The sequence below is a fragment of the Mycobacterium sp. NGS50 genome (assembly GCF_059812545.1).
The window spans coordinates 1-56,202 of sequence record NZ_JCALCW010000001.1 but is presented as its reverse complement, the minus strand read 5'-3'; the positions used below and the strand labels follow the sequence as shown (position 1 = coordinate 56,202).

General features: G+C 67.7%; 55 protein-coding genes and 2 pseudogenes. 29 read left to right on the top strand and 28 right to left on the bottom strand.

The annotated features are described in order from the left end of the window. Positions 1–11 precede the first annotated feature (11 nt). The 3 genes from AC5Y36_RS00285 to AC5Y36_RS00275 all read right to left on the bottom strand — a co-directional run bounded on the left by AC5Y36_RS00285 (position 12) and on the right by AC5Y36_RS00275 (position 3,402). Positions 12–650: a DUF5134 domain-containing protein gene (locus tag AC5Y36_RS00285; RefSeq protein ID WP_500038866.1), complete on the bottom strand. Its 639-nt coding sequence runs from the start codon at positions 648–650 to the stop codon at positions 12–14. Beyond that, a complete protein-coding gene (locus AC5Y36_RS00280; RefSeq protein WP_500039112.1) occupies positions 647–3,049 on the bottom strand; it encodes a copper-translocating P-type ATPase in 2,403 nt (800 codons plus the stop codon). Before AC5Y36_RS00280 ends, AC5Y36_RS00285 begins: the two co-directional genes overlap by 4 nt. A gap of 62 nt (positions 3,050–3,111) precedes the next feature. Continuing rightward, entirely contained in the window at positions 3,112–3,402 is a 291-nt protein-coding gene (locus AC5Y36_RS00275) for a DUF1490 family protein (RefSeq protein ID WP_500038865.1), read from the bottom strand. A gap of 208 nt (positions 3,403–3,610) precedes the next feature. Here AC5Y36_RS00275 and AC5Y36_RS00270 point away from each other — a divergent pair, with 208 nt between their 5' ends. The 8 genes from AC5Y36_RS00270 (at position 3,611) to AC5Y36_RS00235 (ending at position 11,596) form a co-directional block, all read left to right on the top strand. Next, a complete protein-coding gene (locus AC5Y36_RS00270) occupies positions 3,611–4,051 on the top strand; it encodes a hypoxia response transcriptional regulator (protein WP_500038864.1) in 441 nt (146 codons plus the stop codon). Positions 4,052–4,254: 203 nt separating this feature from the next. Further along, entirely contained in the window at positions 4,255–4,968 is a 714-nt protein-coding gene (locus tag AC5Y36_RS00265; RefSeq protein WP_500038863.1) for a DUF1326 domain-containing protein, read from the top strand. A gap of 86 nt (positions 4,969–5,054) precedes the next feature. Beyond that, the gene (locus AC5Y36_RS00260; protein WP_500038862.1) at positions 5,055–5,453 is read left to right on the top strand and encodes a hypothetical protein; all 399 of its coding nucleotides are present in this window, start codon (positions 5,055–5,057) and stop codon (positions 5,451–5,453) included. A gap of 26 nt (positions 5,454–5,479) precedes the next feature. Further along, positions 5,480–5,968, top strand: a complete 489-nt coding sequence (locus AC5Y36_RS00255) for a hypothetical protein (protein ID WP_500038861.1) — start codon at positions 5,480–5,482, stop codon at positions 5,966–5,968. Positions 5,969–6,077: 109 nt separating this feature from the next. Beyond that, positions 6,078–8,465 (top strand): heavy metal translocating P-type ATPase, encoded by a 2,388-nt coding sequence (locus AC5Y36_RS00250; RefSeq protein ID WP_500038860.1) that lies wholly within the window; start codon positions 6,078–6,080, stop codon positions 8,463–8,465. 40 nt (positions 8,466–8,505) lie between these two features. Continuing rightward, positions 8,506–9,885, top strand: a complete 1,380-nt coding sequence (locus AC5Y36_RS00245) for an FAD-dependent oxidoreductase (protein ID WP_500038859.1) — start codon at positions 8,506–8,508, stop codon at positions 9,883–9,885. A 194-nt stretch (positions 9,886–10,079) separates the two neighbouring features. Then, entirely contained in the window at positions 10,080–10,370 is a 291-nt protein-coding gene (gene ricR, locus AC5Y36_RS00240; protein WP_500038858.1) for a copper-sensing transcriptional repressor RicR, read from the top strand. 581 nt (positions 10,371–10,951) lie between these two features. Beyond that, on the top strand, positions 10,952–11,596 hold the full coding sequence (locus tag AC5Y36_RS00235) for a DUF5134 domain-containing protein (RefSeq protein ID WP_500038857.1): 645 nt from the start codon (positions 10,952–10,954) through the stop codon (positions 11,594–11,596). A gap of 36 nt (positions 11,597–11,632) precedes the next feature. On the opposite strand, the gene AC5Y36_RS00230 is transcribed toward AC5Y36_RS00235, so the two are convergent. The 5 genes from AC5Y36_RS00230 to lpqS (AC5Y36_RS00210) all read right to left on the bottom strand — a co-directional run bounded on the left by AC5Y36_RS00230 (position 11,633) and on the right by lpqS (AC5Y36_RS00210) (position 16,561). Then, positions 11,633–12,820: a PPE family protein gene (locus AC5Y36_RS00230; protein ID WP_500038856.1), complete on the bottom strand. Its 1,188-nt coding sequence runs from the start codon at positions 12,818–12,820 to the stop codon at positions 11,633–11,635. Positions 12,821–13,089: 269 nt separating this feature from the next. Then, positions 13,090–13,536 carry a putative copper homeostasis (lipo)protein LpqS gene (gene lpqS, locus AC5Y36_RS00225; protein WP_500038855.1) on the bottom strand — a complete coding sequence of 149 codons (447 nt, stop codon included), beginning with the start codon at positions 13,534–13,536 and terminating at the stop codon, positions 13,090–13,092. A gap of 3 nt (positions 13,537–13,539) precedes the next feature. Then, a complete protein-coding gene (locus AC5Y36_RS00220; protein WP_500038854.1) occupies positions 13,540–14,811 on the bottom strand; it encodes an MFS transporter in 1,272 nt (423 codons plus the stop codon). After that, complete coding sequence (locus AC5Y36_RS00215) at positions 14,808–15,995, bottom strand: PLP-dependent cysteine synthase family protein (RefSeq protein WP_500038853.1); 1,188 nt, start codon at positions 15,993–15,995, stop codon at positions 14,808–14,810. Before AC5Y36_RS00215 ends, AC5Y36_RS00220 begins: the two co-directional genes overlap by 4 nt. Before the next feature lie 110 nt (positions 15,996–16,105). Continuing rightward, positions 16,106–16,561, bottom strand: coding sequence for a putative copper homeostasis (lipo)protein LpqS (gene lpqS / locus AC5Y36_RS00210; protein ID WP_500038852.1), 456 nt, complete (start codon positions 16,559–16,561; stop codon positions 16,106–16,108). Positions 16,562–16,979: 418 nt separating this feature from the next. Here lpqS (AC5Y36_RS00210) and AC5Y36_RS00205 point away from each other — a divergent pair, with 418 nt between their 5' ends. Further along, positions 16,980–18,563 (top strand): PPE family protein, encoded by a 1,584-nt coding sequence (locus AC5Y36_RS00205; RefSeq protein WP_500038851.1) that lies wholly within the window; start codon positions 16,980–16,982, stop codon positions 18,561–18,563. Between the two features lie 322 nt (positions 18,564–18,885). Beyond that, positions 18,886–19,179, top strand: a complete 294-nt coding sequence (locus AC5Y36_RS00200) for an Rv3488 family transcriptional regulator (protein ID WP_500039111.1) — start codon at positions 18,886–18,888, stop codon at positions 19,177–19,179. Positions 19,180–19,191: 12 nt separating this feature from the next. Here the strand turns inward: AC5Y36_RS00200 and AC5Y36_RS00195 are convergent, their stop codons facing one another. Genes AC5Y36_RS00195 through AC5Y36_RS00180 form a run of 4 tightly spaced genes read right to left on the bottom strand, consistent with a single transcriptional unit; the run spans position 19,192 to position 21,837 of the window. After that, positions 19,192–19,680, bottom strand: coding sequence for a DoxX family protein (locus AC5Y36_RS00195; protein ID WP_500038850.1), 489 nt, complete (start codon positions 19,678–19,680; stop codon positions 19,192–19,194). Between the two features lie 59 nt (positions 19,681–19,739). Next, positions 19,740–21,041: an APC family permease gene (locus AC5Y36_RS00190; protein WP_500039110.1), complete on the bottom strand. Its 1,302-nt coding sequence runs from the start codon at positions 21,039–21,041 to the stop codon at positions 19,740–19,742. Beyond that, positions 21,038–21,346 carry an Rv3488 family transcriptional regulator gene (locus tag AC5Y36_RS00185; protein ID WP_500038849.1) on the bottom strand — a complete coding sequence of 103 codons (309 nt, stop codon included), beginning with the start codon at positions 21,344–21,346 and terminating at the stop codon, positions 21,038–21,040. The genes AC5Y36_RS00190 and AC5Y36_RS00185 overlap by 4 nt, the downstream gene beginning before the upstream one ends. Further along, positions 21,343–21,837: an iron transporter gene (locus tag AC5Y36_RS00180; RefSeq protein ID WP_500038848.1), complete on the bottom strand. Its 495-nt coding sequence runs from the start codon at positions 21,835–21,837 to the stop codon at positions 21,343–21,345. The genes AC5Y36_RS00185 and AC5Y36_RS00180 overlap by 4 nt, the downstream gene beginning before the upstream one ends. A 213-nt stretch (positions 21,838–22,050) precedes the next feature. Between AC5Y36_RS00180 and AC5Y36_RS00175 the strand changes: the two genes are divergently transcribed. Beyond that, positions 22,051–22,803, top strand: coding sequence for a hemerythrin domain-containing protein (locus AC5Y36_RS00175; protein WP_500038847.1), 753 nt, complete (start codon positions 22,051–22,053; stop codon positions 22,801–22,803). A 92-nt stretch (positions 22,804–22,895) separates the two neighbouring features. On the opposite strand, the gene AC5Y36_RS00170 is transcribed toward AC5Y36_RS00175, so the two are convergent. Then, complete coding sequence (locus AC5Y36_RS00170) at positions 22,896–23,279, bottom strand: ArsR/SmtB family transcription factor (protein WP_500038846.1); 384 nt, start codon at positions 23,277–23,279, stop codon at positions 22,896–22,898. A gap of 100 nt (positions 23,280–23,379) precedes the next feature. After that, positions 23,380–23,658, bottom strand: a complete 279-nt coding sequence (locus tag AC5Y36_RS00165; protein WP_500038845.1) for a hypothetical protein — start codon at positions 23,656–23,658, stop codon at positions 23,380–23,382. Between the two features lie 22 nt (positions 23,659–23,680). Here AC5Y36_RS00165 and AC5Y36_RS00160 point away from each other — a divergent pair, with 22 nt between their 5' ends. From AC5Y36_RS00160 to AC5Y36_RS00130, 7 genes and pseudogenes are all read left to right on the top strand, one after another. Further along, positions 23,681–23,842, top strand: a complete 162-nt coding sequence (locus AC5Y36_RS00160; protein ID WP_500038844.1) for a hypothetical protein — start codon at positions 23,681–23,683, stop codon at positions 23,840–23,842. Further along, positions 23,839–25,055, top strand: a pseudogene (arsB, locus tag AC5Y36_RS00155) (ACR3 family arsenite efflux transporter); the annotation flags it as partial. The gene AC5Y36_RS00160 and the pseudogene arsB, both read left to right, overlap by 4 nt. A gap of 12 nt (positions 25,056–25,067) precedes the next feature. After that, a pseudogene (locus AC5Y36_RS00150) lies at positions 25,068–25,127 on the top strand (hypothetical protein); the annotation flags it as partial. 9 nt (positions 25,128–25,136) lie between these two features. After that, entirely contained in the window at positions 25,137–25,616 is a 480-nt protein-coding gene (locus AC5Y36_RS00145) for an arsenate reductase ArsC (protein ID WP_500039109.1), read from the top strand. 282 nt (positions 25,617–25,898) lie between these two features. Continuing rightward, positions 25,899–27,215, top strand: coding sequence for an IS256 family transposase (locus AC5Y36_RS00140; RefSeq protein ID WP_500039108.1), 1,317 nt, complete (start codon positions 25,899–25,901; stop codon positions 27,213–27,215). A gap of 585 nt (positions 27,216–27,800) precedes the next feature. Continuing rightward, complete coding sequence (locus AC5Y36_RS00135; RefSeq protein ID WP_500038843.1) at positions 27,801–28,070, top strand: helix-turn-helix domain-containing protein; 270 nt, start codon at positions 27,801–27,803, stop codon at positions 28,068–28,070. Then, the gene (locus AC5Y36_RS00130) at positions 28,063–29,352 is read left to right on the top strand and encodes a type II toxin-antitoxin system HipA family toxin (protein ID WP_500038842.1); all 1,290 of its coding nucleotides are present in this window, start codon (positions 28,063–28,065) and stop codon (positions 29,350–29,352) included. The genes AC5Y36_RS00135 and AC5Y36_RS00130 overlap by 8 nt, the downstream gene beginning before the upstream one ends. A 251-nt stretch (positions 29,353–29,603) precedes the next feature. Here AC5Y36_RS00130 and AC5Y36_RS00125 read toward each other — a convergent pair whose 3' ends face one another. Then, positions 29,604–30,323, bottom strand: coding sequence for a TetR/AcrR family transcriptional regulator (locus AC5Y36_RS00125; protein WP_500039107.1), 720 nt, complete (start codon positions 30,321–30,323; stop codon positions 29,604–29,606). Positions 30,324–30,470: 147 nt separating this feature from the next. Here AC5Y36_RS00125 and AC5Y36_RS00120 point away from each other — a divergent pair, with 147 nt between their 5' ends. The 3 genes from AC5Y36_RS00120 (at position 30,471) to AC5Y36_RS00110 (ending at position 34,215) form a co-directional block, all read left to right on the top strand. After that, entirely contained in the window at positions 30,471–31,778 is a 1,308-nt protein-coding gene (locus tag AC5Y36_RS00120) for a cytochrome P450 (RefSeq protein ID WP_500039106.1), read from the top strand. A gap of 235 nt (positions 31,779–32,013) precedes the next feature. Beyond that, positions 32,014–32,394 carry a VOC family protein gene (locus AC5Y36_RS00115; protein ID WP_500038841.1) on the top strand — a complete coding sequence of 127 codons (381 nt, stop codon included), beginning with the start codon at positions 32,014–32,016 and terminating at the stop codon, positions 32,392–32,394. A 459-nt stretch (positions 32,395–32,853) separates the two neighbouring features. Continuing rightward, complete coding sequence (locus tag AC5Y36_RS00110; RefSeq protein ID WP_500038840.1) at positions 32,854–34,215, top strand: hypothetical protein; 1,362 nt, start codon at positions 32,854–32,856, stop codon at positions 34,213–34,215. A gap of 142 nt (positions 34,216–34,357) precedes the next feature. Here the strand turns inward: AC5Y36_RS00110 and AC5Y36_RS00105 are convergent, their stop codons facing one another. From AC5Y36_RS00105 to AC5Y36_RS00095, 3 genes are all read right to left on the bottom strand, one after another. Continuing rightward, positions 34,358–35,656 (bottom strand): Abi-alpha family protein, encoded by a 1,299-nt coding sequence (locus AC5Y36_RS00105; protein ID WP_500038839.1) that lies wholly within the window; start codon positions 35,654–35,656, stop codon positions 34,358–34,360. Positions 35,657–35,755: 99 nt separating this feature from the next. Continuing rightward, complete coding sequence (locus AC5Y36_RS00100; RefSeq protein ID WP_500038838.1) at positions 35,756–35,992, bottom strand: hypothetical protein; 237 nt, start codon at positions 35,990–35,992, stop codon at positions 35,756–35,758. A gap of 345 nt (positions 35,993–36,337) precedes the next feature. After that, positions 36,338–37,552 (bottom strand): amidohydrolase family protein, encoded by a 1,215-nt coding sequence (locus AC5Y36_RS00095; protein ID WP_500038837.1) that lies wholly within the window; start codon positions 37,550–37,552, stop codon positions 36,338–36,340. Between the two features lie 82 nt (positions 37,553–37,634). Here AC5Y36_RS00095 and cynR point away from each other — a divergent pair, with 82 nt between their 5' ends. The 4 genes from cynR (at position 37,635) to AC5Y36_RS00075 (ending at position 41,374) form a co-directional block, all read left to right on the top strand. After that, positions 37,635–38,522 carry a transcriptional regulator CynR gene (gene cynR / locus AC5Y36_RS00090; RefSeq protein WP_500038836.1) on the top strand — a complete coding sequence of 296 codons (888 nt, stop codon included), beginning with the start codon at positions 37,635–37,637 and terminating at the stop codon, positions 38,520–38,522. 69 nt (positions 38,523–38,591) lie between these two features. Continuing rightward, positions 38,592–39,062, top strand: coding sequence for a cyanase (gene cynS / locus AC5Y36_RS00085; RefSeq protein ID WP_500038835.1), 471 nt, complete (start codon positions 38,592–38,594; stop codon positions 39,060–39,062). Positions 39,063–39,084: 22 nt separating this feature from the next. Beyond that, positions 39,085–39,585 carry a nucleoside deaminase gene (locus AC5Y36_RS00080; protein ID WP_500038834.1) on the top strand — a complete coding sequence of 167 codons (501 nt, stop codon included), beginning with the start codon at positions 39,085–39,087 and terminating at the stop codon, positions 39,583–39,585. A 112-nt stretch (positions 39,586–39,697) separates the two neighbouring features. Next, complete coding sequence (locus tag AC5Y36_RS00075) at positions 39,698–41,374, top strand: GMC oxidoreductase (RefSeq protein ID WP_500038833.1); 1,677 nt, start codon at positions 39,698–39,700, stop codon at positions 41,372–41,374. Positions 41,375–41,406: 32 nt separating this feature from the next. Here AC5Y36_RS00075 and AC5Y36_RS00070 read toward each other — a convergent pair whose 3' ends face one another. The 3 genes from AC5Y36_RS00070 to AC5Y36_RS00060 are packed head-to-tail and all read right to left on the bottom strand — an operon-like array spanning position 41,407 to position 44,541. Further along, positions 41,407–42,237, bottom strand: coding sequence for a TIGR03621 family F420-dependent LLM class oxidoreductase (locus tag AC5Y36_RS00070; RefSeq protein ID WP_500038832.1), 831 nt, complete (start codon positions 42,235–42,237; stop codon positions 41,407–41,409). A 9-nt stretch (positions 42,238–42,246) separates the two neighbouring features. Then, positions 42,247–43,317, bottom strand: coding sequence for a poly-gamma-glutamate hydrolase family protein (locus AC5Y36_RS00065; protein ID WP_500038831.1), 1,071 nt, complete (start codon positions 43,315–43,317; stop codon positions 42,247–42,249). Next, on the bottom strand, positions 43,318–44,541 hold the full coding sequence (locus tag AC5Y36_RS00060; protein WP_500038830.1) for an Nramp family divalent metal transporter: 1,224 nt from the start codon (positions 44,539–44,541) through the stop codon (positions 43,318–43,320). A 136-nt stretch (positions 44,542–44,677) separates the two neighbouring features. On the opposite strand from AC5Y36_RS00060, the gene AC5Y36_RS00055 reads away from it, so the two are divergent. Beyond that, a complete protein-coding gene (locus tag AC5Y36_RS00055) occupies positions 44,678–44,914 on the top strand; it encodes a DUF6364 family protein (RefSeq protein ID WP_500038829.1) in 237 nt (78 codons plus the stop codon). Positions 44,915–44,916: 2 nt separating this feature from the next. Beyond that, a complete protein-coding gene (locus AC5Y36_RS00050) occupies positions 44,917–45,333 on the top strand; it encodes a PIN domain-containing protein (RefSeq protein WP_500038828.1) in 417 nt (138 codons plus the stop codon). A 6-nt stretch (positions 45,334–45,339) separates the two neighbouring features. Here the strand turns inward: AC5Y36_RS00050 and AC5Y36_RS00045 are convergent, their stop codons facing one another. The 5 genes from AC5Y36_RS00045 to AC5Y36_RS00025 form a co-directional block, all read right to left on the bottom strand. After that, positions 45,340–46,416 (bottom strand): NAD(P)H-dependent amine dehydrogenase family protein, encoded by a 1,077-nt coding sequence (locus tag AC5Y36_RS00045; protein WP_500038827.1) that lies wholly within the window; start codon positions 46,414–46,416, stop codon positions 45,340–45,342. Positions 46,417–46,428: 12 nt separating this feature from the next. Further along, positions 46,429–47,220, bottom strand: a complete 792-nt coding sequence (locus tag AC5Y36_RS00040) for an SDR family oxidoreductase (RefSeq protein WP_500038826.1) — start codon at positions 47,218–47,220, stop codon at positions 46,429–46,431. An 81-nt stretch (positions 47,221–47,301) separates the two neighbouring features. After that, positions 47,302–48,147 (bottom strand): non-homologous end joining protein Ku, encoded by an 846-nt coding sequence (gene ku / locus AC5Y36_RS00035; protein WP_500038825.1) that lies wholly within the window; start codon positions 48,145–48,147, stop codon positions 47,302–47,304. A 30-nt stretch (positions 48,148–48,177) separates the two neighbouring features. Continuing rightward, positions 48,178–49,605: a mannitol dehydrogenase family protein gene (locus AC5Y36_RS00030; protein WP_500038824.1), complete on the bottom strand. Its 1,428-nt coding sequence runs from the start codon at positions 49,603–49,605 to the stop codon at positions 48,178–48,180. 7 nt (positions 49,606–49,612) lie between these two features. Further along, complete coding sequence (locus tag AC5Y36_RS00025) at positions 49,613–50,905, bottom strand: PE-PPE domain-containing protein (protein ID WP_500038823.1); 1,293 nt, start codon at positions 50,903–50,905, stop codon at positions 49,613–49,615. Between the two features lie 73 nt (positions 50,906–50,978). On the opposite strand from AC5Y36_RS00025, the gene AC5Y36_RS00020 reads away from it, so the two are divergent. Further along, complete coding sequence (locus AC5Y36_RS00020) at positions 50,979–53,282, top strand: ATP-dependent DNA ligase (protein WP_500038822.1); 2,304 nt, start codon at positions 50,979–50,981, stop codon at positions 53,280–53,282. On the opposite strand, the gene AC5Y36_RS00015 is transcribed toward AC5Y36_RS00020, so the two are convergent. Both AC5Y36_RS00015 and AC5Y36_RS00010 read right to left on the bottom strand, forming a co-directional pair. Next, positions 53,279–53,851: a DUF5134 domain-containing protein gene (locus tag AC5Y36_RS00015; protein WP_500038821.1), complete on the bottom strand. Its 573-nt coding sequence runs from the start codon at positions 53,849–53,851 to the stop codon at positions 53,279–53,281. The two genes, AC5Y36_RS00020 and AC5Y36_RS00015, sit on opposite strands and share 4 nt — an antisense overlap. Before the next feature lie 86 nt (positions 53,852–53,937). After that, positions 53,938–54,099: a copper-binding metallothionein MymT gene (locus AC5Y36_RS00010; RefSeq protein WP_500039105.1), complete on the bottom strand. Its 162-nt coding sequence runs from the start codon at positions 54,097–54,099 to the stop codon at positions 53,938–53,940. A gap of 124 nt (positions 54,100–54,223) precedes the next feature. Here AC5Y36_RS00010 and AC5Y36_RS00005 point away from each other — a divergent pair, with 124 nt between their 5' ends. Further along, positions 54,224–56,158, top strand: coding sequence for a fumarylacetoacetate hydrolase family protein (locus AC5Y36_RS00005; RefSeq protein WP_500038820.1), 1,935 nt, complete (start codon positions 54,224–54,226; stop codon positions 56,156–56,158). The last annotated feature ends 44 nt before the right edge of the window (positions 56,159–56,202 follow it).

Genomic DNA, 56,202 nt, shown 5'->3' with positions numbered 1-56,202 from the left:
CAGGCGGTGAGTCAGATCTGAAAGAGCGTGGCGAGGAACAGGATTGCCATGCCGGTGGCCATCATGGTCTGGCCCAGGTTGCCCAGCGATCGCAACGGGGCGTTCGCGTTGTGGCGCCGGGCGTGGAAGTAGCGGTATGTCCAGTAGAGCGCGGCGAGGGTGAAGCCGGCGGCGCCGACCCAGTTCAGCGCGCCGATCCACGGCGGTGACCCGCTGCTGTCGGTCGGGGTGTTCATCGATGCCATGTCCATGCCCGGCATCGACGCGCTCGGCCGCGCCCCCGGCGGGGTGGGTGATGGGCCGGGCATCAGATCGCGGTCCATGAGGGCATACATCCAGGCCGTTGCCGCCATCATCAGGCCGTGATACCCGTAGCGCCCACGCAGCCCAGGCGTTTGGGCCACGGTGATGGCCAACGTCACGAACCACCCCGCTGCAAGCAGGAAGAACAGCGCGGGCCCCGTGGCCGGCATGCGTGCACCCCACGGTGAGGCCATCGCCACCATCGCCACGGCCATCACGACATGCAGCCCGTGGCTGACGACAACGCTCCACTGCCGGCGTCCGGCGATGATCGCCCACCCGCATTCTGCGGCGCTCAGGGCGAAGATGCCGATGACGAACCAGCGAAGGATCGGGTCGTGGATCACGCGAGACCGGGTCCCTGGGACGGGGGCGAGGTCACCACAGCGTTTTCGGGTGCGCGCCGGTCCTGCTCGGGATATGACCGCACCTGTGTGGTGTGGCGGCCGAAGCGGCGCAGCCGCAGCGAGTTGGTGACCACGCTGACCGAGGAGAATCCCATCGCGGCGCCTGCAACAACCGGGTTGAGCAGGCCGAGGGCGGCCAGCGGGATGGCGGCGGTGTTGTAACCGAAGGCCCAGCCAAGGTTTTGATAGATGGTGGCCAGGGTCTGTCGGGACAGCCCGATCGCAGCCACGACGCCGTCGAGCCGGCCCGACATCAGCGTGATGTCGGCGGCCTCGATGGCCACGTCGGTGCCGGTGCCGATCGCGATGCCCAGATCGGCCTGCACCAGGGCGGGGGCGTCGTTGACGCCGTCGCCTACCATCGCCACCACGCGGCCTTCGTCCTGGAGCCGGCGCACCTCGGTGACTTTGTCCTGCGGCAGCACCTCGGCCAGCACCCGGTCGATGCCGACCTGGGTGGCGATCGCGTGCGCGGTGCGGGCGTTGTCGCCGGTGATCATGGCGACCTGCAGTCCCAGGGCGTGCAGCTGCGCGACCACGCCGGCGGCGTCGTCTTTGACGGTGTCGGCCACCGCGAGCACCCCCACAACCTGGTCATCGCGGCCGACGAACACCGCGGTGCGGCCCCGGGTTTCGAGCTCGGCAGCCGCCGCGGCCAGGTGATCGGGCAGCGCCAGATCGTGCTCGTCGACGAGGGCGCGCCGCCCGATGAGCACCGGGCGGCCCTCGACCTGCGCGCGCACCCCGTGCCCGGCGAGGTTGGCGAACCCGGTGGCGCCCGGAATCGTCAACCCCTGCTCTCGCGCGGCGGCGACGATCGCCGCCCCGATGGGGTGCTCGGAGCCCGACTCGACCGCGGCCGCGATCCGCAACACGTGATCGGGCTGGCGCCGTTTGCCGGCGATCACATCGGTGAGCCGCATCTGGGCGCGGGTCAGCGTGCCGGTTTTATCGAACACCACGGTGTCGATGTTCTTCGAGGCTTCCAGCACCTGCCCGCCTTTGACCAGGATGCCCAGGTCCGCGCCCCGGCCGGTGCCGACCATGATCGCGGTGGGGGTGGCCAGGCCCAGCGCACACGGGCACGCGATGATCAGCACCGCCACCGCCGCGCTCATGCCCGCGACCGGGTTGGCGGCCAGCAGCGTCCAACCTGCAAAGGTGGCGGCGGCAACGCCGATAACGGCCGGGACGAACACCGCCGAAACCCGGTCGGCCAGCCGCTGCACCGGCGCCTTGCCGCCCTGGGCCTGCTCAACCAGGCGCACAATGTGCGCCAACGCGGTGTCGGCGCCGACGGCGGTGGCGCGCACCGTCAACACCCCGTCGGTGTTGACGGTGGCTCCGGCAACCCGGTCGCCGACCGTTTTCTCGACCGGAACGGATTCGCCGGTGAGCATCGATTCGTCGACGGCGGCGCGGCCTTCGGTGATTTCGCCGTCGACCGGGATCTTCTCCCCGGGCCGCACCCGCACCAGATCACCGACGTGGACCTGATCTATCGGCACCAGGACCTCCTGGCCGTCTCCGAGCACAAGGGTGGCTTCCTTGGCGCCCATCTCCAGCAGCTTGCTGATCGCCTGGCGGGCCTTGCCCTGGGCTCGGGCCTCGAAATAATGGCCGAGCACCACGAACGCGATGATCAGCGCCGAGGTGTCGAAGAACAGCGGCCCCCCAGCGAGCAGCTGATAGGTGGAGTAGACGAACGCGGTCAACGTGCCCAGCGTGATCAGCGTGTCCATCGACGAAGTGCGCTCTCGCGCCCGCAGCACCGCCCCCTTCAGGAAGGGCCAGCCGGCCACGAATTGCACCGGCACCGTCGCGGCGAACGCCAGCCACCCCGCCCACCGATAGGCGCCGAACATCATCGGCGCAGCCATCGCCACCAGCCCCAGCGGAAACGCCAACCACACCCGACGCAACCAGGTGCGCTGCTCGCGCCTGCTCTGCTCGTCCGGCGACACCCCGCCCGCGCTGACCGGTACAGAGCCGCAGCCTCCGCAACTTGCGCCACCGCGCGTAGCGTCAGCTTCGCGGCGGCGCAGGCCGAACAGCGCCCGCCCCAACCCGCCGGCGATCCGGCGCAGCGCACCGGGTTTGGGGACATCGGCCGAGTGCGGGGCGCGCGCGGGCACCAACTCCCCGGGAATGTGTTCGGCGTCGGCGATCGCCGCACACACCGCAGCGGTGTCGCAGTCGGGCGGTGAATACCAGATCACCACCGAGGCGGTGCGCGGATAGGCCTGCACGGCCTGCACACCGGCCACCTGCAAGACGGCCTCCTCGATCGCGACGGCGCGAACCGCGTCCACCCCGAACCCGCTGACATGCACCCGCATCCGGCCCGAGGCGTCGGAGACGACGTTCAGCCCGACCTCGGCGGCGGGCAGAACACCGATGCTCATGTGCCGGGGTCCGGGTCCACCACCGCCACCGGCGTGCCCTCGGCCCCCGCACGCTGGCGGGCCTCGGCCATCACGTCGGCCACCGTCAGCCGAGCCTGCTCAGCACCGGCCCCGGCCCTGCGCTCGGCCTCACGCACAACCCGTATTCCCCAGGCGGTCGCGCTGACCGTTGCCCGCCGCAGCGGCGCCTTGCCCGCCACCGTCCGCAGCGCCTCATAGGCCGCAACCCCGACCACCCCGGTGACCACGGTGGGCGCCATCTTCCCCATCAATGCATGCCACACCATCGCGGCCGCTCCCTTCTCAACGTTGCCCTCTCATACGGTCGAGCACGGCCCGCGATATGGCGGCCGTGCCTGCCGCGCAGCAGATTTCGGGTATCGAAACGATCAGTGTGCTCGCCGATCGACCGCCCGCCCTGCTGCTTGCGCCCTGCGCAGCCGACACGAACCAGTGTTATCCTTCCAGTGCACTGGAAGGTCAAGGGGACGGCGTATGAAGATCGGCGAGCTGGCGAAACGGGCCAATACCAGCACCAAGACCATCCGCTTCTACGAAGAATCGGGGCTGCTGCCGTCGCCGGAACGCAGCGCGTCGGGCTATCGCGACTACGGACCCGACATCGTGGACCGGCTGCGATTCATCCGCAGGGGCCAGGCCGCGGGTCTGACGCTACAGAAGGTGCGCCAGATCCTGGCGATCCATGACCGTGGCGAGGCGCCGTGCGGGCACGTCCGGCAGATCCTGAGCACCCGCCGCGACCAAGTCCGCGCCCAGATCGCCGAACTCGTCGCCCTCGAAGGCCACCTGCAGACCCTGCTCGATCACGCGTCACAGGGCGCCCCCACCGAGCATGACCGTTCCACGGTCTGCTGGATTTTGGAGAGCGACCCGGATGTGGCTGCACCGGCGACGGATTCAGCGCCCCCGGGTTAGCGCGGGCCGCGGTGAGGGTGTCGCGGTCTTGGGTGTGGGTCCGGCGGGCTCCTTGACGGCGCGGCGCGCTAGCGGGGCCTGCAACGGTGGTACCTGGGGCGCGCTGCGCAACGCCAGGGAGCTTGCCACCGCTCGCCTGCGCCTGTACAGTCTGACCCGATATACTAATACCCCCTAAGGGTATATAGGGCGGAGGAGCGGCGATGACGCAATCGGCGGCGGTGGATTGGCATTTGCGCGGCGAGTGGTTTGACGTGTGCAGTTGCGCGCTGCCGTGCCCGTGCAGTTTCGCCCAGGCGCCCACGCACGGGGATTGCCTGTTCACTCTGGTCTGGCAGGTCCACGACGGTCACTACGGTGACGTCGATCTCGGGGGGCTGGGGGTGGTTGCCCTCGGCGAGTCCGCCGGCAACATGTGGATCAACGACCCCGCCGCCACGATGAAACTGATGTTCTATATCGACGCCAAGGCCGACGCCAGGCAGCGCGATGCGCTGCAGCGCATCTTCACCGGCGCCGAAGGCGGCTGGCCGGGTGTATTCGGAAGTCTCATCGACGAGGTGCGCGGGATTGAGTACGCGCCGATCATCTTCGACGCCGCCGACGACCTGGCCTATTGGCGTGCCGAGATTCCCGGCATGCTCGATGTGCGCGTGCAGGCTCTGACCGGCCCGACATCGGACCCGAACCGGCGCGTCACCACGGTCAATGCACCCGGCGCCGAGGTCGGCCCCGGCCAGATCGCGACGTGGGGTGTGGTCACCCGCGACCACGCGCAGGGATTCGATTTTTCCCACGAATACCGCGGTGGCTCAAGCAAACACTTCCACTTCGACTGGCGGCCGGACGCACCAGCGCCCGCCACCCCCGGCCGAGCGGACCTCGCTGCACCCACGCACTGCACGTGCCGCACCTGAACCCACGGCGCCCACGAGGTGCCCGCCACGGACAACGAAAGGAATCGATAGTGGGGTTGTTCAGCACACACCGAAAGGAATCGACCATGGGGCGCTTCAGCACCCTGGGCATCGGATTGCGCGCGCACCAGCGCACGATTGCGGCCACCCTGGCCGCAATCGGTATCGCGCTGGGTGTCTTCTTCGCCGGAACCTGGGCCGGGTCCTCCGGAGCGCTCACGTTCGGCCCGGTAATCGCCACGGCGTCGGAGGCCAACGACGCGCCCGCACCCGATCTGCCCGAATCCGACATGTGTTCGGGCACACCGATGCCCGGCGACACGGCAGGCCCCCACATGCCCATGCCCGGGGGTGTGCCCTCGGGCAAGGCGGGTCCCGGTATGTCCCCCGGCGCGATGTGCGCTGACCTGCCGATGGACAAGATGGCACCGGGCATGCCGATGGACACGCCGATGCACGACAAAATGTGCTGCGACAAAAAGTGATCCGCGACTGAGAAAGAAGGCCTCCGGTGCTTGACACGATCAACGGTCTGCCTGCGCATCCGCTGCTGGCGCACGTCGTCGCGTTCATGGTGCTCCTCACCGCGCTGCTGGCCGTGTGTGCGGTCGTGTGGCCCGCGGCGCGCCGCCGCATCGGCGGCGCGGCGTTGTTCGTGGCGGTGGGCACACTGATGATGATCCCGCTCACGAGTGGGGCCGGACATTGGCTGCAGCACAACGTGATGGGCAGCGACGCCCTCACGCGCCACACCGCATTGGGCGCTCAACTCATCGTGTGGTCCGCGCTGCTGAGCATCGCCATGATCGTGTGGTGGTCGCTGCACACCCCCCTGTTCGCCGCTGATCTGGCGAACGTGGCGCCGGCCGCCCGCCGCGTCGGCATCGGCATCGCCGGAACGTCCACCCTGGTTTTCGCGCTCATTTCGGCCTGGCTGGTCGTGCGCATCGGCCACACCGGCGCGCAAGCAGCGTGGGGCACAATGCTCTGCTGCAGATGAGAACATGCGGGTAGGGCCCGGGTAGGCCGCCGGGTAGGCATGGACAAAGCCCGCGCGCCGCGGGCCCAAACCTTGAAGCACTATACCCCTATGGGGTATAGTGTGAGGTGTGAGTAGCCCCATCGACGACCCGAGAACCCCGACGCGATCCGCCGCCACCGACCCGGTATGCGGCATGACCGCCGACGCCGACACCGGTATTGCCGCCGAGCACGACGGACATCGCTATGTCTTCTGCTCCCAGCAATGCCGTGCGCGGTTTGCGGCCGAGCCCGATCGGTACAGCGCAGCGCCCAGCTGCCATGACCATCACCGGCGTGGCGGGCAGGCGGGGCCCGAGGCGGACGTTGACCGCGAGGGCGACGGGCAGGTTGCGGAGTACACCTGCCCGATGCACCCGGAGATCCGCCAGCCCGGCCCGGGATCGTGCCCGATCTGCGGGATGGCGCTGGAGCCGGTCGTGGTCACCGCCGATACCGGCCCCAGTCACGAGCTGGCCGATATGACCCGGCGTTTCTGGGTGGGGCTTGGGTTGGCGGTGCCGGTGTTCGTGCTGGCGATGGGTGGTCATCTGTTCGGCTGGGTTCCCGACGTGATCTCGGGGTCGGCCTCGGCATGGATCCAGCTGGTGTTGGCCACGCCGGTGGTGGTGTGGGCGGGCTGGCCGTTCTTCGTGCGGGGTTGGGCCTCGGTGCGCTCGCGCAGCCTGAACATGTTCACCCTCATCGCCATGGGTACCGGTGTGGCCTGGCTGTTCAGTGTGGTGGCCACCGTGGCGCCCGGCATCTTCCCCGACTCGTTTCGGAGCATGGGCGCCGTGGAGGTCTACTTCGAGGCGGCGGCTGTTATCACTGTGCTGGTGCTGCTCGGGCAGGTGCTGGAGCTGCGGGCGCGCGAGCAGACCTCCGGTGCGATCAAGGCCTTGCTGAAGCTGGCCCCCAAGACCGCGCGGCGGATCGGTGCGGACGGCGCCGAGGAGGAGATCGGCCTGGAAGCCGTGCAGATCGGTGACCGGTTGCGCGTGCGGCCCGGGGAGCGGGTGCCCGTGGACGGCACCGTGCAGGACGGCACGTCGGCGGTCGACGAGTCGGTCGTGACGGGTGAATCGATGCCGGTCACCAAGACCGCCGGGGACCCCGTCATCGGCGGCACCATCAACTCCACCGGTGGGCTGGTGATGCGCGCGGAAAAGGTCGGCCGTGACACCATGCTGGCGCGGATCGTGGCCATGGTCGCCGACGCGCAGCGCTCCCGCGCCCCGATCCAGCGGATCGCCGACCGGGTCTCCGGGGTGTTTGTTCCGGTCGTCATCGCCGTCGCGGTGATCGCGTTCCTGGTGTGGGGCTTGTTGGGTCCCGACCCGAAGCTGGCGCACGCCCTGATCGTCGCGGTGGCGGTGTTGATCATCGCGTGCCCGTGTGCGCTGGGGCTGGCCACCCCGATGTCGATCATGGTCGGGGTGGGCCGCGGCGCCCGGTTGGGCGTGCTGATCAAGAACGCCGAAGCACTCGAACGCATGGAGAAGGTGACCACCCTGGTCGTGGACAAGACCGGGACGCTGACCGAAGGCCGTCCCGCGGTGACCGACACCGTGGCCGCATCTGGCTTCGACTCCGCCGAGATGCTGCGGCTGGCCGCCGCGGTCGAGCAGGCCTCCGAGCATCCGCTGGCCCGTGCCGTCGTCGTCGCCGCCGCAGAGCAGGGGGTCGCCATCCCCGACGTCGAGGACTTCGATGCCCCGTCGGGCCGCGGCGTGGTCGGTGTCGTCGACGGCCGCACCGTCGTGCTGGGCAACGCCGCGTTCCTGTCCTCGCACCGGATCGAGGTCGGTGTGCTGGAAGCCGACGCACACCGGCTGCGCGCCGATGGCGCCACCGCGATCTACCTTGGGGTGGATGGGCGGGCGGCCGGTGTCTTCGCCATCGCCGACCCGGAGAAGGCGAGCACCCCGGCCGCACTGGCCGCGCTGCGCCGCGACGGCATCGAGGTTGTCATGCTGACCGGCGACAACCGGGTCACCGCCGAGGCGGTCGCCCGCCGCCTCGGAATCGACCGGGTCGAAGCCGAGGTGCTGCCCGACCAGAAGGCCAACGTCGTCACGCAGCTGCGCGAGCAAGGACACATCGTGGCCATGGCCGGCGACGGCGTCAACGATGCCCCTGCGCTGGCCGCCGCCGATGTCGGGCTGGCGATGGGCGGGGGCACCGATGTGGCGATGGAAAGCGCCGGGGTCACCCTGCTGCACGGTGACCTCACCGGCATCGTGCGCGCCCGGGAACTGTCCCAGATGACCGTGGCCAATATCCGGCAAAACCTGTTCTTCGCGTTCGTCTACAACGCTGTCGGTATCCCGATCGCCGCCGGGGTGCTCTACCCCGCGTTGGGGCTGCTGCTGTCTCCGATGATCGCCGCCGCCGCCATGTCGCTGTCCTCGGTCAGCGTGATCGCCAACGCGCTGCGGCTGCGCACCCAGCGCCTGAGGGACCCCGCGGCATGAGGGTTGCGCCGCCGACCGCGGAAACCGGGCAGGGGCGTCGATGAGGGAGCGGTTGGTGGTGATCGGCGCGGACGCGGCCGGCATGAGCGCGGCATCGCAGGCCCGGCGGCGACGGGCCCCCGACGACCTGGAGATCGTCGCGTTCGAGCGCGGCCACTACACCTCCTATTCGGCCTGCGGCATCCCGTACTTCGTCGGCGGTACTGTCGGCGAGCTGGACGCGCTGATCGCCCGCAGCCCGGCGGCCTTCCGCGACACGTTTGCGATCGATGCCCGGCTCGGGCACGAGGTGACCGAGATCGACGGCGACCGGCGCGCGGTGCGCGTGCGTGATCGGGCCGGTGGCGCCCAGTGCTGGGAGGGTTTCGACCAGCTGGTGATCGCCACCGGGGCGGTGCCGGTGCGCCCGGCGATCCCGGGTGCTGAGGCGGCCGGGATCTACGGGGTGCAGACCCTGGATGACGGCCTGGCGTTACGCCGCGCCCTGGCCGAGCAGCCCCGCACCGCGGTGGTGGTCGGCGCCGGTTACATCGGCCTGGAGATGGCCGAGGCACTGGTCCACCAGGGTGTGCAGGTCGCTGTGGTGGACCGCGGCGTGCAGCCGATGGCCACCCTGGACCCGGACATGGGGTCCCCACTGGCCGACGCGATGCGCCGGATCGGCATCAGCCTGCACCTGGGTGAGCGGGTCGTCGGCTTCGACACCGCCGCCGGCCGGGTGCGTGCCGTCGTCACCGAGACGGCAACACTGCCCGCCGACCTGGTGGTGCTGGGCCTGGGCGTGCGCCCCAACACCGAGCTCGCGGCCGCGGCCGGGATCCCGACCGGGGCCACTGGTGGGATTGTCACCGACCGGCGCATGCGCACCGGCCACGACGGAATCTGGGCGGTCGGGGACTGCGTGCAGACCTTTCACCGCGTCTCGCGGCGCGGCGTGCACATTGCGCTGGGCACCCACGCCAACAAGCAGGGCCGGCTCGCCGGCATCAACATCGGAGGCGGCTACGCCACCTTTCCCGGCGTGCTGGGAACCGCGGTGACCAAGATCTGCGGCATCGAGGTGGCCCGCACCGGCCTAGGTGAACACGAAGCGACCCAGGCCGGATTCGCCCACCCGGCCAGCGTGGTCGACTCCACCACCCGCGCCGGCTACTACCCCGGCGCGGCGCCGATCAAGACCAAGATCATCGCCGAATGCCGCTCCGGCACGCTGCTCGGCGCCCAGATCGTCGGCGCCGAAAACGCCGCCAAACGCATCGACGCCCTGGCGGTCGCGCTGTGGAACGAGATGACCGTGCAGGAGATGACCGGCCTCGACCTGTCCTACGCGCCACCGTTCTCCCCGGTCTGGGACCCGGTGCTGATCGGCGCCCGCAAGGCCGCCGAGGCCATCGAACGCGGCGAGGGCGACCAGCACTGACGTCCGGCCGCCAACTCACCGTATGTACCCCCGCAGGGTAGGTAGGATGGCGGCGTGACAGCCACCGATACCCTGCGCGTACAGGGGAGACACCCATGGCCGGTGCCCCCCGTGCCAGGGTGGGTGATCGGCCGTCGCCGGGGCGCACGCGAGATGGCCGCGATGGACCCACCGACGCAACGGCTGGAGGCTCGATGACAACCGAACGCGGGTATGCGCAGCAGAAGGACAACTACGCCAAACGCCTGCGTCGCATCGAGGGCCAGGTCCGCGGCATCGCGAAGATGATCGAGGACGACAAATACTGCATCGACGTGCTGACCCAGATCAGCGCGGTCAACAGCGCGATGCGGTCGGTGGCGCTGAATCTGCTCGACGAGCACCTGGAGAACTGCGTGACCCGGGCCGTCGCCCAGGGCGGCGACGAGGCGTCGGGGAAACTCGCCGAAGCCTCGGCGGCCATCGCGCGCCTCGTCCGCTCCTGACCACCACGCCGGGATCCAGCCGGACGAAAACGCCAACAAACCCTTGACGCTAGTTACCCTACCGGGGTATGGTCAGCGTCATGAATGAGACCAAAGAAACCGAAGCCACCTGCTGTAAGTCCGGGACCTGCAACTGCGGCGACGCCGCGTGCACCCAAGGCCCCGGCTGCCAGTGCGGCAACCCCGCGTGCACCTGTAACAACTAACCCGTGGCGCTTAGCCGCGACCGCCATTGCCGGTCGCGGCTAACGCGTTGCCTGGCCGTATTCTCTTACCCCGCAACGGCCTTGAGGCACACGAACGCCTCGGCCGCGGCGAGTGCGTGCTCGATCACCCGCTGCCCACTGCTCGGCCCACCGATGGTAGGTGCCGGTACTCGGGCACGCAGCCCGGAAAACACGCGTCGTGGGCTGGTCACCGGCTGGGTGAGGAATCGGCCGACGAATCCCTAAGGCAGGCTTAGTGCAGACCGCGCATCGACCAGCCCGGTACGCGACACCGCCCGGGTGCGGCTGTCAACGAGCGGGCTACCCGCCGATGGCGGCGCCCATGGGGTTGGCCGGGGGGCGGGTTCTCGTTTCGTGATCGACAACCTCGCGCTGCGGTGGATCGTCACCGCCCTGTTCCTGGCCAGTACCGCCGGCTACGTCTATCTGCTTGCCGCACAACGCGACCGATGGACCTGCACGGTCAATCACCTGGTGCACGTGGTGATGTCGGTGGCCATGATTGTGATGGCCTGGCCGGCCGGAACCGGTCTGCCGGTGACCGCTCCGATGGCCTTTTTCCTGCTCACAACGTTCTGGTTCATGTATGCGATGGCCCGCGCGTCGTGCGGTGTCGCGGCACGGCTGACCAATGGCTACAACGCCGCCATGTCCTCGGCGATGGTGTGGATGTATGCGGTGATGGCTGGCGGTATGACCGGCCAGCACGCCCCGGACCCCCATCACGGCCATGCCGGCGCGCCCGGCATGGACATGGCCGGGATGGACATGGCCGGGTCGCAGATGCCCTCGGCCGCAGCACAACCCGGGTGGGTCAGCGGTGTCAATGGGATCGCCGCCGCCGGATTCAGCGTCGCGGCACTGTACTGGCTGTACCGCTATGTCGCGCAACGCCGGGCCAACCGTGCCTTGCCGGCCGCGCAGGATTCGCCCGTGGGCCCGCTGTCTCAGGGGCTGATGGCCGCCGGCTTCGCCGCCATGTTCGCGGTGATGCTCTAGCGCTCAGCTGAGAACATTCGGCGGGGGCGTGTCTGATCATCCGATTGCCGGCGAGTCCGGCAGCACCTTGGGTGCCGGGAGACGGAATTCGGGTCGGGCCGCAGCCGGGTCCACCGGGCGGGCAACCGGGCCGGTCAGCGGTGCCGCCCCGAGCAGGTTCGCCGGCTCACCCGTGCCTGCCGTGGCAGCGGACACCGCGGCGCCGGACAGCGTGGCGGGGGCGGGGCTGATCCCGGTGGCGGTGGCCGCCCAGGTCGGCGGCGTCGACAGGGCACCGATCGGGGTCGCCTGGCCGACACCGGCGAAGGGCGCCATGCCGGCGGCGTTCACACCACCCCCTAGCGCGCCCGTACCGAGTCCTGTCGTCGCACCCGACGCCAGCGCGCCGGACAGACCCGATCCGGGCGCCGCGGTGCTGGCGGCGGCCGGCAGCAGCGACTTGAGCTGGTTGGCGTTGGACAGCAGCGCACTCGATATCCAGCCGGCCGAACTGGTCATCGACAACGCCGGACTGATCGAGCTCAGGGATTCGTTGAGCGACGGCAGCGACGACGTGCCCGACGACAGCGGTGAGGCGAGCTGTTGCAGCGCGGTGGGCATCGCCGACACCGCCTGCGACAACACCGCCTGGGTGTTGGTCGCGGCCGACGTGCCGGTGGCCTGGGCGGCCGCGGCGGCGTGCCCGGCCGGCCCGGCTGCCGTGGTGGTGGCCGGTGGTGCGGTGAACGGGGTCAGGGTGGATGCGCTGGCCGCGGCGCCCGCATAGCCGTACATCGCGGCGGCGTCCTGGGCCCACATTTCGGCGTAGAGCCCTTCGGTGGCCGCGATCGCCGGCGTGTTCTGTCCGAGCAAGTTGGTTGCGACCAGCGAGGCCAGCAGGCTGCGGTTGGCCGCGATCAGCGGCGGCGGCACCGTCATCGCGCGCGCCGTCTCATAGGCGGCGACCATGGCCCGGGCCTGCGCCGCCGCCTGCTCGGCCTGTGCGGCGGTGGCCTGCAGCCACCCCACATAGCCGCCGGCGGCGGCCGCCATCGACACCGACCCCGCCCCCTGCCACGGCCCGCCGGTCAGCGCGGACACCACCGATGCGTAGGAGGCCGCCGTAGAATACACGTCGGCGGCCAGCGTGTCCCAGCCCGCCGCGGCGGCCAGCATCGGCCCCGCGCCGGGGCCGGAATACATTCTGGCGGAATTGATCTCCGGTGGGAGCGCCCCGAAATCCATGTTCTTGACCTTCACTTGACTGGCTGGTTGCGACGAGGTTGGTGGATGCGTAGCGGCCCGATGCCCGGCGCCGGCCGACGAACCGAGTCAGGCCACCGGCGCGGCCGCGCCGTGCAGACGCTTGGCCGGCTGGCCACCCCTGGCGTGCGCTGCGCTGGATCCGAAACGGTGTCGGACACGGTGGTCGCGGTGTGTGGGGCGGCCCCGCGTGTGCGGGCGGGCGCTGCCCGGCCGTCATGTCAGTGGCATGCGAGCCAGGCGTGGACGGCTCAGCGACGCGCCACGCCGAACCAGGTCAAACGATCCCGGCCCGCCAGGGGTGCCGCAGGCCCAGGCGGAGGGCCGCGCCCGGCCGCGGCGACGTGTGGTGCCCACCGGCCGGACAGGGCGACCACGGCCACGACCACACCCTGCGCGGCGGGCGGCGCCGACACCGATTGCGGCAGCACCGCGGCCGTGAACGCCTTATGGCATACCGATGCCGAACGGTTATCCAGGTGCGGCTGCTCACCGGTGGCCGCGACCGGGCTGTCCACCGACACCAGCACCGGCTGCGGCGGGCGCGGCGTGGCCGGCCGCGATCCCGGCAGCCCGCAATGGGCGGCGCCCAACACCGCCAGCACGACCACCGCCGCGATACCCGCCGCCGCGATCAGCGGCCGCATCCGTGCGGGTCGGGGCGCCTCGCGGCGGCTGGTCGGGTTCGGCCCGTTCATGGTTTAGCGCCTGACCGGCTGGGCGGGCGGCTCGGCGGCGGTGTCGCGAGCTGCGAGGTGGTGTCCGCGGTCGAGGCGATGCAGGGCCAGGGCGGCGAGGGCGCCGAGGAGAACCAGCGCTGCCCAGACCAGTGCGCTGGCGCCGATTTCTCGCGCGGCACCCAGGATCGAGCCGGTGGCCAGGTTGCCGACCAGGATGCCGATCCCGACGATGGTGTTGTAGAACCCGTAGTGGGTGGCCACCAGCCGGCCCCCGGCCAGCGCGACGACGGTGTCCATTTCGAACGGGAACACCGCGGCCGAGCCGACGGCGAGCATCGCCGCCGATCCCAGCAAGGCGGCCACCGCGACGGCGGTGCCGAAACGCTGGGCGTCGGGCACCACGACCAGCGGCACGAAGGAGGCCGCCACGATGCCCATGCCGATCGTCAGGGCCCGGCCCGGGCTCCAGCGGGCGGCGAACCAGCGCGTGATACGTAGCTGTCCGGCCACCGCGACGAGGCCGGACACCACGAACAGCGCGGCGACCACCGCCGATGCGGACCGCGGCGCCAGCCACGACGCCTGCAACGGCAGGGCCAGATAGATCTGGAACGTCAGCACATAGCAGCCGATCATCGCCGCGGCGAACAATAGGAACGACCGGTTCCCGGCAACCGCCCGCCAATCGCTCAAGACCGAGGTCTGCTGCGCGGGCCGATCGGCGGCGTGCTGCGGCAGCGCCCACAGCTGCGCCACCGTCAACGCGGCGAACACCACCGCCGCACCGGCCGCGGCGATCCGGAAGTCCACCGCCATCAGCGCGAGCCCGACCAGCGGGCCGGCCAGGATGCCGGCCTGGTAGAAGATGTTGAACATCGCGAATGCCTCGACGCGGCGCTCGCCGGCGTCGGCGGCCAGGTAGGCGCGCACCGCCGGGTTGAACAGCGCGCCGGCGAAACCGGTGGCGGCCGAGGCGATGAGCAGCGCGGGCAGCGTGTGGGCGACCACCAGCAGCGCGAACCCGCCGGTGCGCAGCAGACAGCCGGCCACGATCAGCGGTTTGTAGCCCAGCCGATCAGCCAGCGTGCCGCCGAGGATGAACATGCCCTGCTGGGAGAAGTTGCGCACCCCCAGCACCAGCCCGACCGCCCACGCCGCCAGCCCCAGCGGGCCGGCCAGGTAGCCGGCCAGATACGGCATCAGCATGTAGAAGCCGATGTTGATGCCGAACTGGTTGATCATCAGCACCCGGGCGGGCGCATCGAAGCTGGCGAAGCGGGCGACCAAGGTCATCGGCGCACCGCTTTCGCCGGATCCACGACCGTGGCGCACCGTGTCCAGGACTGCACCACCGTCTGGGTGGGGTCGGTGATGACGGCCGGCTCGGCGGGCGGGAGGTGATCGAGCAGGCCGTGTTCGCGGCAGTAGTCGTCGTTGTAGATGGTGTCGAAGTAGCGTTGCGGGCCGTCCGGAAACACCGCGGCGATGGTGGTGTCGGCGGCCATGGTGCGCGCCGCCCAACCGGCCACCAGCGCGACCGCGCCCACACTCCAGCCGCCGCTGGCGTGATGGGTGGCCGCCAGGGAACGGGCCGCCCACACCGCCTCGGCCGGGGCCACCCAGTGCACCTCGTCGAACATCGGGTAGTCGACATTGCGCGGATAGATACTCGAGCCCAGCCCGCGCATCAACCGGCTCGCGGCCGGCTGCCCGAAGATGGTGGAGCCGATCGTGTCCACGCCGATGACCTTCAGGTCCGGGTTGAACTCGCGCAACACCCGGGCCACCCCGGCCGAATGCCCGCCGGTGCCCACCGAGCACACCAGCACGTCGATGCGTCCGAGCTGGTCGACGAGTTCCAGGGCCAGCGACCGGTAGGCGTCGATGTTGTCGGGGTTGCTGTACTGGTCGGGGCACCACGCGTCGGGGTCGGCGGCCAGCAGCTGGGTGACCCGGTCCTTGCGGGCCTGCTGCCACCCGCCGACCGGATGCGGTTCGGACACCAGATCGACGTCGGCGCCATAGGCGCGCAGCATGTTCTGCACGATCGGCTCCATGCCCGGGTCGGTCACCACGGTCACCGGATGCCCATAGGTCATCCCGGCCAGGGCCAGCCCCAACCCGAGCGATCCGCTGGTGGACTCCACGATGCGGGCACCGGGCCGCAGCACGCCGCGGGCACGGGCGCGTTCCACCATGTGCAGGGCAGGCCGGTCTTTCATGCTCCCACCCGGGTTGAAGCCTTCGAGTTTGGCCCAAAACCCGCGATCGGTGGCGGTCAACGGCGCCGAAATCCGCAGCACCGGGGTGTTGCCGACCAAGGCGCCCGGCCGGCGAGACGGCGCGGGGGCGGGTTGGCAGCCCGCGGTCCGGGGGGCGCCCGCCAGGGGGGCGGGTCGGCGGGAGCTGCGCAGGTCGAGCGCCCCAAAGGGCAGCTCGGCAAGCTCGCACGGGTGCAAAGACAAGAGATTGTTCATCGGATCGTCGCTTTCAGCTAGTGCGGCCGCAACGAACAGGGCGCGGCCATGGATACCGGTCAGCGGTCACCAGCCGTCGTGACAAGACACAACAGCCTGGCGCTGACCAGTCAGCGACGAGAAAGACAGAGGCGGGTCAACAGATCGGGACCCGTAAGGACACCGGCGCGCCCGCGCGGCGGACCGCGCCCGGCCAGCACCGCACGGTGCGTCAGCCACCCTGCGGCGGCAACCAGCACCGCGACCAGGCCCAACGCCACCAGGGCGGCGGTGAACGACGACTTGGTCAGCATCGCCGCCGGGAACGCCTCGTGGTCGGCGGTCGCCGAGCCGTTGTCCAGGTGCGGGTGATCGATAGTGATCGTGAACTGGCCACCCAGCGCCGAGGACACCGCGGTGTGCGCGGGATGCGCAGGCGGCGATACCGGTGCGAGCACGTCGGAGTGCGCGGCGATGGCCAGCATCCCCAGCGCCGCGATCACCGCGGCTACCAGCTGAAGCCGGGGCCGGATGCATGCGGGGATGCGGCGGGCATCCGCCCGCATCCACTTCCGCAAGTACCCCATACCCCCAGAGGGTACACATGATGGTGTCGGCTCGGCAAGCACGGGGTTGTTTCGGTCCTGTCCGGGCCGACTCAGCCGGCGCCGCCATCCGTCATGGCGCATCGGCCCGCGGCATCGGTGATCGCGCGTACCCGGATTGGGTTGCCGCCGACGCCAATCGGCGCGCCCATAGCGCTCATGCGGTGCCGGGTGCATCGTCGACACCCCGAATTCGTGATGAAAACGATTTTCATTCGCGGCAGGTTCGGCTACAGTCGCCGCGAACCTTGTCGAAAACGATTGTCATTAACACTCCACGGGTTGCGCCGCTGGCGCGGCCGAATCGGGGGTGCGGACGCGGATCGGATGGAGTTGCGGTGATGGCGTGCAAACTCGGTGTGCCCGACGCTGATCGGGTGTTGGTGAGCGGCGGCGCTCGATGAGCGCGCCGGTGTGGATGGCGTCGCCGCCGGAGGTGCATTCGGCATTGCTCAGTGCTGGCCCGGGCCCGGGCGCATTGTCGGCGGCCGCGGCGGCGTGGTCCGTTCTGAGCGCCGAATATGGTTCGGCGGCATACGAACTCATGGCGGTGCTCGGGGCGGTGCAAGCCGGGGCGTGGGAGGGGCCCAGCGCGCACTCCTACGTTGCTGCACATGTGCGGTATCTGGCGTGGCTGACCCGGGCCGGCGCCGACGCCGCGGCAGCCGCCGCCGCGCACGAGACCGTGGCCGCGGCCTACACCGCCGCGTTGGCGGCGATGCCGACACCGGGCGAGCTGGCCGCCAACCACGTCATGCACGGGGTGTTGGTGGCGACCAATTTCTTTGGCATCAACACCATCCCGATCACGCTGAACGAGGCCGACTATGCGCGGATGTGGGTTCAGGCGGCCACCACGATGACCAGCTATCAGGCGGTGTCGGATGCGGCGGTCGCGACCAACCCGCAGACCACGCCGGCACCGCCGATCCTCAAATCTGACGAGGCAACTCAACCCGCCAACGGCGCCGACCCGCCACGGGGAATCCTGCAGCAGGTCCTGCAGCAGCTGGGAGTGAAGTGGGACCCCGCCAACGAGACCGTCAACGGAATCCCCTACGACGACTACACGAACCCAGCCGACCCGCTCTGGTGGTTTGTACGAGCCGTCGAACTCAATGCGAAATTTCAAGACCTGGGCAACATGCTGCTGACAAACCCGGCGCAGTTTCTGCCCACCCTGACTTTTTTCATCGTGGAAACCGTGACGGTGCACGGCCCCCAGCTGCTGAGCTGGCTGGCCCAGTCCCCGCTGCTGCTGGGGGTCGGGCTCAGCCTTACGATCGCCAACCTGGGGGCGGTCACCAGTTTGGCGGGCCTGACAGGTCTGGCCGCGATCCCTGCAGGGCTGCCAGCCGCCACCCCGGGCCCCGCGCCCATCCCCGCCCACGTATGGCCGGCAACCGGGATCCCCCCGGCCGCAGCCGTCGTCGCAGCGCCCGCCGGGGCGCCCACCGCGCCGGCCGCCCCCACCGCACCGGCCCCGCCCGCACCGCCGCCGACTCCACCGGCGCCCGGCGCCCCGGGTTTCGCCTATCCCTATGCCGTCGGCGGCGGTCCCGGCATCGGGTACGACTCGGGCATGGATGCACGCGCCAGCTCCGGCGCGAAACGAAAAGCACCCGAACCCGATTCCGCCGCCGCCGCGGCCGCCGCGCGGCAAGAGGCGCGGGCGCGCCGACGCCGGCGCGCCCCACAGCACGGCTACGGCGACGAGTTCGCGGATATGAACGTCGCGGTCGACCCAGACTGGGGCGCGCCGCCGAGCCACGCGCCAGCCGCATCCACGGCCGTCTCTGAGCGGGACGCCGGCGCGCTGGGCTTTGCTGGGACAGCAGGCAATTCCAAGATCACGCGGTCGGCAGGATTGACCACTCTAGCTGGCGACGCGTTCGGCGCCACCCCCATCGTGCCGATGATGCCCGCCAGCTGGCGCCACAACGCCAGCACCGGCAGCACTGGGCACGAGGAAGACCACCGTTGACTCCTCGCGCACTCGTCGGCGGCGTCTCCCATCACCAGACAGGAACACGCGATGCCAGCTGCGGTCGTTGACCGTCTTGCGCGATGGCGACGGGGCTGAATATGGCGGCAAAAGGCCGCAGGCAGTCCGTGGCCGCTGGTCGCTTGAACTATTGGTCCAGCAAGACGTTGTTGCCGATGGTGGTCGCGGTGTTCTGTCGGCGCATGTCGTGCACGGCGTCGCCGACGCGCTTACAGGCGCAGTTGCGGCGGCTGCGCAGCTGCCTGGATAGGATCGAGTTCCGATATCGGCTTTGTCACTGTGCTGCGAGGAGTTGCGGGTGATGCGTGAATTTCAGCGGGGCGCGGTCCGGTTGCACATCCTGCATCATGCGGCGGAGCACGAGATCCACGGGGCGTGGATCGCCAAAGAGTTGGCTCGCCACGGCTACGAGATCAGCCCCGGCACGTTGTATCCGACACTGCATCGGTTGGAGTCCGAGGGGCTGTTGACTTCTGAGCAGCAGTTGGTCGATGGCCGGATCCGGCGGGTGTACCGGGCAACGCCGGCGGGAAAGCGCGCCCTGCGCCAAGACCGCAAGGCGTTGGAAGAGCTGGCGCGGGAGCTGCTCGGGTAGCAGGGTTGGGGCTTACCGGCGGGGGCATCCCGCGGCGGCGGGGAACAGCCGGGTGTCGAGGGAGATGGCGCCGGCGCCGACGATGAGGAGAAATGCGCTGCCGCACAGCTGGGCCAGGTCGACGCGGGATTCGTGGATGAAGTCCCACCATCCGCGTTGGGCACCGAATAGCGCGGCCTGGCCCCAGAGGATGGGCATCTTGGTGATCAGTAGCGCGCCGAGCATGTCGATGACCATCGGGATGGCGGCCAGCCGCGTCAGCAACCCGGCGAGAATCAGCACTCCACAGGTGATTTCGAAAACGCCATCGAGGGGTGCGAAGAAGCCGGGCGCGGGGATACCAGCCTTCTCGAAGCGGCCGGTTCCCAAGGCGTCGGGCCGCAGAAACTTCAATACTCCTTCGCAGGTGAAGACCAGCCCGACGTAGAGCCGGATGAGCAGCACCGCCGCGGTCCCGCGGGTCGCGGTCAGCCGGATGAGCCAGGAACTATGTGGGTCCATAAGGCGTGCCTTTCGTCTCATACATGGTCTCGGCGCCCGCTTGGCGGCATCGCCCCGGCCTAGTCGCCGCCTGCCAGCGGTGCCGGGCCGCCGCTGGATTCGGCGCGACGTCGTTGGTTCGCGCCCCAAGCGCGGCGCAATCCGTAGGCCAGGATGCCGACACCGAGGACCGCGGCCCCGGCGATCACCGAGGTGAGCGGCAGCGCGAACGCCAGGACTACGCACCCCATGACTCCGATTAGCGGGATCACACGGGGCGGGCGGCGTTCGTTGGGGGCCAGCGTGAGAGCGGAGACGTTGGCGATCGCGTAGTAGATCAACACCGCAAACGAGGAAAATCCGATGGCGCTGCGCACATCGGCGGTCGCTGCCAACAGCGCCGCCACGGTACCGATGAGCAGCTCAGCACGATGCGGCACCAGGGTTTTCGGATGAACGGCGGCCAACAGATGCGGCAAGTGGCGGTCGCGCGCCATGGCCAACGTGGTGCGCGACACCCCCAACAGCAGCGCCAGTAGCGACCCCAGTGCCGCGACCGCCGCGCCGATGCGCACCACGGGCACCAGCCAACCCACCCCCGCATCACGCACGACCTCCGATAGCGGTGTTGTCGTGACGGCGAGCCGCGCCGGCCCCAGGACCGCCAGCGCCGCCACCGCGACAAGCGCGTACACGGCCAGCGTGAGGCCCAGTGCCAGTGGGATCGCCCGGGGGATGGTGCGCGCCGGGTCGCGGACTTCCTCACCGAGCGTGGCGATGCGCGCATACCCGGCGAACGCAAAGAACAACAGCCCGCCCGCCTGCAGCACCCCAGTGACAGAGGCGCCCGTGAGATCCCACATGGGTGCGGTGGCGGCACTCGACCCCAGTGCCGCGACCACCACGGCGGCCAGTACCGCGAGCACGAACGCCACGATGGCCCGGGTCAGCCACGCCGATTTTTGCACGCCGGCGTAGTTGACCGCCGTCAGTGCTGCCACCGCCGCCGCGGCGATCGCGTGGGCCTGCGTCGGCCACACATAGGAGCCAACGGTGAGGGCCATCGCCGCGCACGACGCGGTCTTACCCACGACGAATCCCCACCCCGCCAGATACCCCCAGAAATCTCCGAGCCGTATCCGCCCATACACATAGGTGCCGCCGGATGCCGGATACAGTGCGGCCAGCCGCGCCGACGACGTTGCGTTGCAGTAGGCGATCACCGCCGCCACCGCCAGCCCGATCAACAGGCCGGAACCAGCGGCGTGGGCGGCCGGGCCCAACGCGGCGAAGATTCCGGCTCCGATCATCGACCCCAGCCCGATCACCACCGCGTCGGCGGTGTCCAGGCGGCGCGCCAGCGCCGGGTGCGCGGTACTTATCGTCTCGCCTCGGGGCCGATGACCTCGCGGGCCAGCACAGCCAGCGCGGCGCACTCCTGCTCCAACACCACTCGCCCGCGCCGGGTCAGCGCATACACCCGTCGCGCGCACCCGTTGACCATCTGCAGTTCGGGGGTCAGCAGGTCGTCGACGTGCATGCGAAACAGCATCGACGGCAGGGTGTCGGGGCTGAGCTCGTGGCCGTGGCGGGCCAGCTCGGCAGCCATCCAGGCGCTCTGGATCGGCGCCATCTCCGCGTGGTGCAAGATGTGCAGCCGCATCGCGCCGCGCACGAACTCGCTCATCGGGATGTCCCTCCGTCCAGGTCGAGGCTGAATGCACAGCGTTGGTCACAGTCGGTCCCGGTCAGCGGCGACGCCGCGATGGTGACCACCACCTGGTAGCTGCCGGATGCGTCGAGGGCGATGTTGTTGCCGTAGTGCAGACCCGCTACCCCCTTGTGGGGGCGCGCGACCGGCACCATCTCCAGATCGGCGAACACCTCGGCGCCGTTGCGGCTCACATCCGAGCGCACATCGAGATAGGGCACCGGGTGACCGGAATCGGCGTCGTGGATGTGCACGTCCAAGTTGAACCGCCCCGACGGGGGATCCGCGGGATCCGGCTCACCGGGCAGGTTCTCCTGAATCGCATTCTCCCGGCCGGCGAACACCGCCCCACCGCCGGCGTTGTGCGGTTCGCGCCAGTTCGCGGCCGCAAACATCCGGGCGGCCCGGCCCGCCGACACCGATACTGTCAACCGGCCCACCCGCTGCTCACCTGGTTGCGCCCGCATCCACATCACCCTTTCATATCGAGATACGATATCGAGCAACGATACTACTGGGCCGTGGTTGGTGATCAAGGGTCCGTATCGTTGGCCGATATCGCTCTACGATATGTTGGACGGGGCGGTGGAGCCCGTGGTGCGTAGCCGAATTTCTACCGAAACGGTCACGCTGAGGCTGCCAGGAGCAGCGCTGGGCCAGCCGCTGCACAAACGTCGCTAATGGATGCCTGGAAGGTGAAGCTGATGGCAGTCAATGGCTCGTCGAAGCGCCTGATCGACCGGCGTGTGTTCGTTGCGGGGCTGGGTGCGGCCGGTGTCGGCGTGTGGACGTCGGCGTGTGCCGGCGACGCTGAAACGGATGCCAAGGGTCACGACGAGCACGATGAGCACGAGGTGACCCCAAGTGAGGATCTGATGCGCGAGCACGGTGTCCTCAAGCGTGTCCTGCTCGTCTACGACGAGGCGGGCCGCCGCATCGATGCAAGACAGGACCTTCCCCCAGACGCGGTTGCTGACAGCGCAGACATCATCCGCACGTTCATCGAGGACTATCACGAGAAGCTAGAAGAGGACTACCTGTTCCCCCGATTCGAGAAAGCCGGCCAGCTCACCGATCTCACCAAGGTTCTTCGCGCGCAGCACCAAGCGGGGCGGCGGCTGACCGATCGGATTCGGTATCTCGCCACCGCGCAAACATTGTCGACGCCCGAATCGGCGGTCGAGCTCGGCACCCTGCTGCGGCAGTTCACGCGGATGTACGAACCGCATGAGGCACGCGAGGACACCGTGTTGTTCCCCGCGCTGCGCGCGATCGTCTCCGGGCAGGAGTACGGCGCACTCGGCGAGGACTTCGAAAACACAGAACACCAACTGTTCGGCGACGACGGGTTCGACAAGATCGTCGACCGGGTTGCCGGAATCGAGCGGAGGCTCGGCATCTATGACCTCGCGCAGTTCACCCCAGCAACGTGAGGCTCGCGCCGGCCGGAAGGCAGCATACGCTGGTAACGGTCCAATACAGTCCGCAACCGCGTTACAGACCGGACCGGCGAAGTGAGCCCGTCTCAGCGACGGCCCGCACGAGCGAACACGCCGGCCAGCGCATCGAGGGCCGCCGGCACTAACCGGTAGTATGCCCATTTGCCGCGTTGGGTGCGTTGCAGCAGACCGGCCTCGACTAGCACCTTGAGGTGATGCGACACCGTCGGTTGGGACAGCCCGACCGGAGCGGTCAGATCGCACACACATGCTTCGGCGCCCTCATGGCCCGCGATCAGCGACACCAACCGCAACCGGGCCGGCTCGCCCAGCGCCTTCAGCACAACGGCCAACGGCTCGGCGGCGGCCGCATCCAGCACCGTGTCAGTGATCGGCCGACAGCACGCACGGAGATCGGCCACCAGCACTGAGCCATCGGGCTGCGTCGACGACGCGATCATGGCGGGCATGAACCCAGCATGACACACGCATTGACAACCGTCGATGAATAATGCACCCTTTCTCACATAGATACCTGTCGATGGAATGGGCGGCACCATGAGTGCGACTTCAGACGGCGGCCTGCGCGATCAGGTTCGCGCCAGCTACCGCACCGCGGCCACCGCGATCAGCTCCGGCGCCACCGACAGCGGGGTGCTCACCGCGGCCAGCTGCTGCGGGTCCAGCGATGCGGCCCACATCGGCACCATCTTCAGCGCCGGCCTCTACGGTGCCGATGTGCACGCTGAGCTGCCCGCCGACGCCGTAGCGGCGAGCTTGGGCTGCGGCAACCCGACCGCGGTCGCCGAGTTGCGCGGCGGCGAACGCGTCCTCGACCTCGGGGCCCACCGGGTTCGCCTACGGCGTCGACATGACCGACGAGATGCTCGCTCTAGCGGAGGCGAACAAGGCCAAAGCCAGTGTCATCAACGTCGAGTTCCGCAAGGGCACCATCGAGGACACCCCGCTGCCCGACGTTGACTTTGAAACCATGAGCAATCGCACCACCGTAACTTCGGGAGAGAACCTGTGAGCGACACCCTCGTAACCGCTGCTGCGCCGCCAGGGGCCCCCAAGCTGTCCACCCTGGACCGCTTCTTGCCGGTATGGATCGGGGTGGCGATGGCCGCCGGCCTGCTACTGGGCCGCTGCATCCCTGGGGTGGACAACGCGGTGGAAAGCGTTCAGGTGGACGGCATTTCGCTACCTATCGCACTTGGTCTGCTGGTCATGATGTACCCCGTGTTAGCCAAGGTGCGTTACGACCGCCTCGACACCGTCACCGCAGACCGCAAACTGCTCGTCAGCTCACTGATGCTGAACTGGGTTTTAGGGCCGGCGTTGATGTTCGCCCTGGCCTGGCTGCTGCTGCCGGATCTGCCCGAATATCGCACCGGGCTGATCATCGTCGGACTGGCCCGCTGCATCGCCATGGTCATCATCTGGAACGATCTGGCGTGCGGAGACCGCGAAGCCGCCGCCGTGCTGGTCGCGCTCAACTCGATCTTCCAGGTGCTAATGTTCGCCATCCTGGGCTGGTTCTACCTGTCGGTGTTGCCGGGCCGGCTGGGCCTAGAACAGACCACCATCAGCACTTCGCCGTGGCAGATCGCCAAATCCGTCCTGATCTTCCTCGGGATTCCCCTGCTGACCGGATACCTCTCGCGGCGCATCGGCGAGAAAACCAAGGGCCGCGACTGGTATGAGACCCGGTTTCTGCCCAGGGTAGGGCCGTGGGCGCTCTACGGATTGCTGTTCACCGTCGTGATCCTGTTCGCGCTGCAAGGCGATCAGATCACCAGCCGGCCGTGGGACGTCGTTCGCATCGCGGTGCCGCTGCTGGCCTACTTCGCGTTGATGTGGGGTGGGGGCTACCTACTGGGAGCGGTGCTGAGTCTGGGCTATCAGCGCACCACCACCCTGGCGTTCACCGCCGCCGGTAACAACTTCGAACTGGCCATCGCCGTGGCCATCGCCACCTACGGCGCCACCTCCGGCCAAGCACTGGCCGGCGTGGTCGGACCGCTGATCGAGGTGCCGGTGCTGGTGGCCCTCGTCTACGTCTCGCTGGCGCTACGGCGCCGATTCACCGCCACTGCCACCGGGACCCGGCACGATCACGCAGCGGCCCACCACGACAACGGAATACGGCAATGACTGAATGCCCAGTAACTCACCAACTGCAAGACGCCCTGTCACGGGCCCTCAAACCCGCCGCCGCCCGACTCGAGACCGAATTCGCCGACACATTCGACACCGAGATCGTCGAACGGTTCCTGCGCTCTTCTTTTGACCGGTTCGCCGGTCAGGCCACCATCACGAACTTCGTGCCGCTGTTGGCCGAACGGTTCGCCCGACAACGTTTGCACGCGCTGGCCAAAGTGGAAGGCAAGGTCAGCGACGGCAAACCCACCGTGCTGTTCTTGTGCACCCACAACGCTGGCCGCTCGCAAATGGCACTCGGGTATTTCGCCCACTTCGCCCGCGACAACGCCACCGCCTGGTCGGGTGGCTCGGAGCCGGGCAACGAGATCAACCCCGCCGCCATCACCGCCATGCAGGAAGTCGGCATCGACATCACCGTCGAATACCCCAAACCCTGGACCGACGAAATCATGCAAGCCGCCGACGTCGTGATCACCATGGGCTGCGGGGACACCTGCCCTATCTTCCCCGGGAAACGCTACGAAAACTGGGAACTTCCCGACCCCGCTGGCCAGAACGTCGAAGCGGTGCGGCCCATCCGCGACACCATCGAAGAACGCGTCCGCCACCTGCTGGCCGAACTCAACGTCCCCTTCACCTAACATCACGCCGAATCAGCGACAACTACCCGCCGCTTCCGGAGTCGTCTGACACATGACTGCCCCGCGACAGCTGGCGGCCCCTGCCCTTCGACGGACCGCGTTCGGGGACGCAGCCGCAACCGCGACAAGACAGTTGAGCCACGGGGAACGGTTGGGCCTCATCGTCAACCAGGTCGCGCACGCGCTGAGCCATCGGGACTGTCGCTGATTCGGTGTAAGTGGTTTCAACCGCCCCGGCGTGGGGCAGAAGGAATCACTGTGATGTCGAACACACTCAAGGGTATGGATGCCCAGGTGAAGCAGCCAGCCCAAGCTGGCCAGAGCGTGGATGTGGCGGCCGTGGCGGCCCGTGATCTGTCGCAGGCTGAGCGGGTGCTGGTGGGCGATCTGGTCCTCCAGGCGCGCGCTGAGGGGGTCGCGTTGACCGGTCCGGACGGGTTGCTCAAGGCGCTGATCAAGACGGTGCTCGAAGCGGCGCTGGACGAGGAGATGACCGAGCACCTCGGTTACGACAAGTATGCCGCGGTTGGGCGTGGCAGCGGGAACTCCCGTAACGGTGCACGCTGCAAGAAGGTGCTCACCGATGCGTGTGGTCAGGTCGAGATCGAGGTGCCCCGCGACCGCAACGGGACCTTCGAGCCGGTGATCGTCGGCAAGCGCAAACGGCGGGTCTCCGACGTGGATCGGGTGGTGTTGTCGCTGTACGCCAAAGGCCTTACCACAGGTGAGATTTCGGCTCACTTCGCCGATGTCTACGGGGCCTCGGTGTCCAAGGACACCGTCTCGCGGATCACCGACCGGGTGATCGAGGAGATGACCACGTGGTGGTCGAGGCCGCTGGAGAGGGTGTACGCGGCGGTGTTCATCGACGCGATCATGGTCAAGATCCGCGACGGGCAGGTCCGCAACCGGCCGATCTACGCCGCGATCGGCGTGGACCTCGACGGCAACAAGGACATCCTGGGGATGTGGGCCGGCGACGGCGACGGGGAGTCGGCGAAGTTCTGGCTGGCTGTGCTGACCGACTTGAAGAATCGTGGTGTCAAGGACATCTTCTTCCTGGTCTGCGACGGCCTAAAAGGGTTGCCCGACAGCGTGTCTGCGGCGTTCCCGCTGGCCACGGTGCAAACCTGCATCATCCACCTGATCCGCAACACCTTCCGCTACGCCTCACGCAAGTACTGGGACAAGATCAGCGCCGATCTCAAGCCGGTCTACACCGCGGCCAGTGCGACCGAGGCCCGGTTGCGCTACGAGGAGTTCGCCGAGAAATGGGGCAAGCCCTACCCGGCGATCAAGCGGTTGTGGGACAACGCGTGGGACGAGTTCATCCCGTTCTTGGACTACGACGTCGAGATCAGGCGAGTGCTGTGCTCCACCAACGCAATTGAGAGCCTCAACGCACGCTACCGGCGGGCGGTGCGGGCACGTGGGCACTTCCCGAACGAGCAGGCCGCCCTCAAGACGCTCTACCTGGTGACCCGGTCACTGGATCCCAAGGGTACCGGGCAGACGAAGTGGGCTATACGCTGGAAGCCGGCGCTCAACGCCCTGGCGATCACGTTCGCCGATCGCATGCCAGTCGCTGAAGAACGCTGACCGAAGAAAAATCCGAGAAACGCCACTTACACCGAATATCGGATAGACCCGAGCCATCTGAAGCTGGCTTTGGGGCGCTTGTTGGCCGAGCCCCGGGGAATCTTAACGCGGATGCGGTCGTCGGCGCGTTCCGGATCTGACCAATCTGCGTTCCGCGTCTATGAACATCACCGATGCTTATGAGCGGTACTGGGGTTTTCAACACGTCCCCGGGGGCGGGGAACCTGTTGGATTAGGTGTTGAAAACTCTAGTGGATGCCTGCGGGCGCTCGCTGTTCGGTCGGGCGGGGTGTTCGGTCGGGTGTCGCGATGTTGCTGGTGATACGTGTGCGCCTGCCGTGCCCTGTGGGGCCCATAGGGCCGGCCGGAGGGCAGACGGATCCGGTTGGGGTGTTCGGGCGGCTCTGGGTTGGTGTTGTCATTGGTGGATGTATGCGGCGATGGCGTTGCGGCCCAAGGCGAATCCGATCACCACGCCGTGCCGCCTGATGGCCGGTGCGCGGCGAAGAATGTCATCGAGCAAAGGCACTCAATAAATGTCATCGTCCGATGACGTTGTCGATGTGTTCGCGTACGATGACATTTGTGTACGAGATCAGCGAACCCCGCCGGCTAGGCCGCGCGCTGCGCGAGGAACGCCGCCGACAGGGCCTCACCCAGACTGGGCTTGCCGGTCGAGCGCAGGTGTCGCGCGGTTGGTTGATCAGACTGGAGGCCGGCCACGGAACCGCGGAAATGGACACCGTCTTCCGTGTTATCACGGCGCTGGGTCTGACGATGACACTTGCCCCCAGCCAGGACACGCCCGAGGACCGCGCGGCCCAGTCCGTATTCGAGTCGATCTTCGATGACTGACCAGCTAGCCGTGCTGCTGCGAGGCCAGATCGTCGGCGACTGGTTTCGAAACCGTCTGGGCCAGTACGCCTTTGCCTACCGAGAAAACTACCGCAGCACCGGCCGGGTCCCATTGAGTCCGGCACTGCCGATCAGCGACACCCGGTTCGGGCACCAGGCAGTCGCGGCCTACGTCGAAGGCCTCCTGCCCGAAAACCCCGCCGTACGTGCGGTCTGGGCGTCCGAATTGAAGACCAGCGAGACCGCGTTCGACCTGCTCGCCGCGATGGGCAGGGACTGCGTCGGCGCCGTCCAATTTGCCCACGAACACGCACTGGACGAACTCGCCCAGCGAGCAGGCGACTACCGGCCGGTCAGCGACACCGAGATCGGCGAACGAGTTGCCACCCTACGCGCCAGGGGGGCGTCCTGGACACTGCCCGACGAGCACTGGAGCCTGCCGGGCGCGCAGGAGAAATTCACCCTGGCGCGCCTGGGCGACCGGTGGCATGAGGCGCGCGGGGCAGCCGCGTCGACCCACATCGTCAAACCTGGCGTTACCCGGCTCATGCATCAGGCCGTGCTGGAATACGCGACGATGCAGGTCGCCGCACGGCTCGGGCTGATTGTCGCGGCGACCGAGCTGGCCGACTTCGCAGGCGAAACCGCGATCGTCATCACCCGATTCGATCGCTACCACGATCCGACTTCCGCGGTGCACCGCCTCCACCAGGTCGACTTCTGTCAGGCCATGGGGCGCATGCCGGCAAACAAGTACGAAGAACGCAACGGGCCACGCACCGCTGAGCTGGCGGCGATGTTGCGGCGCGAATCGGCACGCGCGGAACAGGACGTTCGCCGCTTCTCTGACGCCGTGCTGTTCAACTACGTCGTCGGTGCACCCGACGCGCATGCGAAAAACTTCGCGCTGCTGTATCCACCTAGGGGTAGACCCCGCATGGCGCCGCTTTACGACCTGTCTTCGGCGCTGGCCTACCAACCGCGTGCGGGCGGCTACGACCTGTCCGCGGTGGCCATGTCGATTGGCGGGCGACGCAAGTTCGGCCAGGTTCTCAAGAGGAACTTCGAACGTCACGCTGACGAGATGAAGCTCGACCGCACCGAGCGACTAGCCCGTGCCGCCGACATGGCGGCCGCCGCGCCAGAGGTGTTCCGTTCCGTACTCGCGGGCATCGACAGTCCCGCCGCTGTCGATGTGGCCGAGCGGCTCCTTCCGCGCCTGGAGCACCATACTCAGGACATCGTCCGCCGCGTCGCCACAGCGACGGATAACCATCGCTAAGCGCTGGCCCGGGGTTTGGGCGTCTTCCGGAATCGAGGTGCGTCTCGTTTTGTCGGGTAATCGCGATGGCGTAGCTCGCGCCAAAATGGATCAGGGTAATGCGTGTCTGAGCAGCCGCGCTCGGGCGCGTTCCGAAATCGGTGTAGTCGCGTTCCGGGTACGCGAGCAGCATCAGGGCTGATCAGCAGCGTCGGGATTTTAGACACGTCCCCGGGGGCGGTAGGTGTTGAAAACCCGTGGGACAATTCATGCTAGTCGGTGAGCGGTGATTCGGCGGCACTGGGGCCATCGCGCGAACCTGGGTCGCTTTCTGGGCCGGTTCCGTTTCGTGGGCGGTTCCAACCCGTTATCAACGGGAGGATGAAGTCGAATACGTAGGCGCGCACCGCGGCTTGTGTCGCCATGTCGATGGTGGAGTGCGGGGTCAGCATAAACGACAGCACTAGGCGGGTTTGCAGTTCGCCAGCGGTGCGCAAGTTGCGCTGTTGGGCTTCTGTTGGCGTGGAACCGGGGAAAAGCTCGGCCGCCAGTAGCGCCGCCGACGACTCGCTCGCCCAGTCGATGATGGGACCGGCATCCACGGTGAGGCTGCGCAGCAAGGTCTCGGGTTCGGTCGACATCAATTTGTTGAGCAACGCGTTGTTGCGCAAGAACCCCACGGTGAAGACCACGCCGTTGATCAGCCGCTCTTCAAAGGTGTTGCCATGTGAACGGGCCGCTGTGTTGCCATCCAGATAGCGCTGAACCTCGCTCAGTACGACGGCGTCGACGACGGCGTCTTTGGTCGGAAAGCGCCGATAAAGGGTGGCTTTTCCGACGCCACACCGGCGGGCGATGTCTTCGATGGTGGTGCGGCGGATGCCGACGAGTTCGAACTCTTCCTGCGCGGTGCGCAGGATGCGTTGGGTGATCTCGTCGGCCTCGCTGAGCAGGGCCAGAGCCGCCGGATCCGGTGCGGTTATTTGCCGCATGAGCTCTGCTGTGCGGTTCACGAGGACGCACACCTCCTTGTCCGATCGACCGAGTCGCCGTACAGTACAACCAGAACGACGAAACGATTTTCGTTCAATCGTATCGCATCGATCCGATGCGGTACCGCAGACGACGAGGTGGCGACAATGCGCACTGCTATCTGGATTCAGTGGGCGATACTGCAAGGCGTCCCGCGGGCGGTGCTGTCGCTACAAGCCCGACGCGCAGATCCGCTGGCCCGCCTACTCGTCGGGCCGCAGCGTGGCGGTGATCCCCGCGCGCTGATCGAGCAGATCCGCGCTCGCGGCCGGGTGCACCGCACCCCATTCGTAACGGCGACCGCAGACCACGAGCTATGCCGAGCCATCCTCCGGGACAACAGGTTCAAAGTCACCAAACCTGCCAACATGGGGCTGCCTAAGCCCATCACCTGGCTGATCGGCCGCACCGATCCGCAACTGCCCAACCCGGCCGCCCCGCCCTCGATGCTTCAGGTCGATCCGCCCGAGCACAGCCGCTACCGTCAGCCTGTTGCCCACGCGTTCACCCCACGCGCGATCGACAGATTGCGCGCCCGAATCATCGAAGTCACCAACGAGCTACTGGATCGGCTGGCATCCAGCCGAAACCCCGACCTCGTCGCCGACTTCGCCGGTCCATTACCTGCAGAAATCATCGCCGAAGTCCTCGGTGTGCCAGAAGAGGTGCGCTCGCAATTGCTGGACCGCGGCGAAAAGGGTGCGCCACTACTGGATGTCGGTGTGCCCTGGAAGATATTTCGACGTGCCATGGACGCCCTGCAGGAAGGTGACACGGAATTCGGCCATCATATCGATCGGCTGCAGCGCGAACCCGGTGACGACATCTTGAGCCACATCGTCCGCGACGGAAACCTCACGCGCCGCGAACTCACCGCGACTGCGGTCTTGTTGGCCGGTGCGGGTTTTGAGACCACAGTCAACCTGATCGGCAACGCCGTTGTGCTGCTGGTCCAGCATCCAGATCAATTGGCGATGCTGCGCGGCAACCCCGAACTATGGCCGGGTGCAGTCGAGGAAGTCCTGCGCTTGGACAGTCCAGTGCAGATGACGTCTCGTACCGCCGGCTGCGACCTTGAGTTCGCCGGCCAGCACTTCGGCGCACATGAAACGGTCGCACTCCTACTGGGCGGCGCAAACCGTGACCCCGAGGTCTTCCCGCACCCCGAACGATTCGACATCACCCGCGCCAACGCGAAAGACCACCTGGCCTTCAGCAGCGGCGTCCACGCCTGTCTCGGTGCCAGCCTGGCCCGGATGGAGGCGGCCATCGCATTGCAGGCACTGTTCGACCGATTCCCGGACCTACAACTCGCCAGCACCCCAACATCTCGAGGATTGGCAAACCTGAATGGCTTCCGACACATCCCTGTGCGTATTGCCCCAACATCGGTCGGCCATGGGAACCCACGCTGACCCGAAATGCAATCGACACGACGGGATCACGTCGGACTGGCTGTTTAGTGTTCGGGCCGCGGGATCGGTGGAGGTCATGCACCGAGGACGTCGCTCCCGACTGGCCAGCACTATCCCTCTCGGTTCCGCCGAGCTTCCGGCAGTCGTGCGAGCTCTAGGAGCGCGCGACCGCAACGCCTTGCGCGGTGCTTGGTGGCGTCAACGACGGGGTAGCGCGGTCAATCCCAAATGAGACGTGATCGAATCAGGCATGCAAATTCATTGGAGTGGTGTGACGGTCGATTGTGTTGACCCCGTCCGGCTCTCCGCATTCTGGGGCGCCTTGCTCAATCGCGAGGCGGAGCCTGGTCTGCCAGGGTGGATGCAGTTGGTGTCGCGGCATGACCATCAGCCGCGGATCAACTTCCAGCCGGTCGCCGAGCGTAAACGCGGCAAAGTGCGCATCCACATGGATATCACCGTCGGCGACATCGACGGGGCGATCCGCCGGGTTATAGGACTCGGGGGGAGGGAGACTGGAGAGCGTCACGAATACCGGGAAGGCACGGTTGTCGTGCTCAAGGATCCAGAAGACAACGAGTTCTGCATCGTGCAGTACCGAACGCCGGTCGTCTGAGCCTGTACATGTCAGACGAACTGCACCGGTACAATTTCGTTGGAGTGGAGATTCAAGATCACAGCATTCATGTCATTTCAAAGTCACCGACATCTCACGATCAAACGACGCGGATATCCACTCGAACGCATGGTTGCCGCGTTCCGGAATCGGTTTGGCCGCGTTCCGGGGCCATGAACCCCACCGGAGCCGATCAGCTTCGCCGGGGTTTTCAACACCTCTCCGGGGGCGGGGGACGCCGTGAGTTTAGCCGGCGCGATGAATGCCGCTGCGGGGCCTGCACCTCGGGTTGATCGGTCGCGACCGCCGGTTGAGCGCCGGGACTCGCCCCGTTTTGTCCTGCCAAGACACACGTTCGCCTCAACGTGATCCTGCGAGAACGTCGCGGCAACCGCTCGAGGTTCGTAACGTTCTCAACGACCGCACCGAACCCTGTCCGCCCGGCCGCTCGGAGACATCGTGATAGAGGTAGCCACCGCATCATCGTTGATCGACTGGGAAGAGCTGACCGGCCAATCCCAGTTCGTCATCGACATCGTCAGCATCCCGATCTTCAGTGCGATCGCCGGCCTGATCACCAACTGGACCGGGGTGCTGATGTTGTTCGCCCCGGTCCATTTCACCGGCTTCCATGTTCGCGGCCTCAAGTCCATCTTCGCGTTCCTGCCGCGCAAGGTTCAGATCCTGCCGATCTTCGCCCCGGACGGCGTGCTGGGATTCCAGGGCTTCATTCCCTGTCGCGCGGAGAAGATGGCCAGCTTGATCGTGGACAAGTCGATCTCGCGGATCGGCAGCATCGCGGACTTCTATCAGGAGCTCGAACCCGACGTCCTGGCCGAACAGTTGGCCGACGCGGCGCGACCAAGTGTGCGTCGGCTGGCCACCGATGTGCTGGAGAACCAGCATTCCGTGCTGTGGCAGCTGCTGCCCTTCCCGGCCCGAAGTCTGGTGCTGGCCACCATTGAAGAGCGGCTTCCGGCGATATCGCGGCGGGCCTTCGCCAGGATTGGCGAGCACATCGACGACCTGCTCAACGTCAAGCTGATGACGGTCAATTTCCTGCGCCGCAACCCGGGAATTCTGTGTGACATCTTCAAGGGGTTCGGCGGCCCGGAACTGAAATTCATGGTCCGCATCGGCGCCCTGGGGTTTCTGTTCGGGTTTCCGTTGGCGCTCTATTTGACGTTCGTGCGGGAATACCATCCGGTGGTTCTGAGCGCGATCCCGTCGTGGCTCACGGTGTTGGGCGGCGCCGCACTGATCGGCGTGATCGTCAACATCCTTGCCATCAAGGTGGTTTTCGAACCCGGTACGCCGCAGCCGCGGTACCGGTATCTGTGGAAGCAGGGGCTGCTGCCCAAACGTCAGCACGAGGCGGCCGCGCAATTCGCCAGGATGCTGTCCACTGAGGTGCTGACCGTCACCAACTTCGCGCGGGAACTGCTGTTCGGCACCAGCGCCGACAAGACCGCCTCCTATATCGAGGAAGTGGTCGCCGAAGAGGTCTCCGACATCCTGACGCCGCTGGCTGCCACGGTCGCCCAGTCGCTGGGCCTGGTCAACCTGGACTCCCTGCAGCAGGGCGCCACCCAGCAGTTCGTCAATTTCGCTCCGGAAGTCTTCTTCTCCAAGGAGTTCAACGACGACAAGGCGGCCAAGATCGAGGCCTTTGCGACCACCAAATTCCGCGAACTGCCGCCGGCCGAGTTCGGCGAAATGCTTTACACGGCCATCGAACAGGATGCCTGGTTGCTCTACGTGCACGGCGGACTGCTCGGCGTGGTGGTCGGCGCAATCCACCTGCTGCTGTTCGGGTGGTGAGGCGCCGGCTTGACCTGCTGCACACGGCTGTACCGCTGAGATCGACGTGATTATTGCGCAATACCGGTGGTTTTCGGGGTCCAGTGTCAATCTGAGCGTCGATCTCAGCGGCTCACCCGGGTAGCCGGCTTACGCCGAGCGTTCAAGCGGACTGCTTGCGCCGGTCCTCGGTGCCCTTGCCGCGGATCTTGTCTTGCCGGCCGCTGTCGTTCCAGCCGCCCGCGCTGTATCCCTCGGTGTCGATGCAGACATCGACAAACTGTCGACCAAACGCGGTCAGCTCCACACTGCGGTAGATCGTGGTCGACTTGGGCACACTTTCGATGACGTGCAGGGCGGTCGGCTGCACCTCCAGCAGCGCATAGCGGCGGTAGTCGGCCACCGGCTCGCGGGACAGCTCGATCAGTCCCAGCCGGTTGAGGTTGGCGAAGTAGTGCTGGTCGCGGTCGGGCCAATGGCATCCGGCCATCGGGGCCACCATGCTGACACTCCCCAACAGCAGTTCCGAGCCGATCTGAAACAGCGTCTTGGTCCGCACGTCAATCATGGGCTGCGTTCCGGCGACCCCCAAGAAACGCAGGATGCGTGCCTCATCCGGCAGCAGCTCGTCGAGTATGCGGGAGAAGGACGGATGCAGGTCGCGTCGCTGGCATTCGGGCTTGTAGGAGATCCGGATGAGGGCCTTGCCGCGCTTGCGCAGGGCCGCAGCGTCTTCACCGGTACCGGTGCCCATCACCGTGCCGACAACCTTGTTGACGACGTCATTGATGCCGACCAGCGGTGCGGTCGCTTGGCGTAACCCTTCGCCGGCCTGGTTGACGACCGGTTTGGCGACGTTGCTGACCACCTGGCCCAGCAGGTCGGTCACGGCATTGGTGGGCGGTGCCGAGGCGGGTGCGGGTTCGCTCGCACCCGTTGCCGGTGTGGTGGAGCGGGTCCCGGTGGCGGAGCCGATCTGGTTCAGCAGGTCGGTCAGCAGATTGGTGGGAGGCCGCACCGATGACGCGGGGCTGTCGGCGACCGTGGTCGGCAGGTTGGCGCGGGCACCGGTCGCGGTACCGAGCACCTGGCCCAGCAGGTCGGTCAGCGGGTTGAGAGGTTGCAGCACAGGGTTATCGGCCACCGCGGTCGCTGGGTTGAGGCGAGCGCCGGTGGCGGTGCCGAGCACCTGGCCCAGCAGGTCGGTGAGGGGGTTGGTGGGCGGCAGCACCGATGATGCGGGGCTGTCGGCAGCGGGGGTGGATGAGGCGCGCTGAGCCGCATTCTCCGATTTCTGGAGCTGGTCGATCGCCTGCCGCAAGCTGTCGGTGGTGCTGCGCGCATGGTCGATAACGCTCGCCATCTCCGTCGCGGCATTCGACAACGTCGTGAGTAATTCCGGCGCATCACCCTCGCGCGGCGGTTTCGCTTTTCCGCGGTCTCCGGGATGTTTGCGGCTCATTTCACCCTCGATTGTGCGCTAGATGGTTAGCAAAGCACGCGGCCCCACCGCGGCGCAATCGCCGCGTGTGGGGCCGGATGCCCTGGCATCAAGACCGTGCTATTTCGCGGCCTTCTTCGCCTTCTTGGCTTCCTCGACCTTGGCGAGCTTCTCGATCTGCTCGTTCAGCGCCTTCCCCCGAGCGCGGAGTGCTTCGATGCTCGAGTCCTTGGTGTCCTTGGTGATGTCGGTCAGGTCCGTCTCGAGGTTCTCGGCATTCTCCAGCAGCTCGTCAACGAACTCCTTGGTGCTGTCGAGGACCTTCGAAACCAGGTTGAAAACACTCGGGGTTGCCATTTTGTTGCTCCTTGTCGTAGATGATTCGGCTGTTGCCGCTTTTCGCTTTGTGCGACGTGTAGAACGCTACGGAATTCACCTCATCAATTGCTTGTCTCCGGCCGCCAAGAACCCGCCGGTGCTTCGTCGGCAGCAGACGATTGGCGCCGGCGCGAGTCAGGCGGGCCGATCGATTCCCGCGAAGTCGGTATAGAACGCCATTCGTTCGCGCACCCGCCGCCGTGCCCTCGGATGGCTCCGGTCGCACCAAAATGCCGTATGCGCGCTGATCTCACTGTTCCTGGAATGGACCGACGGCAATCTCGGCGACGACCCGTCGATCACGTCACCGGTGTGCTGCGCGGGTCATCGCTGTCCCGGGCCCTGCCCTGAGGGCCCGGCGACGACATGCCCGCCGTGCAGCACCCAGCGCCGCGCGGGATGGCCGGCGACCGCCTCGGGTACCCCCGTCGCGGGCACGACGACCAGGTCGGCGCGGCAGCCGGGGCGCAGACCGTAATCGGGGAGGCCGAGTGCGGCCGCGGCGGAGTCGGTGATCAGCGAGGCGAGGTGGCAGAGCTCGTCGTCTGCCATGGCCCCGACCTGCAAGCCGATGATGGTGGCCCGCTCCAGCATGTCGCCGGTGCCGTAGGGCCACCAGGCGTCTTGGATGTTGTCCGAGCCGGCGAACATCCGGACCCCGAGGTCGTGCAGCCGTAGCACCGGCGGTGTGGTGCCGACCGGCCCGTTGGTCATGATCGCGACACCAGCGGCGGCGAGTGCGGTTGCGGTGCGGACGAGTTCGTCGTCGTCGACCTGACCGAGTGCGTAGGCGTGGCTGACGGTGACCTTGCCGCCCAGACCCAATGCGCGGGTGCGCTCGGCGATGGCGCGCAGCTGGCCGGTGCCCAGCGTGCCGGGGTCATGCAGGTGGATGTCGATGCCCGCGCCGTGCCGGTCGGCCAGGCCGAACACCACATCCAGCTGGCCGTCGACGTCGCCGTCGAAGCCGGCCGGGTCCAGCCCGCCGATCAGGTCCGCGCCGTCGGCGAGCGCGGCGTCGAGCAGCTCGGCGACCCCCGGTGCGGTGACGACACCGCTTTGCGGGAAGGCGACCAGTTGGATCGAGATCCGATCACGCAGGGCCGCACGGACTTCCAACAGGGCATGCAGTCCGGTGAGCCCGGCCTCGAGATCGATGTCGACGTGCGAGCGAATGTGGCCGGTGCCCAGCGCGACCATCCGGTTGGCCAACGCCGTCGCCCGCTCGGCAACCGGAACCTCGATCTGCGCGCGCAGCGCCTTCTCGTTGGCGATGCGCTCGCGCAGTGTTCCCGCGACCCGGTGCGGCTGCCACGACGCGCCCATGAAGGTCTTGTCCAGATGGCAGTGACCATCGACGAAGGCAGGCAGCACCAACGCGCCACCGCAGGCGATGGCGTTGCCGCCCGGTGTGGCGGCTACGTTGTGCGGATCGATCGTGGTGATGCGCCCGTCGTGCAGCGTCAGGTCGACCCGGCGGCCATCGGGGAGCAGGGCGTCGACCAGGCGGTCCGGGCGGGATCCTTCCGTCAGAGTCATGCGACCAGCCTGCCGGACAGGCGGCGATAGTGTCCAAGACGCAATACCCATCACATCGATTGATGATGCCTATAGTCAGACGATGGAGCTGCGGCACATTCGATATCTGCTCGCGGTGGCCGACCACGGCAACTTCACCCGCGCGGCCGAGGCGCTGCACATTTCCCAGCCCACCCTGTCGCAGCAGATCAAGCAGCTCGAACGCACGCTGGCAGTGGTGCTGCTGGACCGCTCGGGTCGTACCGTCCGGCTGACCGACGCCGGCGAGGCGTACGCCCAGCATGCGCGGCTGGCGTTGCGGGATCTCGACGCCGGCGAACGCGCGGTGCACGACGTGCAGGACCTCTCGCGCGGACATCTGCGGGTGGCGATGACGCCGACGTTCACCGCCTATCTGATCGGGCCGCTGGTGCATCGCTTCCACACGGCGCACCCCGGCATCACGCTGACCGTCCGGGAGGACACCCAGGACCGCATCGAGGCCGACCTATTGGCCGACCGGCTCGACCTCGGCATCGCCTTCGCGGGCCCGCACGCGACGGGGATAGACCACGCGCCGCTGTTCGTCGAGACGCTGAGCCTGGTGGTCGGCTCCGGGCACCCGTTTGCGGACAGATCCGCGCCGCTGCCGGTGGCCCGGCTGGCCCGCGAGCCGCTGGGCTTGCTCAGCGCCGACTTCGCCACCCGGCTGCACATCGACGCCTACTTCAGCGACCGCGGCGTAGCGCCGCACACCGCAGTCGAGGCCAATTCGATCAGCGCGCTACTGGCCTCCGTGCGGGGTGGGGCGCTGGCCACCGTGCTTCCGGATGCAATCACCCGCGAGCATCCCGAGCTGCATCCGGTGCCGCTGGTCCCCCCGCTGCCCACCCGCACCGTGGAGCTGCTGCTGCGCGCTACGGCGTACCACCCGGCCGCCGCCCGAGAATTCGCGGCGATGGTGCACGCCACCGCCCAGACCATGTATTGATAGCGCCAATCGCTGCCATCGAATTCAGGTATTGGACACTATAGCTGCAGGCCATGCAGGCTGGTATCCATGATGCACGCACAGTTCGACCCGGCCGCCCGTCAGGCACTGGCCGCCGCGGCCGTCGACGCAAAAATCGCCAAGAACCTCAGCTGGCAGCAGATCGCCGACGCCGCGGGCTATTCGACGGCCTTCGTCACCGCCGCCGTGCTGGGCCAGCACCACCTTCCCGAGGCGGCCGCCACCGCGGTGGCCGGGCTGCTGGGCCTGGGCGAAGACGCGGCGTCGCTGCTGGCGACCATCCCGATGCGCGGCTCGATCCCCGCAGGGGTCCCGACAGACCCGACGATCTATCGCTTCTACGAGATGCTGCAGGTGTACGGTACGACCCTCAAAGCGCTGGTCCACGAACAATTCGGCGACGGCATCATCAGCGCCATCAATTTCAAACTTGATGTGCGTAAGGTGCCCGACCCCGACGGTGGCGAACGCGCGGTGATCACCCTCGACGGCAAGTACCTGCCCACCAGACCCTTCTGATCGTCAATTTTGAGGAGCTGCAATGGACTTCGCGCAACACACCATTGATCTCGCGCGCCGCAACGTCGAGCACGGCGGGCGCCCGTTCGCCACCGTTATCGTCAAGGACGGCGCTATCCTGGCCGAGAGCCCGAACCTGGTCGCCCAGACCAACGATCCGACTGCGCACGCAGAGATCCTCGCCATCCGCGCGGCGTGCACCACGTTGGGTACTGAGCACCTGACCGGGACCAGCATCTACGTGCTGGCCTCGCCGTGCCCGATGTGCCTGGGTGCGCTGTACTACTGCTCGCCCGACGAGGTCATCTTCCTGACCACCCGCGAGGCCTACGAACCGTACTACGTCGACGACCGGAAGTACTTCGAGCTCAACACCTTCTACGACGAATTCGCCAAGCCCTGGGATCAGCGTCGGCTACCCATGCGGCACGACGCCCGCAACGACGCGATCGACGTCTACCGGCGATGGCAGGACCGCAACGGCGGTGATCGCCGCGTCGCCGGGGCGCCCACCGGCAGCTGAAAAGCCCGGGCGCCCAGAAGGGCGCAGCCGATCGCAGCCGTCCTCACCACGCCGACCCTGCGGTAACATCGCGACGTCGACGCAATCCCGGCGCCAAGTGAGGACGTCAATGATGAAATTCGACTACGACGTCGTGGTGATCGGTTCGGGTTTCGGCGGCAGTGTCGCGGCGCTGCGCCTGGTCGAAAAGGGCTATCGGGTAGCGGTGCTGGACATGGGCCGGCGGTGGGCGCCCGCCGACTTCCCACCCAACAACTGGCACGTCCGTAAATCGATGTGGGCGCCGCGGTTGGGCTGCTTTGGGCCGCAACGGTTGACGGTGCTGGGCAAGACGTTCATCGCCAGCGCGGTCGGGGTCGGCGGCGGCTCGCTGATCTACGGCAACACCCTCTATGAGCCGTTGGAACGGTTCTACACCGATCCGCAGTGGGCGGCCATCACCGACTGGAAATCCGAACTCGGGCCCTATTACGACCAGGCACGACGAATGCTGGGCGTGACAGCGACCCCGCACACCACCCCGGCCGACGAGGTGTTGTTGGCCGTGGCGCGCGACCTGGGGGTCGACGACACGTACCACCCCACCAACGTCGGCGTGTTCTTCGGCGACGAGCCCGGCAAAACTGTCGAGGATCCGTACTTCGGCGGCGCCGGACCGGCACGCACCGGCTGCATCGGCTGCGCGCAGTGCTTCACCGGCTGTCCGAACAACGCCAAGAACACCACCGAGACCAACTACCTGTATCTCGCCGAGCACGCCGGCGCACAGATCCATCCGCTGACCATGGTCACCGATGTGCGGCCGCAGCGCGACGGCTATGTGGTCAGCACGGTGCGCACCGGACGGTGGATACGAAAGCACAGGCGGGATCTCACGGCGGGTCAGGTGGTGTTCGCCGCCGCATCACTGGGCACTCAGCGGCTGTTGCACAAGCTGCGCGACACCGGGTCGTTGCCCCACCTCTCGCCGCGGCTGGGTGAGTTGACCCGCACCAATTCCGAAGAGGTGCCGGTGGTGTTGGCCCCCGACCGTGACGACTTCGCCCAGGGCGTGGCGATCACCTCGTCGATCCACCCGGAGGCCAACACCCACGTCGAGGTGTGTCGCTACGGCAAGGGATCCAACTTCTTGTCCATGATGGGGACCCACCTGATCGACGGCGGGCCATGGCGTTTCGCTCGGCTGGTGCTGACCATCGTGCGGCATCCGGGTCTGCTGTTGCGTAGTTTGTTCCCGCGCCACGCCTCCGAGCATTCGATCATCGTGCTGGTGATGCAGTCGCTGGACAACTCACTGACCACCTATCGCAAACGTGGCCTGTTCGGCACCCGGATGACCGCCAAACAGGGTGTCGGTGAACCCAATCCGGACTGGATCCCGGTGGCCCACGACGTCGCGAGGCGGATGGCGGACAAGGTCGGCGGGTTCGCCGGCGGCACCTATCTTGATGCGCTCAACATCCCGTTGACCGCGCACTTCATCGGCGGCTGCCCGATCGGGCAGTCCCCGCAGAGCGGAGTCATCGACCCCTATCAGCGGCTATACGGGCATCCCGGGCTGCACGTCGTCGACGGCTCGGCGATCACCGCCAACCTCGGTGTCAACCCCTCCTTCACCATCACCGCGCAAGCCGAACGGGCCATGGCGTTTTGGCCCAACAACGGCGAACCCGATCCGCGCCCGCCCCTGGGAGCGCCCTACCAACGCGTCCGTGCTGTGCAGCCCGCGCACCCGACGGTGCCGGACACCGCCCCGGGTGCGCTTCGCCTACCGCTGTCACCGGTCTGAAAGCCGCTGGCGCGCAAAGCCGCAAAGCCCGCTCAGCGCAGCTCGGCGATGACCGCGGCGAATGCCTCGGCGTGATTGTGCTGAACGGTGAAATAACTCAACCCATAGCGCTGCCGGTACTCGCGCAACGTATCGGCCATGTCACGCGGTGAGCCGGACAGCACCGCGGGCATGGCCAGCAATTCCTCGTCGGACAGCGTCGGCGCGAACCGGCGGGTCAGCGTCAGGTCGGGCATCCCGGAGTCGTCGGCCGGCACCGCGGTGATGGCCAGATTCAGCTCGAGCGCCTCGAAGCGGTCGCCGGCCGCGGCGCGAACGAAGGCGATGCGTTCGGCCAGCGGGTCTTCCGCACCGACCACCCGTGCCCCGGTGAACCCGACGATGTCGGCGTGGCGGGCCGCCACCGTGAGCAGCCGGTCGCCGTTACCGGCGATCAGGATCGGCACCGCGGGCAGGTGCGTTGCCACATGAGCCGTCACATGTTGCAGGTAGTCGATGCGGCGGGCGGCGCTGGGGAACGGTAACTCGGCGGCGTCGAACTCCTCGCGCACGTAGCCCGCGCCCAGACCGACCTCCAACCGGCCCTCGGACAGCAGGTCCACCTCGGCGATGTCGCGGGCCAGCAACGCCGGCTTATAAAAACAGGCGTTGAGCACGTAGGTTCCCAGCCGCATCGTCGTGGTGGCGGCCGCGGCCGCGACCAGGGCGGGGAACGGGGCCGGCGCACCCAGATGATCGGGCACGTTGAGCACGTCGAACCCGAATCCTTCCAGTCGCTGCGCGGTCTGACGCAGCACGGCCGCCGACCTGACCGCATGCAGACCCACTCCGAAACGGAACGGACGAAAATCCGGCGAATGCACTACTGCCTCCTAAGGCTCGGGCTGCCAGGATCGAGCTGCGGTCGCCAGGCCGCCCACCAACGCCGATGTGGCCGGTGACAGGCCGTCGTCGCCGGGCGGCTGGCTGCGGGGGCTGATGCCGCGGACCCGCGGCGACAATTCCAGCTGCGCCCCACCACCGCGCGGCCGGTTGACCGGATTGTCCGGGTGCAGACCCCGCAGCTCCGCCGGGATCGCGTCAAGATCGGTGATCACCTGGTAGCCGGGCACCTCAACGCAGCGCGCGAGGTGCGCGGCCAGCGCACGGTTGCCACCGCCGGCCAACAGCTGGGTGCTGCGGTCGATCCGCCCGTACCCGTGCAGCGACACCACCACGTCGACGTGGTCGAGAAACTCGGCCAGCCGCACCGACTCCTCCGGAAAATACCGCGCCGACGGCAGGTGCTGGACGTACCCGTCCGGATGGCGCACCAGATAGACCGACGCCCCGGCGATTTCGGCGGCACGTTCGGCGATCACGTCGGTCATCTGCTCCAGGCCGCCGCCGTGAATGGCCAGGAAGCCGAACCGGGATCCCAGCGTGCTGTGTTCGACGACGCCGGGTTGGCGCAACAGTTCCGAAAGCGATTTCGGCACCGCGTCTTTCGCGGGTGGCATGTGTAGCGGCCAGTGAACCGGATCCCATCGGCGCAAAAACTCGATCCAGGTCTGGGGGAGCTGGTGTTGGATGGCGCCGCCGATGATGCGTTCCAGGTAGCCGCTCCGCGGTGCACCCGGCACTACCCGGTGGTCGATGTAGACCCATGCCGGCGACGGACCCTCGGCGGTGTGCACCGTCAGTTGGTCTCGGCGGTAGCGCACCGGGACGCCTTCGGCGCTGTCCAACGCCACCAGGTCATGATCGGACACCCGCCACAGCACCCCGTGTACGCGGGATCCGGGGAACGGCTCGACGGTGGCGACGCCACGCTGGTTGATCAGCCAGTCGTGGTCGGCCAGGGTCGCCGGGCGCGGGTCGGCCGCATCGGGGCAACGGCGCGCCATCTGCTGCGCGCACAGGTTGGACCCGTACGCGAAGTAGGCATGCCGCACCGCCGGCACTTAGCCCAGCGTCAGCCAGATCAACACCACGTTCAGCAGACTAACCACCGCGGTGATCATCCAGCCCAGTGCCGCGGTCACGCGGTGGTTGGTGTCGGCACCCATCAGGGCGCGGTCGCCGGTCAGCCGGATCAGCGGGATCAGGGCGAACGGGATGCCGAACGACAGCACCACTTGCGACAGCACCAGGGCGCGGCTGGGATCCACCCCGGCCGCCAGGATCACCAGCGCGGGGATCAGGGTGAAGATCCGGCGCCACAGCAGCGGCACCGACACCCGCAGCAGGCCCTGCATGATCATCGCCCCGGCGTAGGCGCCCACCGAGGTCGACGCCAGCCCGGACGCCAACAGCCCGATCGCGAAGAACAGCGCGACCGTCGAGCCGAGGGTATCGCCGACCGCGGCATGCGCACCCTCGATGGAACCGGCGGTGTCGCGGCCGCGCAGGTTTGTCGCGGCCACCACCAGCATGGCCAGGTTCACCGCGCCGGCCACCAGCATCGCCAACCCGACGTCCCACCGGGTGACCCGCAGTAGTCGTCGCCGCGCCGGGCCGGGCTGGGGTTGGCCGTGCCGATCGCGGGCCAGCCCGGAGTGCAGGTACACCGCGTGCGGCATGACCGTCGCGCCCAGGATCGCCGTCGCCAGCAGCACACTTTCGGCGCCGTCGAAGCGGGGCAGCAGGCCGGCGGCGACATCGGCGGGTGCCGGCGGGGCGACCACCAGGCTGGCCAGGAATCCGATCGCGATGATCATCAGCAGCCCGCTGGTCACCTGCTCGAACATCCGCGGTCCACGCCGGTCACCGACCACCAGCAGTGCCATCGACACCACGCCGGTGATGACGCCGCCGAGCACCAGTGGCAGCCGGAAGATCAGGTGCAAGGCGATCGCGCCGCCGACCACTTCGGCCAGATCGGTTGCCATCGCCACCAATTCGGCCTGCAGCCAGTATGCGATCCGGGTCGGGGTGCGGCTGTGGGCGCCGATGACCTCCGGTAATGAGCGCCCGGTCACCAGCCCGAGCTTGGCCGACAGATACTGCACCAGCCCGGCCATCACGTTGGCGCCGACGATGACCCACACCAGCAGGAACCCGAACTTCGCCCCGGCGCTGACGTTGGCGGCGACGTTGCCCGGGTCGACGTAGGCGATGGCGGCGACGAACGCCGGGCCGAGCAGGGCCCACCCCGGTTTCAGCGGAGTCTGGATGTCTTGGGCCAACGAACCCGCTTTCTCTCCGGGACAACGAATAAGAAAGTCAGGGTAACCGAAACAGTCGCCATTGCCGCGGCCGGGCGAGTTCGGCGTACAACTTCTGTGGCCTCGACGCTGTGATTCAGTGCTACACTGAATCACTGTGGCGACGAAGAACATCACCCTTTCGATGCCCGAGGAGTTGGTGCGTCGCGCGAAGGTGCTGGCGGCGCAACGTGATATGTCCGTATCGAGTCTGGTCGCTCGGCTACTTGAACAGTTGGTCGGCGAGGTGCGCGATTACGACGAGGCATGGGAACTCGAGCGTCAGAAGATGGGCGCGGGCCTCTTGGAGGTCGGGCCGATCACCTGGTCCCGCGACGAGCTTCACGAGCGCTGACCGTGGATTTCGTCGACACGAACGTTTTGCTCTACGCATACGACACGGCGGCCGGTGATCGGCACGACGCGGCCAGTGCGCTCGTCGATCGGCTGTGGCGCGAACGTCGTGGAGCACTCAGCGTGCAGGTGCTGCAGGAGTTCTACGTCAACGCGACGCGCAAAATCGCAAAGCCGATGCGCCCCGACGCCGCGGTCGACACGCTGAAGAACCTGGCACGGTGGCGCGTCCACTCGCCGCTGCCCGACGACGTCATCGCCGCGGCGACCTTGTCGATCCGTCACCAGCTTTCCTTCTGGGACGCAATGATCGTCCGCAGCGCCGCCGAATTGCGTTGCGACACTTTGTGGACGGAAGACCTCACCAAGGGCCAGGTCATCGAGGGGGTCCGGCTGGCCAATCCATTCACGCGTGGATAACCCAGATCAGCCAGGCATATACAGGCCCCGCCCGGTGACCAGCGGTAGGTCCAGGGTGGTTCGGATGCCCGGGTCGGCGGCGACCACCGCCGGAATCGCGTTGACCACCCGCATCGCGGTGGCCACCAGCCCGGCGTGGTTGTGGTCCCCGTTGGGGCTGGACAGGCACAGATCCAGCGCGTACGACGGTTCGCCGGTGATCTCGACGCGGTAGGAGCCGCCGGGCTGGGCGGGCTGCGGCCAGTCCGGGCACAGGTCGTCGCGCAGCCGGGTGACGTGTTCGAGCACGACCGCGGCCTTCCCGTCGACCATGCCGCGCACCTCGAACCGCAATGCGGCCGCGCCGCCCTTGGGGATGCGGCCCGACGCGATGTCGAAGGCCTCCGGCGCGGGCACCCGCACATGGGTCTCCTCGACCGAATCAAGCGCGATGCCCAGGCCGGCCGCGAGCTGGCGTACCACCGAACCCCACGCCAGGCTCAGCACACCGGGCTGCAGCAGCATCGGGATGTCGTCGACCGGCTTCCCGAAGCCCATCACGTCGAACATGACGGTGGCGCTGTCGTAGGTGGCGTAGTCGACGATCTCGAGGCAGCGCACCTGCTGGATGCTCTGGCAGGTGCCGGCCAACGCCAGCGGCAGCAGATCGTTGGCGAAGCCCGGATCGATGCCGTTGACGAACAGGCTCGACCTGCCCTGCAGCGCGGCCTCTTCCACCGGCGTCAGCAGCTCCGGCGGCAGCACCTGCCACGGGTACTGCAGGAACACCGCGCTGCTGCCGACGACGTTGACGCCGGCGGCCAGGATGCGCCGGAAATCCTCCAGCGCTTCCATCAGCCGGTTGTCGGCCATCGCGGTGTAGACCGCGCACTGCGGGGCGGTGTCCAGCACCTGCTGCAGGTCGGTGGTCGCGGTGATGCCGGTCGGCGTGTCCACGCCGGCCAGCTCCGCCGCGTCCTTGCCGGCCTTGGCCTGCGAGGACACCCAGACTCCGGTCAGTTCGAATGCCGGGTTGGTGATGAGCGCTTTGAGTGCGTGGGCGCCGACGTTGCCGGTCCCGATCTGCGCTACGCGGATGGCCATGACTTCAGTTCCTCACAGGTCGGGGACGGGCAGGTCGAGGTTGGGGAAGGTGATGCCGCCGTCGACCTCCAGCGTCTTTCCGGTCAGGTAGCTGCCGGCGGGGGAAGCGAGATACACAGCGGCGGCGGCGATATCGGCGGGGTCGCCGAGCCGGCGCATCGGCGTGACCTTCTCCATCGGCTCACGCAGTGCATCGTTGGAGGCCACCACGTCCAGCGCCGAGGTGAGGATCGATCCCGGTGCGATGGCATTGACCCGGATCTTCGGGCACAGATCCAGCGCGGACAACCGGGTGTAGTGGGCCAGCGCGGCCTTCGCGGTGCCGTAGGCGGCGAAGCCGCGCCCGGCCACCCGCCCCATCGTCGAGGTGATGTTGATGATGGCGCCGCCGCCGGAATGCTCCAGCATCAACGGCACCGCGGCGGTGGTCAGCGCATGTGCGGTGCCGACGTTGAACGTGAACGCCGCCTTGAGGTCTTTCGTGGAGGTGTTCAGCAGCGTGTTGGGCATCGTGCCGCCGACGTTGTTGACGACGATGTCGAGCTTGCCGAACGCGTCGATCGCGGCGGCGGCCAGTTTCGCCGTCTCCTCGGGCTGGGCCAGGTCGGCGACCACGACGTGGGCGCGACGCCCGGTGGCACGGACCTGTTCGGCGACGGCCTCTAGTTCGGATTGGGTACGCGAGGCGATGACTACGTCCGCTCCGGCTTCGGCGAACGCCACCGCAATGGCGGCGCCCAACCCCCTGCCAGCACCGGTAACCACGGCCGTTTGGTTGTCGAGTCGAAATCTGTCCAAGATCATCGCGTCACCGTAGCAAGCATTGGCGACCTATGTACCGATATTTTGGAACACGTTCTAGTTTGTCGCGTGCGGTGGCGGGGGTCAGCTCCGACGGGATTTGGTGGAGGCCTTCTTCGCCGGGGATTTGGACGCCTTCTTGGGGCGCGACTTGACGCTGGCCTCCAGCTTGGCCAGCAAATCCGAGACGTCCTCGGTCTCGTCGAGCTGGGTGGGCTGATCCTCGGTGGTGAACGCCTCCCCGCCCTCGAGCTTGGCGTCGATCAGTTCGCGCAGCTGCTCCTGGTAGGTGTCGTGGTAGCGGTCCGGGTCGAAATCGTCGGCCATGGACTCGACCACCTGTCCGGCCATCTTCAGCTCCGCCGGCTTGACGTCGACCTTCTGATCCAGCACCGGGAAATCGGGGTCGCGGATCTCATCGGGCCACAGCAACGTCTGAACGACCATCACCTCGCGCTTGCTGAAATCCTTCACCCGCAGCGCCGCCAGCCGGGTTTTGTTGCGCAGCGCGAAATGCACGATCGCCACCCGGTCGGTGTCGGCCAGTGTCTTGGCCAGCAGCACATAGGATTTCGCCGACCGAGAATCCGGCTCCAGAAAGTAGCTGCGGTCATACAGCATCGGGTCCAGGTCGCCGGCCGGCACGAATTCGAGCACCGCGATCTCGTGGCCGCGCTCCTCGGGCAGGTTCGCGATGTCGTCGTCGGTGATCACCACCATCTGTCCGTCATCGGATTCGTAAGCTCGGGCGATGTCGGCGTATTCGACGACCTCACCGCACACCTCACAGACCCGCCGATACCGGATGCGGCCGTGGTCCTTGGCATGCACCTGACGGAACTTGATGTCGTGATCCTCGGTGGCGCTGTACACCTTGACCGGCACGTTGACCAGCCCGAAGGCGATCGAGCCCTTCCAGATCGAACGCATAGAACCAAGTATGCCCACATCGGGCGGGGTCTACTCGCGACGCGCCGCCGCGCCGGGGGCCGCCAGTGCCTGCAGGGTGGCGCGCGCCCCGCGCCGATGCAGCGAATCCAGCGCCCACCGATAGGACTCGACGAATCGGGGCTGGTGCGCCAGATCACCGAACACCGCGGTGTTTTCGATGAACGCGATGGGATGGCGGTGCTGTGAACGCGCGATCGGCACCAGTGTGTCGGCCAGGCGGTCGACGACGTCGATGCGCCGGCCCTGCTCGTCGACGCCCTCGGTGTAGCGAGCCCACGCCGCGACCGTGGCCGCCGCCAGCCGGATCGGCCCGCCGCTGGCCAGGTTGTCACGGATCACCGGCAGCAGCCACCGCGGGATGCGATCGGAGGCGTCGGCGCACAACCTCCCGATCGTGTCGCGCACCCCCGGGTTGGCGAACCTCTCGATCAATGTGCGCTGGTAGACCGCGAGATCGACGCCGGGCACCGGCGGCAGTGTCGGGGCGGCCTCCGAATCGAAGTAGCTGAGCAGGAAGTCGGCGAACAGCGGATCGCGGGCCGCGTCGTGCACGAACCGGTAGCCGCACAGGTGGGCGAAGTAGCACAGGCACTGGTGCCCGGCGTTGAGCAGGCGCAACTTCATCGCCTCGTAGGGCCCGACATCATCGACCAGCAGCACCCCGGCCTCTTCCAGGGGTGGTCTGCCATCACTGAAGTCGTCTTCGAGTACCCAGGCGGTGAACGGTTCGGTGATCACCGGCCAGCGGTCGGCGACACCGAAATCGTGTTCGACGGAGGCGACGACGTCGGGGCTGGTGGCCGGCGTGATCCGGTCCACCATCGAGTTCGGAAACCGGGCGTGTTCGCCGATCCACTCGGCCAACCCCGGATAGCGGGCGGCGCGGGCGAGGACGGCGCCGCGCGCCATGTCGCCGTTGTGCTCGATGTTGTCGCAGGACACGATCGTCGGCGCGGGGATCTCCCGATCGCGCCGGCGGACCAGCGCCGCGGCGATCAACTCGAACACGGACACCTCGCCGCGGTCGGTGTCGTGGTAGCCGCCCTCGGTGACGGTCAGCGAAATGATCCGCGTTGTGGGTGCGGCGAGCAGGCCGATCACCGCCTCCACATCGTCGGGGGCATAGCGATAATCCAGAATCGAGCCGATCACCCGCGCGTCGTGGCTGCCATCCGGGTTCGCCACCATCAGCAGGTACAGGCCGTCCTGTGCCCGCAGGACGTCGCGCATCCGGCGGTCCGCCGGCAGCACCCCGATCCCGCAGATCCCCCAATCGCGAGCCAGGCCCTGTTCCAGTAGCTGATCGAGGTAGGCCGCCTGATGCGCCCGGTGGAAGCCGCCGACCCCGAAATGGGCTATGCCGACCCGTGCTTGGCGACGGTCATAGCCCGGTGTGGTCACCGGCAGCCGACCAAGCGTGGTGTTGTCGAGTCTCATCGGCACGTCAACTGGTGACCAGGCCGCCGAGCGTGCCGATCAGTCCCAGCAGCGGATCGAGCAGGTACGGCTGGACACCGGTCAGGTCCAGCAGCGTCTGGATGTCCTGGCCGAACGGGCCCTCGATCGTGGTGAATGCGGTGAAGGGATCGAATGTCTCGTTGAGCCAGGACACCGCCTGCTGGTAGGGCGCACCGATCTCCGCGGTGGACCAGGCTTGCGCCTGATCGAGCAGGTCCTCCAGTTCGGAGTAGCCGGGCAATTGCGCGCCGAACAGCGCGAAGGCGTGGTCGGCTCCCTGGACGACGGCCCGGGTGAACTCGATGAGGAAGGTCACCGGGTCGATGATCGGAATCAGTTGCGCCGGTACCGCATCCCCGAAGGGCACCGATCGGTCGTAGCCGGCTTCCACGATCACTTGCAGCGCGGGTTGCACGATGCTGAGCAAGGACTCGGGCACCCCCAGACTGCGCAGCGGATCCAGCAGCGGCAGCGAGTCGGTCGGGATGAAATAGAAGGTGGTGTCCCCGGTGACCTGTCTGACGATGTCCGTCGAGCCCAGCACGTACTCGTCGGTGAACGGGCCGGTCAACGGCTGCGAGTCCGGCCACAACGCGGGAACCTGTTGGGACAGCGGACCGTCCCCGTAGCCCGCGTGTGTGTAGATGAACCCCAGCAGGGCATTCAGGTCGGCGACCAGGTTGATCGGATACTGCGGGAAGTCGGCGACGGCATCGTACTGGGCCGCGACGTCGATGGTGGGCATCCCGGCATCGGTCGGCTCGGCGCCGTTGAAGTCGAACCCCGGCATCCCGGGGATGACGAGTCCGGCGAAGCGCTCCAGAAATCCGCCGTCGGGCCGGTTGCCCGAGCCCAGCAGGAAGAACGTCAGATCGGGTATCGGCTGCCCGGACTGCATCAGCAGCACCTTCTCGTCGACCGCGATCTGGGCGCTCTGCGAATATCCCTCGATCAGGTAGGGCTGGCCCGCGCCTTGCTGCGCCATTGCGGCGTGCAGGTGCGACAGACCCGTGGGAACCGAAGTGCTGGCACCGGATTCGGGGGTGGCGATCAGCACCGGGTTGTAGCGGCCTCCGGTGGCGGGATTGATGTAGTCGGTGACGATCGCGTTCTGCCACCGCCCACTCGGGGTGGGCATGAACGTGCCACCCATCATCAGCGCAGTGAGTGCGTCGTCGGGATCGTCGGCGTGGGCGCGCGGCACCGCGCACAGCGCTGCCGCTGTGGCCGCGCACACCACGACCCACGGCCACCGGCCGATCCGCTGACGTCGTCGCACGTCGACCCCTCAACGTCGAGTAGTCGGTCAACTATGTTTGAGATTTTCTCAGAGTGCAAGACGCTCGGCGCGCATGCGGGAACATGGACGGGTGGAGTCGACACGGGTGTGGCCGCCGGGCGAGACCTCGGGCCCGCGGGTGACGCTGACCAACGCCGACAAGGTGCTCTACCCGGCTACCGGAACCACCAAGGCCGACGTGTTCGGCTACTACACCGGCATCGCCGAGGTGATGCTGCCGCACATCGCCGGGCGCCCGGCGACCCGCAAACGCTGGCCCAACGGCGTCGGGCAGGCATCGTTCTTCGAAAAGAACCTGGCCTCCTCCGCACCACGCTGGCTGCGGCGCGGCTCGATCGTGCACAAGTCGGGCACCACCAGCTACCCGATTCTCGACGACGACACCGCGCTGGCATGGATCGCGCAGCAGGCGGCGCTGGAAGTGCATGTCCCGCAATGGCGATTCGTCGACGGAAAGCCGGGACCGGCAACGCGGTTGGTGTTCGACCTCGACCCCGGCGAGGACGTCACCCTGGCGCAGCTGGCCGAGGTGGCGCGCGCCGTCCGGGATGTGATGACTGACATCGGGCTGAGCACCTTTCCGCTCACCAGCGGCAGCAAGGGTCTGCACCTCTACGTGCCACTGGACACGCCGGTGAGCAGCAAGGGTGCCACGGTGTTGGCCAAACGCGTCGCACAGCAACTGGAACAGCAACAGCCGCAACGCATCACGTCGACGATGGCCCGCAGCGTGCGGGCGGGCAAGGTCTTTGTGGATTGGAGCCAGAACAACGCAGCCAAAACCACCGTCGCGCCGTATTCGCTGCGCGGCCGTGACCAGCCCACCGTCGCTGCGCCGCGCAGCTGGGATGAACTCGACGACCCCGAACTGCGGCAGCTGCGCTACGACGAGGTCTTGGAGCGGGTCGCCTCCGGTGGTGATCTGCTGGCCGGGCTGGATGCGGAGGGGTCCGCGAGCGACCGGCTGAGCACCTACCGCGGCATGCGCGATGTGGCCCGGACCCCCGAGCCGGTACCGAACGCACCACCCGTCTCGGGAGCCGACGACCGGTTCGTGATCCAGGAACACCACGCCCGCCGTCTGCACTACGACTTTCGGTTGGAACGCGACGGCGTGCTGGTGAGCTGGGCGGTGCCGAAGAACCTGCCCGAGGTGGCGTCGGTCAATCACCTGGCCGTGCGCACTGAGGATCATCCGCTGGAGTACGCGAGCTTCGAGGGCACCATCCCGGCGGGGGAGTACGGCGCCGGCCGCGTCGTCATCTGGGACTCCGGCAGCTACGAGACCGAGAAGTTCGATGATTCTGCGGAGAGAGGAGAGGTTATCGTCACGCTGCACGGCCAGCGAATCTCCGGGCGCTATGCGCTGATTCGCACCGACGGCGACCAATGGCTGGCGCACCGGATGAAGGATCAGCGGGTGTTCGCCTTCGACAAGCTGGCGCCGATGCTGGCCACCGAGGGGCCGGTAACGGCACTGAGCGCGACGGAATGGGCGTTCGAAGGCAAGTGGGACGGCTATCGGTTGCTGGTCGACGCCGACCACGGCGCGGTGCGGCTACGCTCCCGCAGCGGACGCGACCTGACCGAGGAGTTCCCGCAGGTGCAGGCGCTGGGCGCCGAACTTGCGGCGCACCACGCGGTACTCGACGGCGAGGTTGTGGCCCTCGCTGAATCCGGGGCGCCGAGCTTTGCGGCGATGCAGAACCGCAATCGTGGCACCCGCATCGAGTTCTGGGCGTTCGACCTGCTCTACCTCGACGGGCGACCGCTGCTCCGGGCCAGCTACCGGGACCGGCGCCGACTCCTGGAAGCCCTGGCCGCCGACACCGAGTTGGCGGTGCCGCCGTTGCTGCCCGGAGATGGTGCCGAGGCGTTGGAGCATTCGCTGCGGCAACGCTGGGAGGGGGTGGTCGCCAAGCAACTCAATTCCGTTTATCAGCCGGGCCGTCGGAGCACGACGTGGATCAAACACAAGCACTGGAACACCCAGGATGTCGTGATCGGCGGCTGGCGCGCCGGTGAGGGCGGCCGCAGCGGCGGGATCGGATCGCTGCTGATGGGCGTCCCCGACACTGACGGCCTGCAGTTCGTCGGGCGGGTCGGCACCGGATTCACCGACCGCGATTTGGCCCGGCTCAAGGCGACCCTGGCCGGACTGCGCACCGACCATTCCCCGTTTTGTGGACAGCTTCCCCGGCTGGACGCCCGGGGCGCCACATTCGTGGAACCGACCCTGGTCGCAGAGGTACGTTACAGCGAGTGGACGACGGACGGTCGTCTGCGCCAACCCAGTTGGCGCGGCCTGCGCCCGGACACCGACCCGGCGGAGGTAAGACGCGAGTCGCCGTCCTAGCCTGTGACGAGGATCGGATAGAGCATCGCCACCATCGCTAGGTCCATGACCACGTGCGGTCCCACGGCGGCGGCCAGGCGCGTGCGCGCCGGCACCGCCAACGCAACACCGGACAGCAGCGCGGCCTCCAGCACGAAAGCCCCTGTGAACAGCACTGTCAACACCGGTGGTGCCATGTGGTGTGTCGAGTGTGTCGCATGCGCGGTGTGCGCCGTGGTCGCATACAGCATCGCGGTGATCGCGAGTAGGTGAGAGCACGCCTTGACGACGCGGTCGCCGGAGCGGCTCACCAGCAGCTGCACCGCCAGCGCGACACCGAGAACGACCAGGGCCACCTGCCACAGTGCCGCCGGAACCGACGGGTAGGCGAACATCGCCGCCATCACCGCCAACATCACCGCCTGGGCGACTGCGGTGTCACGGCAGACATAGCCGCGGATCAACACGGGGGCATCGCAGCGGTGAATGTCCCGGTCCGGGGCCAGGAGTCGAAATCCCGACCAGAACAGTGCCGCCAGGCACACGGCGACCAGCGACCATTGCAGTATCGGGGAATCGAAACTATGCATCATTGCGGTCCGGCCGACGCGCGCTGGGGCTCCCCACCGGGGAAGGCCCCAGCGCGCTGACCGGCACAGTCAGTTTCGTCAGGCAATCACGCGCCGTCGTCCACGACGACCATGTCCGCGCCGCAGGTGCAGCGATACGCCTCGCCCGCGCCCGCGCAGTGGCATTCGGCCTCGATACGTGCCCTGCACCCGCACTCGTGGCTGCAGCTCAGCAGAGTTCCTACCGGGTATTTCGCCATTGACTTCAGCCTCTCTACTTTTCCTTTGGTGCGGAGCCGTTTCGGACCACCGCACGCCCTGAACCTATACCCGGTAGGGGTATATGTCAAGATGAGGGTTGGCCGGGCCTGCTTTGTGTGTTGAGGTGGATGCATGCGGTGGGTGACCTATCGGGGCGATGACGGTGACCGGGTCGGCGTGCTGTCCGGCGAATCGATCCACGCGGTGGCGCCGGGCGTGGCGCTGCTGGACCTGATCGGGCGCGGCGCCGACGGGCTGCGGCGCGCCGGCGAGGAAGCGCTGCGCTCACCGTCGACGACCCAACTGGCCGACGTGGCGCTGGCTGCGCCGATCCCACGCCCGCCGTCTATCCGGGACAGCCTGTGCTTCCTCGAGCACATGCGCAACTGCCAGGCCGCGCTCGGTGGCGGCCGGACGCTCAACGACACCTGGTATCGGATACCGGCCTTCTATTTTGCTTGCCCGGCAACCGTTTTGGGTCCTTACGATGATGCGCCGATGGCACCCGGGAGTGCGTGGCAGGACTTCGAATTGGAGATCGCCGCAGTGATCGGGGTCGCGGGCGCGAACCTGTCGATCGCCGAGGCTGAGGCGGCGATCATCGGCTACATGATCTTCAACGACTGGTCCGCGCGCGACCTGCAGACCCGCGAGGGCCAACTGGCGATCGGGCAGGGCAAGGGCAAAGACAGCGGCGTCACCCTGGGGCCATATCTGGTCACCGCCGACGAGCTCGAGCCCTACCGCCGCGACGGCAGGCTGAGCCTGGATGTCACTGCGCTGGTCAACGACGCGGTGATCGGCACCGGTTCGACCGCGACCATGGACTGGAGCTTCGGGGAGGTCATCTCGTATGCCTCCCGCGGGGTGACGCTGGCGCCGGGCGACGTGTTCGGTTCGGGCACCGTGCCCACCTGCACGCTGGTCGAACACCTGAGCCTGACCGCGCCGGACGCGTTTCCGGGCTGGCTGCACGACGGCGACGTGGTCACGCTGCGGGTGCAGGGGCTCGGCGAGACCCGGCAAATGGTGCGCGCCGTGCCGCCACCGCATCCGCTGGCGGCCCGTCCCAATCCGGACGCCGTACCCGTTGTGCGGCAGCCAAACCCGGCGCCGGCGAAGGTTCCGTACACCCGGGGTCTGCACCAGGTCGGTGACAAGGTGTGGGCGTGGACGTTGCCCGACGGGGGATACGGCTGGAGCAACGCCGGCCTGATCGCCGGCAACGGGACCTCGTTGCTGGTCGACACCCTGTTCGATCTGGCGCTGACCCGCGAGATGCTGGCGGCGATGGCGGCGGTGACCGACTCGGCGCCGATTGCCGATGCACTGATCACCCACTCCAACGGTGATCACACCCACGGCAACCAACTGCTGGACCCCGGCGTCCGCATCATCGCGGCGGCCGGCACCGCCGAGGAGATCGCGCACGGGATGGCCCCGGAGATGCTGGCCCTGACCCAGGCTGCCGACCTGGGGCCGGTGGCCACCCGCTACGCGCGTGATCGATTCGGCCCGTTCGACTTCAGCGGTATCCGGCTGCGCAACGCCGATGTCACCTTCGACGACCGGCTGACCATCGACGTCGGCGGCCGGCAGGTGCATCTGCTGAACCTGGGGCCGGCGCACACCGCGGCCGACTCCGTCGTGCACATCCCAGACGCCGGGGTGTTGTTCGGCGGGGATCTGCTGTTCATCGGCTGCACACCGATCGTGTGGGCCGGCCCGATCGCCAACTGGGTGGCGGCCTGCGACGCGATGATCGCGCTGGATGCGCCCACGGTGGTGCCCGGGCACGGGCCCATCACCGACCCGGACGGGATCCGCGCGGTGCGGGGTTACCTGACCCACGTCGCCGACCAGGCCGAGGCCGGCTACCGCAAGGGGCTGTCGTTCGTCGAGGCAGCCGACACCATCGACCTCGGCGAGTACGCGGCCTGGCTGGACGCCGAACGGGTGGTCGTCAACGTCTATCAGCGCTATCGCGAACTCGACCCCGACACCCCGCAGCTGGAGCTGATGGCGCTGCTGGTGTTGCAGGCCGAATGGTTCGCCAAACACGGTTGACCTGATCTACGCCGAGCAGACACAAATGTGCCCTAAACCTGCGG

What these genes read in the sequence shown, in the direction of transcription:
- AC5Y36_RS00280 (WP_500039112.1), bottom strand. Translation starts at nt 3,049, where the DNA reads ATGCGGGTGCATGTCAGCGGGTTCGGGGTGGACGCGGTTCGCGCCGTC.
- AC5Y36_RS00275 (WP_500038865.1), bottom strand. Translation starts at nt 3,402, where the DNA reads ATGGTGTGGCATGCATTGATGGGGAAGATGGCGCCCACCGTGGTCACC.
- AC5Y36_RS00270 (WP_500038864.1), top strand. Translation starts at nt 3,611, where the DNA reads ATGAAGATCGGCGAGCTGGCGAAACGGGCCAATACCAGCACCAAGACC.
- AC5Y36_RS00265 (WP_500038863.1), top strand. Translation starts at nt 4,255, where the DNA reads ATGACGCAATCGGCGGCGGTGGATTGGCATTTGCGCGGCGAGTGGTTT.
- AC5Y36_RS00260 (WP_500038862.1), top strand. Translation starts at nt 5,055, where the DNA reads ATGGGGCGCTTCAGCACCCTGGGCATCGGATTGCGCGCGCACCAGCGC.
- AC5Y36_RS00245 (WP_500038859.1), top strand. Translation starts at nt 8,506, where the DNA reads ATGAGGGAGCGGTTGGTGGTGATCGGCGCGGACGCGGCCGGCATGAGC.
- ricR (WP_500038858.1), top strand. Translation starts at nt 10,080, where the DNA reads ATGACAACCGAACGCGGGTATGCGCAGCAGAAGGACAACTACGCCAAA.
- AC5Y36_RS00230 (WP_500038856.1), bottom strand. Translation starts at nt 12,820, where the DNA reads ATGGATTTCGGGGCGCTCCCACCGGAGATCAATTCCGCCAGAATGTAT.
- lpqS (WP_500038855.1), bottom strand. Translation starts at nt 13,536, where the DNA reads ATGAACGGGCCGAACCCGACCAGCCGCCGCGAGGCGCCCCGACCCGCA.
- AC5Y36_RS00220 (WP_500038854.1), bottom strand. Translation starts at nt 14,811, where the DNA reads ATGACCTTGGTCGCCCGCTTCGCCAGCTTCGATGCGCCCGCCCGGGTG.
- AC5Y36_RS00215 (WP_500038853.1), bottom strand. Translation starts at nt 15,995, where the DNA reads ATGAACAATCTCTTGTCTTTGCACCCGTGCGAGCTTGCCGAGCTGCCC.
- lpqS (WP_500038852.1), bottom strand. Translation starts at nt 16,561, where the DNA reads ATGGGGTACTTGCGGAAGTGGATGCGGGCGGATGCCCGCCGCATCCCC.
- AC5Y36_RS00205 (WP_500038851.1), top strand. Translation starts at nt 16,980, where the DNA reads ATGAGCGCGCCGGTGTGGATGGCGTCGCCGCCGGAGGTGCATTCGGCA.
- AC5Y36_RS00200 (WP_500039111.1), top strand. Translation starts at nt 18,886, where the DNA reads ATGCGTGAATTTCAGCGGGGCGCGGTCCGGTTGCACATCCTGCATCAT.
- AC5Y36_RS00195 (WP_500038850.1), bottom strand. Translation starts at nt 19,680, where the DNA reads ATGGACCCACATAGTTCCTGGCTCATCCGGCTGACCGCGACCCGCGGG.
- AC5Y36_RS00185 (WP_500038849.1), bottom strand. Translation starts at nt 21,346, where the DNA reads ATGAGCGAGTTCGTGCGCGGCGCGATGCGGCTGCACATCTTGCACCAC.
- AC5Y36_RS00180 (WP_500038848.1), bottom strand. Translation starts at nt 21,837, where the DNA reads ATGCGGGCGCAACCAGGTGAGCAGCGGGTGGGCCGGTTGACAGTATCG.
- AC5Y36_RS00175 (WP_500038847.1), top strand. Translation starts at nt 22,051, where the DNA reads ATGGATGCCTGGAAGGTGAAGCTGATGGCAGTCAATGGCTCGTCGAAG.
- AC5Y36_RS00170 (WP_500038846.1), bottom strand. Translation starts at nt 23,279, where the DNA reads ATGCCCGCCATGATCGCGTCGTCGACGCAGCCCGATGGCTCAGTGCTG.
- AC5Y36_RS00160 (WP_500038844.1), top strand. Translation starts at nt 23,681, where the DNA reads ATGACCGACGAGATGCTCGCTCTAGCGGAGGCGAACAAGGCCAAAGCC.
- AC5Y36_RS00140 (WP_500039108.1), top strand. Translation starts at nt 25,899, where the DNA reads ATGGATGCCCAGGTGAAGCAGCCAGCCCAAGCTGGCCAGAGCGTGGAT.
- AC5Y36_RS00130 (WP_500038842.1), top strand. Translation starts at nt 28,063, where the DNA reads ATGACTGACCAGCTAGCCGTGCTGCTGCGAGGCCAGATCGTCGGCGAC.
- AC5Y36_RS00125 (WP_500039107.1), bottom strand. Translation starts at nt 30,323, where the DNA reads ATGCGGCAAATAACCGCACCGGATCCGGCGGCTCTGGCCCTGCTCAGC.
- AC5Y36_RS00120 (WP_500039106.1), top strand. Translation starts at nt 30,471, where the DNA reads ATGCGCACTGCTATCTGGATTCAGTGGGCGATACTGCAAGGCGTCCCG.
- AC5Y36_RS00105 (WP_500038839.1), bottom strand. Translation starts at nt 35,656, where the DNA reads ATGAGCCGCAAACATCCCGGAGACCGCGGAAAAGCGAAACCGCCGCGC.
- AC5Y36_RS00100 (WP_500038838.1), bottom strand. Translation starts at nt 35,992, where the DNA reads ATGGCAACCCCGAGTGTTTTCAACCTGGTTTCGAAGGTCCTCGACAGC.
- AC5Y36_RS00095 (WP_500038837.1), bottom strand. Translation starts at nt 37,552, where the DNA reads ATGACTCTGACGGAAGGATCCCGCCCGGACCGCCTGGTCGACGCCCTG.
- cynR (WP_500038836.1), top strand. Translation starts at nt 37,635, where the DNA reads ATGGAGCTGCGGCACATTCGATATCTGCTCGCGGTGGCCGACCACGGC.
- cynS (WP_500038835.1), top strand. Translation starts at nt 38,592, where the DNA reads ATGATGCACGCACAGTTCGACCCGGCCGCCCGTCAGGCACTGGCCGCC.
- AC5Y36_RS00080 (WP_500038834.1), top strand. Translation starts at nt 39,085, where the DNA reads ATGGACTTCGCGCAACACACCATTGATCTCGCGCGCCGCAACGTCGAG.
- AC5Y36_RS00075 (WP_500038833.1), top strand. Translation starts at nt 39,698, where the DNA reads ATGAAATTCGACTACGACGTCGTGGTGATCGGTTCGGGTTTCGGCGGC.
- AC5Y36_RS00045 (WP_500038827.1), bottom strand. Translation starts at nt 46,416, where the DNA reads ATGGCCATCCGCGTAGCGCAGATCGGGACCGGCAACGTCGGCGCCCAC.
- AC5Y36_RS00040 (WP_500038826.1), bottom strand. Translation starts at nt 47,220, where the DNA reads ATGATCTTGGACAGATTTCGACTCGACAACCAAACGGCCGTGGTTACC.
- ku (WP_500038825.1), bottom strand. Translation starts at nt 48,147, where the DNA reads ATGCGTTCGATCTGGAAGGGCTCGATCGCCTTCGGGCTGGTCAACGTG.
- AC5Y36_RS00030 (WP_500038824.1), bottom strand. Translation starts at nt 49,605, where the DNA reads ATGAGACTCGACAACACCACGCTTGGTCGGCTGCCGGTGACCACACCG.
- AC5Y36_RS00020 (WP_500038822.1), top strand. Translation starts at nt 50,979, where the DNA reads ATGCGGGAACATGGACGGGTGGAGTCGACACGGGTGTGGCCGCCGGGC.
- AC5Y36_RS00015 (WP_500038821.1), bottom strand. Translation starts at nt 53,851, where the DNA reads ATGCATAGTTTCGATTCCCCGATACTGCAATGGTCGCTGGTCGCCGTG.
- AC5Y36_RS00005 (WP_500038820.1), top strand. Translation starts at nt 54,224, where the DNA reads ATGCGGTGGGTGACCTATCGGGGCGATGACGGTGACCGGGTCGGCGTG.